Annotated in this window: 57 protein-coding genes and 1 tRNA gene (2 of these 58 cut by a window edge); 9 read left to right on the top strand and 49 right to left on the bottom strand. The window is 63.2% G+C overall.

The genetic code is table 11. The annotated features are described in order from the left end of the window. The 4 genes from RN01_RS12085 to RN01_RS12100 form a co-directional block, all read left to right on the top strand. Positions 1 to 574 carry the end of a 3-hydroxyacyl-CoA dehydrogenase gene (locus RN01_RS12085; RefSeq protein WP_024569124.1) on the top strand. 950 nt of this gene lie to the left of the window's left edge, so only the last 574 of its 1,524 coding nucleotides appear in the window; its start codon lies beyond the left edge, outside the window; its stop codon occupies positions 572 to 574. A 66-nt stretch (positions 575 to 640) separates the two neighbouring features. Beyond that, entirely contained in the window at positions 641 to 1,420 is a 780-nt protein-coding gene (locus RN01_RS12090; RefSeq protein WP_011515777.1) for an oxepin-CoA hydrolase, alternative type, read from the top strand. Positions 1,421 to 1,462: 42 nt separating this feature from the next. Continuing rightward, positions 1,463 to 2,539 (top strand): phosphotransferase, encoded by a 1,077-nt coding sequence (locus tag RN01_RS12095; protein WP_017514697.1) that lies wholly within the window; start codon positions 1,463 to 1,465, stop codon positions 2,537 to 2,539. 292 nt (positions 2,540 to 2,831) lie between these two features. Next, entirely contained in the window at positions 2,832 to 3,833 is a 1,002-nt protein-coding gene (locus tag RN01_RS12100; protein ID WP_024569122.1) for a tripartite tricarboxylate transporter substrate binding protein, read from the top strand. Positions 3,834 to 3,975: 142 nt separating this feature from the next. On the opposite strand, the gene ggt is transcribed toward RN01_RS12100, so the two are convergent. Further along, positions 3,976 to 5,943 carry a gamma-glutamyltransferase gene (ggt, locus tag RN01_RS12105; protein WP_024569121.1) on the bottom strand — a complete coding sequence of 656 codons (1,968 nt, stop codon included), beginning with the start codon at positions 5,941 to 5,943 and terminating at the stop codon, positions 3,976 to 3,978. An 89-nt stretch (positions 5,944 to 6,032) separates the two neighbouring features. Further along, a complete protein-coding gene (locus RN01_RS12110; protein ID WP_011515773.1) occupies positions 6,033 to 6,974 on the bottom strand; it encodes a LysR family transcriptional regulator in 942 nt (313 codons plus the stop codon). A 256-nt stretch (positions 6,975 to 7,230) separates the two neighbouring features. On the opposite strand from RN01_RS12110, the gene RN01_RS12115 reads away from it, so the two are divergent. Both RN01_RS12115 and RN01_RS12120 read left to right on the top strand, forming a co-directional pair. Beyond that, positions 7,231 to 8,493 carry an acyl-CoA dehydrogenase family protein gene (locus tag RN01_RS12115; RefSeq protein WP_017515677.1) on the top strand — a complete coding sequence of 421 codons (1,263 nt, stop codon included), beginning with the start codon at positions 7,231 to 7,233 and terminating at the stop codon, positions 8,491 to 8,493. A gap of 165 nt (positions 8,494 to 8,658) precedes the next feature. Further along, on the top strand, positions 8,659 to 9,351 hold the full coding sequence (locus tag RN01_RS12120; protein ID WP_008643421.1) for a glutathione binding-like protein: 693 nt from the start codon (positions 8,659 to 8,661) through the stop codon (positions 9,349 to 9,351). 8 nt (positions 9,352 to 9,359) lie between these two features. Here the strand turns inward: RN01_RS12120 and RN01_RS12125 are convergent, their stop codons facing one another. Then, positions 9,360 to 10,043 (bottom strand): hypothetical protein, encoded by a 684-nt coding sequence (locus tag RN01_RS12125; RefSeq protein ID WP_017515006.1) that lies wholly within the window; start codon positions 10,041 to 10,043, stop codon positions 9,360 to 9,362. A gap of 270 nt (positions 10,044 to 10,313) precedes the next feature. On the opposite strand from RN01_RS12125, the gene RN01_RS12130 reads away from it, so the two are divergent. After that, positions 10,314 to 10,709, top strand: coding sequence for a helix-turn-helix domain-containing protein (locus RN01_RS12130; protein ID WP_008643418.1), 396 nt, complete (start codon positions 10,314 to 10,316; stop codon positions 10,707 to 10,709). Between the two features lie 53 nt (positions 10,710 to 10,762). Here the strand turns inward: RN01_RS12130 and ureG are convergent, their stop codons facing one another. The 17 genes from ureG to cyoA form a co-directional block, all read right to left on the bottom strand. Continuing rightward, positions 10,763 to 11,386, bottom strand: coding sequence for an urease accessory protein UreG (ureG, locus tag RN01_RS12135; protein ID WP_008643417.1), 624 nt, complete (start codon positions 11,384 to 11,386; stop codon positions 10,763 to 10,765). Positions 11,387 to 11,395: 9 nt separating this feature from the next. After that, a complete protein-coding gene (locus tag RN01_RS12140) occupies positions 11,396 to 12,088 on the bottom strand; it encodes an urease accessory protein UreF (RefSeq protein WP_017515004.1) in 693 nt (230 codons plus the stop codon). Positions 12,089 to 12,121: 33 nt separating this feature from the next. Next, positions 12,122 to 12,742: an urease accessory protein UreE gene (gene ureE / locus RN01_RS12145; protein WP_024569120.1), complete on the bottom strand. Its 621-nt coding sequence runs from the start codon at positions 12,740 to 12,742 to the stop codon at positions 12,122 to 12,124. Between the two features lie 3 nt (positions 12,743 to 12,745). Next, positions 12,746 to 14,464, bottom strand: coding sequence for an urease subunit alpha (gene ureC / locus RN01_RS12150; RefSeq protein WP_008643414.1), 1,719 nt, complete (start codon positions 14,462 to 14,464; stop codon positions 12,746 to 12,748). Beyond that, positions 14,464 to 14,769 carry an urease subunit beta gene (locus RN01_RS12155; protein WP_011515768.1) on the bottom strand — a complete coding sequence of 102 codons (306 nt, stop codon included), beginning with the start codon at positions 14,767 to 14,769 and terminating at the stop codon, positions 14,464 to 14,466. The genes ureC and RN01_RS12155 overlap by 1 nt, the downstream gene beginning before the upstream one ends. A 23-nt stretch (positions 14,770 to 14,792) precedes the next feature. Further along, a complete protein-coding gene (locus tag RN01_RS12160) occupies positions 14,793 to 15,428 on the bottom strand; it encodes a HupE/UreJ family protein (protein ID WP_011515767.1) in 636 nt (211 codons plus the stop codon). Positions 15,429 to 15,472: 44 nt separating this feature from the next. Next, positions 15,473 to 15,775: an urease subunit gamma gene (locus RN01_RS12165; protein ID WP_011515766.1), complete on the bottom strand. Its 303-nt coding sequence runs from the start codon at positions 15,773 to 15,775 to the stop codon at positions 15,473 to 15,475. A 34-nt stretch (positions 15,776 to 15,809) separates the two neighbouring features. Further along, positions 15,810 to 16,691, bottom strand: coding sequence for an urease accessory protein UreD (locus RN01_RS12170; protein ID WP_039016672.1), 882 nt, complete (start codon positions 16,689 to 16,691; stop codon positions 15,810 to 15,812). A 108-nt stretch (positions 16,692 to 16,799) separates the two neighbouring features. Further along, positions 16,800 to 17,492, bottom strand: a complete 693-nt coding sequence (gene urtE, locus RN01_RS12175; RefSeq protein ID WP_008643406.1) for an urea ABC transporter ATP-binding subunit UrtE — start codon at positions 17,490 to 17,492, stop codon at positions 16,800 to 16,802. A 2-nt stretch (positions 17,493 to 17,494) separates the two neighbouring features. Next, the gene (gene urtD, locus RN01_RS12180) at positions 17,495 to 18,343 is read right to left on the bottom strand and encodes an urea ABC transporter ATP-binding protein UrtD (RefSeq protein ID WP_017515218.1); all 849 of its coding nucleotides are present in this window, start codon (positions 18,341 to 18,343) and stop codon (positions 17,495 to 17,497) included. Beyond that, the gene (gene urtC / locus RN01_RS12185; RefSeq protein ID WP_017515217.1) at positions 18,340 to 19,542 is read right to left on the bottom strand and encodes an urea ABC transporter permease subunit UrtC; all 1,203 of its coding nucleotides are present in this window, start codon (positions 19,540 to 19,542) and stop codon (positions 18,340 to 18,342) included. The genes urtD and urtC overlap by 4 nt, the downstream gene beginning before the upstream one ends. A 1-nt stretch (position 19,543) precedes the next feature. Then, positions 19,544 to 21,181, bottom strand: coding sequence for an urea ABC transporter permease subunit UrtB (urtB, locus tag RN01_RS12190; protein WP_024569119.1), 1,638 nt, complete (start codon positions 21,179 to 21,181; stop codon positions 19,544 to 19,546). A gap of 100 nt (positions 21,182 to 21,281) precedes the next feature. Then, the gene (gene urtA, locus RN01_RS12195) at positions 21,282 to 22,541 is read right to left on the bottom strand and encodes an urea ABC transporter substrate-binding protein (protein ID WP_008643399.1); all 1,260 of its coding nucleotides are present in this window, start codon (positions 22,539 to 22,541) and stop codon (positions 21,282 to 21,284) included. Between the two features lie 318 nt (positions 22,542 to 22,859). Next, a complete protein-coding gene (cyoD, locus tag RN01_RS12200) occupies positions 22,860 to 23,210 on the bottom strand; it encodes a cytochrome o ubiquinol oxidase subunit IV (protein WP_008643397.1) in 351 nt (116 codons plus the stop codon). Further along, positions 23,211 to 23,855, bottom strand: coding sequence for a cytochrome o ubiquinol oxidase subunit III (cyoC, locus tag RN01_RS12205; RefSeq protein WP_008643394.1), 645 nt, complete (start codon positions 23,853 to 23,855; stop codon positions 23,211 to 23,213). A 5-nt stretch (positions 23,856 to 23,860) separates the two neighbouring features. Then, positions 23,861 to 25,834, bottom strand: a complete 1,974-nt coding sequence (cyoB, locus tag RN01_RS12210) for a cytochrome o ubiquinol oxidase subunit I (RefSeq protein WP_011515760.1) — start codon at positions 25,832 to 25,834, stop codon at positions 23,861 to 23,863. A gap of 8 nt (positions 25,835 to 25,842) precedes the next feature. Beyond that, a complete protein-coding gene (gene cyoA / locus RN01_RS12215; RefSeq protein WP_011515759.1) occupies positions 25,843 to 26,811 on the bottom strand; it encodes a ubiquinol oxidase subunit II in 969 nt (322 codons plus the stop codon). Here cyoA and RN01_RS33895 point away from each other — a divergent pair. Continuing rightward, positions 26,810 to 27,004: a hypothetical protein gene (locus RN01_RS33895; RefSeq protein ID WP_133258038.1), complete on the top strand. Its 195-nt coding sequence runs from the start codon at positions 26,810 to 26,812 to the stop codon at positions 27,002 to 27,004. The two genes, cyoA and RN01_RS33895, sit on opposite strands and share 2 nt — an antisense overlap. A 409-nt stretch (positions 27,005 to 27,413) precedes the next feature. On the opposite strand, the gene RN01_RS12220 is transcribed toward RN01_RS33895, so the two are convergent. The 28 genes from RN01_RS12220 to RN01_RS12355 form a co-directional block, all read right to left on the bottom strand. Then, positions 27,414 to 27,887, bottom strand: a complete 474-nt coding sequence (locus tag RN01_RS12220) for a MaoC family dehydratase (protein WP_011515758.1) — start codon at positions 27,885 to 27,887, stop codon at positions 27,414 to 27,416. Positions 27,888 to 27,983: 96 nt separating this feature from the next. Then, the gene (locus RN01_RS12225) at positions 27,984 to 28,433 is read right to left on the bottom strand and encodes a MaoC family dehydratase (RefSeq protein ID WP_008643386.1); all 450 of its coding nucleotides are present in this window, start codon (positions 28,431 to 28,433) and stop codon (positions 27,984 to 27,986) included. A gap of 64 nt (positions 28,434 to 28,497) precedes the next feature. Beyond that, positions 28,498 to 29,616, bottom strand: a complete 1,119-nt coding sequence (locus RN01_RS12230) for an acyl-CoA dehydrogenase family protein (protein ID WP_017513614.1) — start codon at positions 29,614 to 29,616, stop codon at positions 28,498 to 28,500. Between the two features lie 13 nt (positions 29,617 to 29,629). Further along, positions 29,630 to 30,832, bottom strand: a complete 1,203-nt coding sequence (locus tag RN01_RS12235; RefSeq protein WP_008643372.1) for an acyl-CoA dehydrogenase family protein — start codon at positions 30,830 to 30,832, stop codon at positions 29,630 to 29,632. A gap of 91 nt (positions 30,833 to 30,923) precedes the next feature. Beyond that, complete coding sequence (locus tag RN01_RS12240) at positions 30,924 to 31,391, bottom strand: DUF1178 family protein (protein ID WP_017513613.1); 468 nt, start codon at positions 31,389 to 31,391, stop codon at positions 30,924 to 30,926. Between the two features lie 206 nt (positions 31,392 to 31,597). Continuing rightward, positions 31,598 to 32,233, bottom strand: coding sequence for an NUDIX domain-containing protein (locus RN01_RS12245; protein ID WP_024569118.1), 636 nt, complete (start codon positions 32,231 to 32,233; stop codon positions 31,598 to 31,600). Between the two features lie 48 nt (positions 32,234 to 32,281). Next, on the bottom strand, positions 32,282 to 32,590 hold the full coding sequence (locus RN01_RS12250) for a DUF2818 family protein (protein WP_008643366.1): 309 nt from the start codon (positions 32,588 to 32,590) through the stop codon (positions 32,282 to 32,284). A gap of 21 nt (positions 32,591 to 32,611) precedes the next feature. Beyond that, positions 32,612 to 34,087, bottom strand: a complete 1,476-nt coding sequence (nuoN, locus tag RN01_RS12255; RefSeq protein WP_024569116.1) for an NADH-quinone oxidoreductase subunit NuoN — start codon at positions 34,085 to 34,087, stop codon at positions 32,612 to 32,614. A 19-nt stretch (positions 34,088 to 34,106) separates the two neighbouring features. Further along, the gene (locus tag RN01_RS12260) at positions 34,107 to 35,573 is read right to left on the bottom strand and encodes an NADH-quinone oxidoreductase subunit M (protein ID WP_011515752.1); all 1,467 of its coding nucleotides are present in this window, start codon (positions 35,571 to 35,573) and stop codon (positions 34,107 to 34,109) included. A gap of 28 nt (positions 35,574 to 35,601) precedes the next feature. Continuing rightward, complete coding sequence (gene nuoL / locus RN01_RS12265) at positions 35,602 to 37,680, bottom strand: NADH-quinone oxidoreductase subunit L (protein ID WP_017512777.1); 2,079 nt, start codon at positions 37,678 to 37,680, stop codon at positions 35,602 to 35,604. A 61-nt stretch (positions 37,681 to 37,741) separates the two neighbouring features. Continuing rightward, positions 37,742 to 38,047 carry an NADH-quinone oxidoreductase subunit NuoK gene (gene nuoK / locus RN01_RS12270; protein WP_008643358.1) on the bottom strand — a complete coding sequence of 102 codons (306 nt, stop codon included), beginning with the start codon at positions 38,045 to 38,047 and terminating at the stop codon, positions 37,742 to 37,744. A gap of 17 nt (positions 38,048 to 38,064) precedes the next feature. Then, positions 38,065 to 38,706, bottom strand: coding sequence for an NADH-quinone oxidoreductase subunit J (locus RN01_RS12275; protein WP_017512778.1), 642 nt, complete (start codon positions 38,704 to 38,706; stop codon positions 38,065 to 38,067). Positions 38,707 to 38,869: 163 nt separating this feature from the next. Continuing rightward, entirely contained in the window at positions 38,870 to 39,361 is a 492-nt protein-coding gene (gene nuoI, locus RN01_RS12280; RefSeq protein WP_008643353.1) for an NADH-quinone oxidoreductase subunit NuoI, read from the bottom strand. 71 nt (positions 39,362 to 39,432) lie between these two features. Beyond that, positions 39,433 to 40,497 carry an NADH-quinone oxidoreductase subunit NuoH gene (gene nuoH, locus RN01_RS12285; RefSeq protein WP_008643351.1) on the bottom strand — a complete coding sequence of 355 codons (1,065 nt, stop codon included), beginning with the start codon at positions 40,495 to 40,497 and terminating at the stop codon, positions 39,433 to 39,435. 18 nt (positions 40,498 to 40,515) lie between these two features. Beyond that, a complete protein-coding gene (gene nuoG, locus RN01_RS12290; RefSeq protein WP_017512779.1) occupies positions 40,516 to 42,888 on the bottom strand; it encodes an NADH-quinone oxidoreductase subunit NuoG in 2,373 nt (790 codons plus the stop codon). 13 nt (positions 42,889 to 42,901) lie between these two features. Then, positions 42,902 to 44,197, bottom strand: coding sequence for an NADH-quinone oxidoreductase subunit NuoF (gene nuoF, locus RN01_RS12295; RefSeq protein ID WP_008643347.1), 1,296 nt, complete (start codon positions 44,195 to 44,197; stop codon positions 42,902 to 42,904). A 1-nt stretch (position 44,198) separates the two neighbouring features. After that, positions 44,199 to 44,699: an NADH-quinone oxidoreductase subunit NuoE gene (gene nuoE / locus RN01_RS12300; RefSeq protein WP_008643345.1), complete on the bottom strand. Its 501-nt coding sequence runs from the start codon at positions 44,697 to 44,699 to the stop codon at positions 44,199 to 44,201. Positions 44,700 to 44,910: 211 nt separating this feature from the next. Then, positions 44,911 to 46,164, bottom strand: a complete 1,254-nt coding sequence (locus RN01_RS12305; protein WP_011515748.1) for an NADH-quinone oxidoreductase subunit D — start codon at positions 46,162 to 46,164, stop codon at positions 44,911 to 44,913. Between the two features lie 9 nt (positions 46,165 to 46,173). Further along, a complete protein-coding gene (locus RN01_RS12310; RefSeq protein WP_008643343.1) occupies positions 46,174 to 46,773 on the bottom strand; it encodes an NADH-quinone oxidoreductase subunit C in 600 nt (199 codons plus the stop codon). A gap of 1 nt (position 46,774) precedes the next feature. Further along, the gene (locus RN01_RS12315; protein WP_008643342.1) at positions 46,775 to 47,257 is read right to left on the bottom strand and encodes an NADH-quinone oxidoreductase subunit B family protein; all 483 of its coding nucleotides are present in this window, start codon (positions 47,255 to 47,257) and stop codon (positions 46,775 to 46,777) included. A 6-nt stretch (positions 47,258 to 47,263) separates the two neighbouring features. After that, positions 47,264 to 47,623, bottom strand: a complete 360-nt coding sequence (locus RN01_RS12320) for an NADH-quinone oxidoreductase subunit A (RefSeq protein WP_008643341.1) — start codon at positions 47,621 to 47,623, stop codon at positions 47,264 to 47,266. Between the two features lie 168 nt (positions 47,624 to 47,791). After that, positions 47,792 to 47,876 (bottom strand) — tRNA-Leu (locus RN01_RS12325). Positions 47,877 to 48,073: 197 nt separating this feature from the next. Further along, positions 48,074 to 48,442, bottom strand: a complete 369-nt coding sequence (gene secG, locus RN01_RS12330) for a preprotein translocase subunit SecG (RefSeq protein WP_011515747.1) — start codon at positions 48,440 to 48,442, stop codon at positions 48,074 to 48,076. Between the two features lie 50 nt (positions 48,443 to 48,492). Continuing rightward, positions 48,493 to 49,230 (bottom strand): triose-phosphate isomerase, encoded by a 738-nt coding sequence (gene tpiA / locus RN01_RS12335; protein WP_024569115.1) that lies wholly within the window; start codon positions 49,228 to 49,230, stop codon positions 48,493 to 48,495. A gap of 127 nt (positions 49,231 to 49,357) precedes the next feature. Next, positions 49,358 to 50,362 (bottom strand): NAD(P)H-quinone oxidoreductase, encoded by a 1,005-nt coding sequence (locus RN01_RS12340; RefSeq protein WP_024569114.1) that lies wholly within the window; start codon positions 50,360 to 50,362, stop codon positions 49,358 to 49,360. A gap of 168 nt (positions 50,363 to 50,530) precedes the next feature. Next, positions 50,531 to 52,708, bottom strand: a complete 2,178-nt coding sequence (gene pnp / locus RN01_RS12345; RefSeq protein ID WP_011515744.1) for a polyribonucleotide nucleotidyltransferase — start codon at positions 52,706 to 52,708, stop codon at positions 50,531 to 50,533. A gap of 465 nt (positions 52,709 to 53,173) precedes the next feature. Beyond that, the gene (rpsO, locus tag RN01_RS12350; protein WP_017516000.1) at positions 53,174 to 53,443 is read right to left on the bottom strand and encodes a 30S ribosomal protein S15; all 270 of its coding nucleotides are present in this window, start codon (positions 53,441 to 53,443) and stop codon (positions 53,174 to 53,176) included. Between the two features lie 165 nt (positions 53,444 to 53,608). Then, complete coding sequence (locus RN01_RS12355) at positions 53,609 to 54,850, bottom strand: branched-chain amino acid ABC transporter substrate-binding protein (protein WP_369799845.1); 1,242 nt, start codon at positions 54,848 to 54,850, stop codon at positions 53,609 to 53,611. Positions 54,851 to 55,099: 249 nt separating this feature from the next. On the opposite strand from RN01_RS12355, the gene RN01_RS12360 reads away from it, so the two are divergent. After that, positions 55,100 to 55,633 carry a hypothetical protein gene (locus RN01_RS12360; RefSeq protein ID WP_017513367.1) on the top strand — a complete coding sequence of 178 codons (534 nt, stop codon included), beginning with the start codon at positions 55,100 to 55,102 and terminating at the stop codon, positions 55,631 to 55,633. A 96-nt stretch (positions 55,634 to 55,729) separates the two neighbouring features. On the opposite strand, the gene RN01_RS12365 is transcribed toward RN01_RS12360, so the two are convergent. Next, positions 55,730 to 56,509, bottom strand: the 3' portion of a protein-coding gene (locus tag RN01_RS12365; RefSeq protein ID WP_017513368.1) for a 2-isopropylmalate synthase. It continues 762 nt past the right edge of the window; 780 of the gene's 1,542 nt are visible here — the last part of the coding sequence; the start codon falls outside the window, past its right edge; the stop codon is at positions 55,730 to 55,732.

Below are 56,509 nucleotides of genomic sequence, written 5' to 3' on the forward strand. Positions count from 1 at the left end.
TGCGATGACCGTCAAGCTGCTGACCGCCCTGGGTGTCACGGTCGAGGCTGGCAACCAACCGCCGGCTGACGCGCTGATCGTGGTGACGCCGCTGGGTCTGGACGCAACCACCGCTGCACTCGAGGAAGGCCTTGACGCCACGCGCGTGGTGGCCATCGACACCCTGATGCCGTTCGAAGCCACCAAGCGCCGCACGCTGATGACCACGCCGGCCACCAGCGCCGCCGCACGCGACGCCGCGCACGGCCTGTTCGCCAGCGACGGCGTGCCGGTGACGGTGATTCGCGATTCGGCCGGATTCGTCGCACAGCGCGTGATCAGCTGCATCGTCAACATCGCCAGCGACATCGCGCAGCAACGCATCGCCACCCCGACCGATATCGACCTGGCCGTGCACCTGGGCCTGGGCTATCCGAAGGGCCCGCTGGCACTCGGCGATACGATCGGCGCCGATCTGATCCTTGAAGTCCTCCGCAACCTGAACCGCCTGACCGGCGACATGCGCTACCGCCCGAGCCCGTGGCTGTGGCGCCGCGCCGGACTTGGCCTGTCGTTGCTGACCGAAGAAGCCTGACCCCACGCAGGCGCCCCGACGAGACACGGGGCGCCTTTTTCATTTCCGCCAGATCAAGAGGCTGCCGTGACCGCCCAACTACTTTCCGAACGCGTCGACTCGACGCTCGTACTGACCATCTCCAACCCCGAAGCGCGTAACGCGCTGCATCCGGACATCTACGCCGCTTCGGCGGAAGCGCTCGAAGTCGCCGCCCGCGATGATTCGATCCGCGCCGTGATCCTGACGGGTGCCGATGGCGTGTTCTGTGCCGGCGGCAATCTGAACCGGCTGCTCGGCAACCGTTCGCAGCCACCCTCGGTGCAGGCGGACAGCATCGAAGTCCTCAACCAGTGGATCGAGTCGTTCCACGCCTTCCCCAAGCCTATCATCGCGGCGGTCGAGGGCCCGGCCGCCGGCGCGGGATTCTCGCTGGTGCTGGCCTGCGATTTCGTCGTGGCCGCCAGCGATGCCAAGTTCGTGATGGCCTACGTCAAGGTCGGTCTGACGCCCGACGGTGGCGGCTCCTACGAGATCGCGCGCATGCTGCCGCGCCAGCTTGCCAGCGAGATCATGATGGAAGGCAAGCCGGTGGATCCGGCGCGCCTGGCGCACTTCGGCATCGTCAATCGCGTGGCGGCCCCGGGGCAGGCCCTGACTGAAGCGCTGCGCATCGCCGAAAACCTGGCCAAGGAATCGCCCAACGCGGTCAGCGGCATCAAGTCGCTGATCAACCACGCGGGCACCGCGACCCTGACCGAGCACCTGGCCGCCGAACGCGACAGCTTCGTGGCCGCACTGCATCACAAGGACGGTGGAGAAGGCATCAGCGCGTTCCTTGAGAAGCGCAAGCCAAACTACCGCTAAGCCCCCGAGAAGACACAACACATAAGGACACCCGGAGACAGCATGAGCACCAACGTATCGCACTTTGAAGGCACCCGCCCCGTGGCCGACCAGCAGCGTTTCGACGTCGGCGCCCTCGAATCCTGGATGCGGGAGCATGTGGACGGCTTCGCGGGCCCGCTGACCGTGGAGCAGTTCAAGGGCGGCCAGTCAAACCCGACTTTCAAGCTGATCACACCGGGCCAGACCTACGTCATGCGTGCCAAGCCGGGGCCGAAGGCGAAACTGCTGCCCTCCGCGCACGCCATCGAGCGCGAGTATCGCGTGATGGCGGCGCTGGCCGGCACCGACGTGCCCGTGGCCCGCATGTTCGCGCTGTGCGAGGACGAAGAGGTGATCGGCCGCGCGTTCTACATCATGGAGTTCGTCGGTGGCCGCGTGCTGTGGGACCAGTCCCTGCCGGACATGACCAAGTCCGAACGCGGTGCGATCTATGACGAAATGAACCGCGTCATCGCCGCGCTGCATACGGTGGACTACAAGGCGATCGGGCTGGCCGACTACGGCAAGCCGGGCAACTACTTCCAGCGTCAGATCGAACGCTGGACCAAGCAGTACAAGCTGTCGGAAACCGAGTCGATCCCGGCCATGGACCAGTTGATGGCCTGGCTGCCGGACCATATTCCGCAGGAGGATGTGGACCTGACCAGCATCGTCCACGGCGACTACCGCCTGGACAACCTGATGTTCCACCCGACCGAGCCCAAGGTGCTGGCGGTGCTGGACTGGGAACTGTCCACGCTGGGCCATCCGATGGCCGACTTCGGCTACCACTGCATGAGCTGGCATATCCAGCCGGGCCAGTTCCGCGGCATCGCCGGGCTCGACTACCAGGCACTTGGCATCCCTGACGAGGCCGCCTATCGCCGCCTGTACGAGCAGCGCACGGGCCGCCAGATCACGGGCGACTGGAATTTCTATCTGGCGTTCAGCATGTTCCGCATCGCCGGCATCCTGCAGGGCATCATGAAGCGCGTGGTCGATGGCACCGCATCGTCGGCACAGGCCACGGACGCCGGCAAGCGCGCCCGACCGATGGCCGAGATGGGTTGGGCCTACGCGCAGAAGTCGGGCGCCTGATGGCGGCCTGCACATCGGCCACAAGTGTTCAAGAACATAGGAAACACTTGATCCGATGCGCATCCGGGGCCCCTCTTCCTTCGGTACAAGAGGGGCCAGCCCGGGAAAAACCAGTGCGTGAAGCAGCGCCGAAGTCATCCGACGACTGAGTACGCAGCCCGTCGCCTAGCCGCTTCGAGGCCGAAAATCCGGCCCATCTCCGTATTTTCCTGATAGACCCTCACCAGAATCCTGTCTACACTTGGCTCTAGTTGTACGACATCTTATGATAAGTGTTGACTGGAGACACAGCATGACCTCTCGCCGCCAATTCCTTGGCCAGGCTTCGGGCCTGGCCGCCCTTGGCACCCTCGGTACCACTGGCATCCTCGCCCCCACCTCCGCCTGGGCCGAGGACAAGTGGCCTAGCCGGCCAATCCGGCTGGTGGTGCCTTACCCGGCCGGCGGCTCGTCGGACATCATCGCGCGCCTGATCAGCAAGCAACTCGGCGAGGCACTGGGCCAGCCGATCGTGGTCGACAACCGTCCTGGCGCCAATGGCAATATCGGCGCGGCGATGGTCGCGCAGGCCGGCACGGACAACCACACGCTGCTGCTGTGCGATGTCGGCGCGCTGGCGATCAGCCCGTCGGTCTACACGAAACTCACCTTCGATCCGAACAAGGACCTCAAGGGCGTGGCCATGCTGGCCTACTCCCCGCACCTTCTGGTCGTACACCCATCCGTGCAGGTCAGCAATCTCAAGGAACTGGTTGCCCTATCGCACAAGCAGACCCTGAACTTCGCGGTCACGGCGATCGGCAGCGCGCCGCACCTGGCCGGCGTGGCCGTGCAGCAGGCCACCGGCGCGGCGTGGCAATACGTGCCCTACAAGGGCGGATCGCAGGCCATTTCCGATACCGTAGGTGGCACCGCGCAGGTGCTGATGAACGGGATGCTGGCCACCTGGCCGCAGGTGCAGGCCGGCAAACTCAAGCTGCTGGCGGTGTCGAAACGCTCGCGCATGGCCCTGGTCAGCCAGACGCCCACCATCGCCGAGAGCGGCGTGGCGAATTTCGAGTCGGGAACGTGGCAAGGCGTGATGGCGCCAGTCGGAATGCCGGATGCCATCGTCTCGCGGATCAATGCCGAGCTGATCCGCATCATCCGCACACCGGAGATCCGCGCCCAACTGGCCGGGCAAGGCGCCGAAGTCGTGACCATGTCGCCGGCCGAGACCGGCAAGTGGTTCGGGACGGAGGAAAAGCGCTGGGCACAGGTGGTGAAGGCGGCCGGGGTGAAGCTGGACGCCTGATTACCGCGAAAGGCTTATGCATGAAGAACGGGCGCGATATTCGCGCCCGTTCTTCATTGGGCAGTCATGACAGGAACCTGAAGCGCCAGCGTTGTTCCCCGGCCCCTCACCCGCGCGGGACAGGGGCGCATCCGCGACGCACTCAATCGCCCAGCGCCACGCCCTCACGCCGTGGATCAGCGCCGCCAGCCCAGACTGGCCGACCATTCGGGCCCGCCTTGCGCATGATCGCCTGCGTGCCGCTGGTCATCTCGATCTCGGCCACCTGATGGCCCTGATCCTTGAGCGCCTGCACCAGTTGAGGCGTCACCAGCCCGCGCTCGACCTCCGTCGGGCCGTTACGGCTACCGAAGTTCGCCATGCTCACGGCCTGCTGCACGTCCATGTTCCAGTCGAGCAGGCCGACCAGCGTCTTCGAGACATACTCGATGATCTGCGAACCGCCCGGAGAGCCAAGCGCCGCCACTAGCCTGCCACTCTTGCGGTCAAACACCAGCGTCGGCGCCATCGACGAGCGCGGCCGCTTGCCAGCCTGTACGCGATTGGCCACAGGCTTGCCGTTCTCGGTCGGGTTGAACGAGAAGTCGGTCAGCTGGTTGTTCAGCATGAAGCCGCGCACCATGATGTGCGAGCCGAAGTACGACTCGACCGTCGTGGTCATCGACAACGCGCCACCACGGTCATCCACCGCCGCCACCTGCGACGTGGAAATGCGCGGTGGCGAGCGGTCAGGCGCGAAGGCAACGTTGACCCCGGGCGGCGTGCCCGGTTCGGCCTTGCCCATACTCTTCTCGCCAATCAGTTCGGCACGCTCGGCCAGGTATTGCGGATTCACGAGCGCGCTCACGTCTACCGGCACGTAATCGGCATCGGCCACGTAGAGCCCACGGTCCGCGTAGGCCAGACGGTCAGCCTCCGAGATGGCGTGCACCGCCAGCGGATTGGCCTCGAACCCCGCCGGCGTGTTGACCTGGGTCGGCTTGAGCTTTGCCAGCGCATAGCGGGGATCGCGCTTTTCGAGTGCTTCGAGGTTGCCGAGAATCTGCGCGATCGCGATGCCACCCGACGAAGGCGGCGGCATCCCGCAGACCTTCCAGGCCTTGTAGTTCGTGCAGACCGGCGGGCGCTCCTTGGCCTTGTACCCCTTCAGATCGGCCACGGACAAGCTGCCAGGATTCGCATGAGCGTTGACCTTGGCCACGATGTCATGCGCGATGGGGCCGTTGTAGAACACGTTCGGCCCGTGTCTGGCGATCTCCCTCAATGTCTGCGCGAGCTGCGGATTCCTGACCAGCGTGCCAACCGGCTTCGGCTTGCCCTGATCGTCGAGGAAATACGCCTTCATCTCGGGGGAGCCGGTCAGAAACTTGTCTGCGGCAACCTGCGTATAGAGGCGCGGCGAGATCGGAAAGCCCTTGTCGGCCAACGCGATGGCTGGCTCGAACAGGCGTGCCCACGGCAAGCGGCCGTGCTGGCGATGCGCGAGCTCCAGCGCGCGCAACACGCCCGGCACGCCGACCGAACGCCCACCGATCTGCCCTGCCGAGAACTCCATCGGCTTGCCATCGGCGCGCATGAACAGGTTCTCGGTGGCGCCGGCGGGCGCCGTTTCGCGGCCGTCGTAGGTCTGCACTCGCTTGCCGTCCCAGTACATGATGAAGGCGCCGCCACCGATCCCGGAAGCCTGTGGCTCGACCAGCGTCAGCACTGCCTGCATCGCCACGGCGGCATCGATGGCCGACCCGCCAGCACGCAGCACTTCGCGACCTGCCTCCGTGGCCAGTGGATTCGCGGCCGCGGCCATATGCTTCTGCGCGTAGGTCGTGGTCATCCCCGGGCGGTAGCCCGAGGCAACTTCGGCGGCGGGCGGCAACCCGGCTGACGCCACGGCCCCGGTAGACGCCGGCACCGTCCCCGTCCCCGTGGCCGGGCCGGTCGATGCGGCGGACGTCCCCGCCTCCTTGTCCACCGTGCCGCAGCCTGAAAGCGATGCGGCCAGCAGGGAAACCATCGCCCCGGCCAGCGCGCCGCGCCAGTGCCGGCTCGCGGCACGCTGCGAGACAGATTGCTCGGAAGATCCTGTTGAAGTCGCTATGAGTGTGTCAGCCATGCCGTCCCTCCTGTCGAGAAGATCCGGCGATTCTTGGCGATCACACCCGCCGGTGAAATCGGCGTTTGTCTGACAACGTTAACCCGGGGTTACTCGGCAGCCGACGTGACATCCGTCATGCCACTGCCGAGCGATTCCATCACCGTCATCAGCTGCTCGCGCAGCCAGCGGTTCGCGCCGTCGTTCTCGCCGCCCGCGTGCCAGTACAGATGCAGTTCGAGCGACGGCACCTTGAACGGCAGCGACAGCAGGCGGTTGGCATAGGGCTCGTTGGCGATGCGCGCGTAGCGCAGCGGCAGCGTAGCCAGCAGATCGGTGCAACTGACCACCCGGCACGCGGCGGCATAGTGCTGGCAACGCAGGCGCACCCGCCGCGTCAGGCCCATGCGATGCAGCGCCTGGTCCTCCAGCCCCGCGCCTCGTCGCCGCGAGGACACGTGCACGTGCTCGGCCGCGAGATAGCGCTCGAGCGTCAGTTCCTTCTTGACCAGCGGATGATCGCGCCGCGCCAGCACCACCATCGGATCGGACATGAACGCGGCGTGATGGATCGCCGGCGATACCGGCAGCAGGATGTCGATCGCGGCATCCAGCGTGCCGGCCAGCAGTTCGGACTCCATCTCGCGCCGGTCGAAGCGAATCGCCGCAATCTCCACGTGCGGCGCCATCGCGGTCACGCGCGCCATCAGCGGCGGCAGCAGCGTGGATTCGAGCGCGTCGCGCATGCCGATGGTGAACCGGCGCGTGGTGTTGGTGGGATCGAAATGCGGCGTGTCCTGCAGCGTCCGCGCGAAGGACTGCAACGCCCCGCGCACCTCCCCGGCCAACGAACGGGCCAGCGGCGTCGGCGCCATGCCCTGCCCCCGGCGCTCGAACAGCGGATCGTCGAACAGCGTGCGCAGACGGCCCAGCGCGTGGCTCACGGCCGGCTGCGTCAGGTTCAACTGGCGCGCGGCAGCGGTGATGCTCCCCTCGCTGTAGATGGCGTCGAATACTACGAAGAGATTGAGATCGATCCGGCTGAGCTGCATGGCACCTTCCTGCGCGAATGCTTGACTGGCACGAGACGCACGCCAGATCGCGCAGCGGGCATTGGGCATTGGGGCCAGCCGGCAACCGATCGACACGACGTCAGTTTGTAGTGAATGCATTCTGTCACGGAATGCAGGATATTGATACTGACCAATCCAGAAAATTCATTTTTCTTATTGATCAGGTTCCGCTAGAGTAACCAACGTCGGCACACCGTGCCTGGTACCACACCCAAAAGGTAACCGAGGAGACCTCATGCAATTCGAGTACACGCCCAAGGTCAAGGAAATGCAGGCCAGGCTGCTGGCGTTCTTCGACCAGCACATTTACCCCAACGAGAAGCGCTTCTACGCCGAGATCCAGGCCAATCGCGCGGCCGGCAACGCGTGGATTCCGACCAAGGTGATCGAGGAACTGAAGCCGCTGGCGCGTGAAGCCGGGCTCTGGAACCTGTTCCTGCCGCGTTCGAAGCGCGCGCCGGAAGGCCTGTCGAACCTCGAATACGCGCCGATGTGCGAAATCATGGGCCGTGTGCCCTGGTCGGCCGAGGTGTTCAACTGCGCCGCGCCCGATACCGGCAACATGGAAACGCTCGAGCGCTACGCCTCGGAAGAACTGAAGGACGAGTGGCTGGAGCCCCTGCTGCGTGGCGAGATCCGCTCGGCGTTCCTGATGACCGAGCCGGCCGTGGCCTCGTCCGATGCCACGAACATCGAGTGCCGCATCGAACGCGATGGCGACCACTACGTGATCAACGGCACCAAGTGGTGGTCGTCGGGCGCCGGCGATCCCCGCTGCAAGGTCTACATCGTGATGGGCAAGACCGATCCGAATGCTGGCCGTCATGAGCAGCAGTCGATGGTCGTGGTGCCGGCCGATACCCCGGGCATCACCATCAAGCGTTTCCTGCCGGTGTTCGGCTACGACGACGCGCCGCACGGCCACATGGAAATCGAACTGAAGAATGTGCGCGTGCCCGTCAGCAACATCCTGTTGGGCGAAGGCCGCGGCTTCGAGATCGCCCAGGGCCGCCTCGGCCCGGGCCGTATCCACCACTGCATGCGCAGCATCGGCGTGGCGGAACGCGCGCTGGAACTGATGTGCAAGCGCAGTCTGGAGCGTGTGGCATTCGGCAAGCAGATCGCCCGCCAGGGCGTGACGCAGGAACGCATCGCCGAAGCCCGCTGCGACATCGAGATGGCGCGCCTGCTGACGCTGAAGGCCGCGTACATGATGGACACGGTCGGCAACAAGATTGCCAAGGCCGAGATTGCGATGATCAAGGTGGTGGCGCCGAACGTGGCCCTGCGCGTGATCGACTGGGCCATCCAGGTGCACGGCGCCGCGGGTGTGTCGGGCGACTTCCCGCTGGCCAACTGGTGGGCGCACCAGCGCACGCTGCGTCTGGCCGATGGTCCGGACGAGGTACACCGCAATGCGATCGCCAAGCTGGAACTGGCCAAGCACATGAAGCTGAACCCGGACAGCATCCAGATGCCGATCACGCGCGGCTCGTGATGCGCTGCTGCTGAAACAGGAAAGCCCGACAGGTCACTGTCGGGCTTTTTTTCTTGCCGGGCGTGACACCGAAGTGCCATCCCACGAACAGATCATCCATGCCCAACAGGGTTATTTCTTTCGTGCTCTAATGCCCCGGCGAATCTTCCACGGAGACAGTTGCAGATGATCGACGCCTACACCTGGCCCACACCGAACGGCCATAAAGTCCACATCATGCTCGAGGAGTGCGGCCTCGAGTACAGGGTCCATCCGATCAACATCGGCGCCGGCGACCAGTTCGGCGAGGACTTTCTCAAGATCAGCCCGAACAACAAGATCCCGGCGATCGTCGACACCGACGGCCCGGACGGCCAGCCGATCTCGCTGTTCGAATCGGGTGCGATCCTGCTGTACCTGGCGGGCAAGACCGGCAAGTTCCTGCCCGAGGACGTGCGCGGCAAGTACGAGGCGCTGCAGTGGCTGATGTTCCAGATGGGAGGTGTCGGCCCGATGCTGGGTCAGGCGCACCACTTCCGCATCTACGCGCCGGAGAAGATCGAATACGCCGTCAATCGCTACACCAACGAGGCCAAGCGCCTCTACGGCGTGATCGACAAGCAGTTGTCGACGCACAAGTATCTGGCAGGCGACACCTACACCGTGGCCGATATCGCGACGTTCCCGTGGCTGCGTAGCTGGCAGAACCAGGGCGTGGAATTGGACGACTATCCGCACCTGAAGCGCTGGTTCAACGACATTGCGGAACGCCCGGCGGTCAAGCGCGGCGTCGAGGTCCTGGCCAGCGCACGCAAGCCGCTGCAGGGCGACAAGGAGCGCGAGGTCCTGTTCGGCGCCACGCAATACCAGCGCCGCTAATGCCGGCGTCAGGCGGCCTGTCGTTCGCCCTGCGGGGCGTATGCGCCTGACGGTGCCGATGCCGGTGCCGGTGCCGACTGCATGCAGCAGAGCAGCCCGGCACCGGACAGCATCGCATCGATGCAGTAGTCGTCATCAGGCTCTGGCGCGAAGGCCATGCCCGGTTGAAGGTAGGTCGATTGAACTTCGCCGCCGCTCGCCCCGCCCCGCCATTGCAGGTTGAGCACGCCCCGATGGCAGACACCCCAGACCAGCCCGCGCGCGTGAAGATGCTGCGCCCACTCGGCCTCGCCCGCATCGATCGCAATGAATTCGGCGGCGCCGGCATTGCAGTGCCCGGCCTCGCCGGCTTGTGGGATGGCGCGAACAAGCACGCTGTCGACCACGGCCTGTAACTCGACCGCCTGGTGCACTTTGGGGGTATGAATATCACCGCAGGCCAGCACCGCGCGCTCATCATCGCCATCGAGCACGCGCAGGCCGCCTTGCAGGCAAGCCCACCATTCCGGGTGCCCGGCTACCGTGACCGGATAGCGATCACCGGCATGCAGATGGATGTAATCGCACGAATGACCGAGCCCTGCCGTTGTCGGAATGACACATAAGCAGTGACCGAAACCGTTTGTCGTGGCAGTCTTCAGGTGCGGCAGATCGCCGCGCTGGTGAGGATGGAAGAACGTGTAGATCCGCATGGCATTCCCTCTGAACGGAGTCTGGGACGCGAGTGGTCCCTGAATGCGCAACGGCGGTACGACGCGGCTTTCCGCCCGATCGCCAATGCGCTACTGCCCCGTTTCGGCACGGCGTGAAACCGTCCGGTCCATGCGATCGGCGCCGCACCCTTGAGTGGGCGCATCCCTTGAAATGCAGATCTGGCACCGATAGAACGACGAACTATAAGTTGTCGTGATCGACAGGTCAAACCCTTTAGCCTCGGGCGACGTAGCGACCTAATATCCACAATGCACCTTATGACCGGGGATCCACTCAAGCTGTTCGGGCGGCATCTGACCTGGTTGCGCAAGCAGCGCGGCTGGTCTCAGGAAGCGCTGTCGCTCGAAAGCGGACTCGCGCGATCGTACCTCAGCGGAATCGAACGCGGCACGCGCAATGTTGCGCTGTACAACATCTGCACGCTTGCCGACACGCTGGGTGTCGCGCCGAGTGTGATGCTGGATTTCTCCAGTCATTGCGCGGACGCGCCGGTCGAGCCGGCACGCGCGCCATTCAACCCGGAGATATCGCCAGCGGTACAGGCCACGCTGCGCTATATGACGGAACTCAGCGACACTGACCGCGATGTCGTGGCTGGCGTGGCAAGAGCGCTCGCGCGAAAACAATTGCGCAAGATCGCCTAGCCAGCAGCGCGAAGGGATGAGGGGAGGAGCCGCCTAGCTACACGGCTACACGGCTACACGTCGAGCATGCCCTGCCGCTCGATGAACGCAATCACCTGATCAAGTCCCTGCCCCGACTTCACGCTGCCCATCACAAAGGGCCGCTCGCCGCGCATCTTGCGGGCGTCGCTCTCCATGATCTCCAGTGACGCACCAACATAGGGCGCAAGATCGGTCTTGTTGATAACCAGCAGATCGGACTTCGTGATGCCCGGCCCGCCCTTGCGCGGGATTTTCTCGCCGCCCGCCACGTCGATCACATAGATCGTCAGGTCGGAAAGTTCCGGGCTGAACGTCGCAGCCAGATTGTCTCCGCCCGATTCGATGAACACCACATCGGCATCGGGAAACTTCGCCAGCATCCGATCGACGGCCTCGAGGTTGATCGAAGCGTCCTCGCGGATCGCGGTGTGAGGACACCCGCCCGTTTCCACACCCATGATCCGCTCGGCCGGCAGCGCGCCCGAGATCGTCAGCAGGCGCTGGTCTTCCTTCGTATAGATATCGTTGGTGATCGCCACCAGGTCATAGCGGTCGCGCATGGCCTTGCACAGCATCTCGAGCAGCGTGGTCTTGCCGGAGCCGACGGGGCCGCCCACGCCAACGCGCAACGGAGGATTTTTCTTGGTACGAGTCATGATCGGATCTCAGGATCGGAACAGCCGGGAGTACTGCGTCTCGTGACGCGCCGACAGTACGCCTAGCATCGGGGAGAACGTGGAAAGCAATGGTGGCACCGCATCGGCGCGGCACACTGCTTCATCGACGGTGCCGAGCACCGCCTGATGCAAGCCAAGCAGCATCTGCTGGCCCGCCACCTGGCCGAGCGGCACCGCCTTGATGGCGGCTGCCACCTGGTTTTCGGCCCAGTTGAAGAGATACGCGGCCAGGCCTTCACGCGCAGCGATACCTAGCGCCACGCACGCCGAGGTAAACGCCGTGGGCAGACAGACCGGCCGCATGTCGCGCAGCAGGTCGCGGGACGCATCGTCACCCCAACCCATCTGCGCGATCAGTTTCGCCAGCGACCAGCCCATCTGCTCGGTCTCGAGCCGCAGTTCGGATGTTTCCCGGGTGGCATGAAACCAGTCGTTCCATTGCCGCACGGCGGCGTGGTCCTGCGTCTGCCACGCGCGATGCAGCAGTAGCCAGACAGGCGCCTCGCATTGGGCCTGCACATGCAGGAGGTTGTCGCGAATCCAGCGTTCGGCAGTCGCCGCATCCCGCACCAACTCGCAATCGATGGCCGCCTCCAGTCCCTGCGAATAGCTGAAGCCGCCGATGGGGAGCGCCGGCGAGGCAAGGTGCAGCAGGGAGATGAGCTGGGGGAGCGCGGTCATGGGGATGGCTCTGCTGACGCTGTCAGGCGCAACTCAATGTTTGTGACCGCAATGCTCGTCATGCACGTGACCATGGTCATGGTCATGGTCATGGTCATGCGAGTGCGAGTGCGAGTGCGAGTGCGAGTGCGAGTGCCCATGATGCTCGTGGAACACTGCCTGCGCCGCCGCGTAATCCTCCGCGAACGTCGCATCATGCCCGTGCTTGTGGCCGCCGCCATAGGCGCCAGCCTCGGGCTCGAATGGCAGGTCCGCGCGCTCGGCTTGCACACCCAGTCGGGCCAGCATGTCGGCCAGCACAGGGTCATACTCCAGCCGCAGATAATCGCGCGCGACCTCCACCGGCGTGTGGCGATTGCCCAGGTGATAGGCTGCGCGCATCAGCGCCTGCGGGTCGGTCGCGGTGACCTGCAGCACCGACTCCGCCGCGGCCTGCACTTCCACGAAGGTACCGTCCTCTGCCACCAGAAGATCGCCGCCACGCAGCACGGTGCCGCGCGGCAGGAACAACGCAGCCTCGGCGCCGTTGTCGAGGATGGCGCGCAGGCGGCTCTTGCTGCGTTCGCCGAACGGCAGGACGAGCTTCGGCGCGCGGCGCACGAGTACCGGCGCGATGCCGTGCGGAGCGGGCAGGTGTTTGTCGATCTTGATCACGGGTCAGAACAGGAAATAGCGCTGCGCCATAGGCAGCACAGTGGCAGGTTCGCACGTCAGCAGCTGACCATCGGCTACCACCTGGTAAGTCTCCGGATCCACGGTGACGTGCGGCTGCCAGTCATTGTGCACCATGTCGCGTTTGCTGACGGTACGCGTGCCGCGCACTGCGGTGAGCGTCTTGGCCAGGCCATAGCGCTCGCCGACATTCGCCGCCAGCGCCGCCTGCGAGACGAAGGTGAGCGACGATCTCGGCAGCGCCCCACCGGCCGAAGCGAACATCGGACGATAGTGCACTGGCTGCGGGGTCGGGATCGAGGCATTCGGATCGCCCATCGCCGCCGCCGCGATCATGCCGCCCTTGAGAATCAGGCTCGGCTTCACGCCGAAGAAGGCCGGCTTCCAGAACACCAGATCCGCCCACTTGCCGACTTCGATCGACCCCACCTCGTGCGCGATACCGTGCGTGAGCGCCGGATTGATTGTGTACTTGGCGATATAGCGCTTGACGCGGAAGTTGTCGTGCCCGCCGCGCGCATCGTGTGGATCGCCGGGCAACTTGCCGCGCTGCGCGGCCATCTTGTGCGCGGTCTGCCACGTGCGAATGATCACCTCGCCCACGCGGCCCATGGCCTGCGAATCGCTCGAGATCATCGAGAACGCGCCCAGGTCATGCAGGATGTCCTCGGCCGCGATGGTCTCGCGACGGATACGCGACTCGGCGAACGCGATGTCCTCCGCAATGGCCGGATCCAGATGATGGCAGACCATCAGCATGTCCAGGTGCTCGTCCAGCGTGTTCACGGTGTACGGGCGCGTCGGATTGGTCGACGACGGCAGCACATTGGCCTCGCCGCAAACCTTGATGATGTCCGGCGCATGGCCGCCACCTGCGCCCTCGGTGTGATACGTATGGATCGTGCGGCCCTTGAACGCGGCTATCGTCGCCTCGACAAAGCCGCCTTCGTTAAGTGTATCGGTGTGGATCGCCACCTGCGTATCGGTGGCATCGGCCACGGACAGGCAGGTGTCGATCGCCTGCGGCGTGGTGCCCCAGTCCTCGTGCAGCTTCAAGCCAATGGCGCCCGCCTCCACCTGCTCGGTCAGCGGCGCCGCCAGGCTGGCGTTGCCCTTGCCGAGAAAGCCGATGTTCATCGGATACGCATCGGCCGCCTGCAGCATCCGCTCCATGTACCACGGACCCGGCGTCACGGTCGTCGCATAGGTGCCCGTCGCCGGCCCGGTGCCGCCGCCGATCATCGTCGTCACGCCGCTCATCAGCGCTTCTTCGATCTGCTGCGGGCAGATGAAGTGGATGTGCGTGTCGATGCCGCCAGCGGTGACAATCATCCCCTCGCCCGCGATGACCTCGGTACCCGGCCCGACGATGATCGTCACCCCCGGCTGGATATCCGGATTACCCGCCTTGCCGATTGCCGCGATGCGCCCGTGCTTCAGCCCGATATCGGCCTTCACGATGCCCCAGTGGTCGATGATCAGTGCGTTGGTGACCACCGTGTCGACGCAGTCCTTCGACATGCGCTGGCTCTGGCCCATGCCATCGCGAATCACCTTGCCGCCGCCGAACTTCACTTCCTCGCCGTAGATCGTGAAATCGCGCTCGACTTCGATCACAAGGTCCGTGTCGGCAAGGCGCAGCCTGTCGCCCGTGGTCGGGCCGAACATCTCGGCATAGGCCTGTCTGGAGATCTTCACGCTCATCAGAGTGCTCCCATGATTCTGCCGTTGAAACCATAGACGATGCGGTCACCGTCCAGCGCCACGAGTTGCACCGTGCGCGACTGCCCCGGCTCGAAGCGCACAGCCGTGCCGGCGGCGATATCGAGGCGATAGCCGCGCGCGGCCTCGCGGTCGAACGACAACGCGGCGTTGGTTTCGTAGAAATGGAAGTGCGAGCCGACCTGCACCGGCCGGTCGCCAGTGTTGGCCACGGTCACGGTGACCGTGGGACGCCCCGCATTCAGTTCGATCTCGCCGTCGAGCGGCATCAGTTCACCGGGAATCATCGCAAAAGCTCCTGGGGGGAAGATCAGGCGACCAGCAGGCCGACGCCGTACAGCGCCACCCCAGCGCCAGCCACGCGCGCCAGCCAGCCGGCGTGACGACGAAGGAACGCCCCCGCGCCGATGCCGAGCACGTGCAGTGTCATCGTGGCCACGGCAAAACCGCCCACATACGCCAGCACCGAGGGCAGTGCCGCAGCCGTGGCCGGCAACTCAGCACCGTGCGCATAGCCGTGAAACAGCGCGAAGCCGCCGACAATCGCCATGCCTGCCCATGCCGACAGACGCGCGCGTGCGGCTACCAGCAGTCCGATCACGAGCAGCGAGACGGCGATCATCGGCTCGACGGCCGGCAGCGTCACGCCAGCCAGACCGAGCGCGGCACCCACCAGCATCATTGCCACGAACGCGAGCGGCAAGCGCATCAGATCCATCTTCGATGTCTGACCGAAGGCGCTGCGCGGCGAACTTGCCAGCGCGCTCCACACGCCCACGGCGGCCATCGCCAGCAGGTGGTCGGCGCCCGTGAACGGGTGGGCCAGGCCGGCCCAGAGGCTGGCACCAACGGTGGCGGCGTCGTGGCCGGGATGCGCGAAGGCAGAGACGGAGGCCAGCGACATCGCTACGCCTGCAGTCAGGCGGGAACGGAGCATGCGGTGCATAGGGTTTTCCTCTTCTTGTGAATGGCTGCGACGGTGACGCGGATTCAGACGATCGGGTGGTGCACGGTGACCAGTTTGGTGCCGTCCGGGAACGTGGCTTCCACCTGAATCTCGGGGATCATTTCGGCCACGCCATCCATCACGTCCTCGCGTGCGAGCACGGTGGTTCCTTCGTGCATCAGTTCCGCCACGGTGCGGCCATCGCGCGCGCCTTCCATGATGGCGGCGGTGATCAGCGCCACCGCTTCCGGGTAGTTCAACTTGAGACCGCGCGCGCGACGGCGTTCGGCCAGTAGCGCGGCGGTGAAGATCAGCAGCTTGTCTTTCTCGCGCGGCGTCAGTTCCATGATCGGATTCCTTGTTGTTCGAGGTATTGGGTTCTCAGGTCGACCACAGGCGCAGCGGCCTTGCCGGCACGCCATGCATCGGCTGGCGCAGCACGGTCCACGCATCGATCATCAGGTGGCGCACCGCTTCCATATCGCTGCCAAGCACGCGCAGCAGCAGCATCGACTGCGCCGTGGTCGCGCCATGTCCAGCCAGGCAGGTCACGCCGGCGCGCAGATCGGCACGATATGGCAGACGCTCGGCCAGCGCTTCCGCCAGCTCCTGCGTGGCGCCCGGCCCGATCGCCCAGAGTGTGCCGAGGATATGCAGTCCATCCATGCCGGCCACGGCACCACGCAGCGGTGATGCGCCATCGAAATGCGATTGTTCGATCCACAGCGCGCGGTCCGGGTCACCCACGCGAGTGTCGAGCCATAACGCGCCGCTGGCCCATCGCTCGCCCGACGCCTGGCGACCCAGCACCACGGCGTCCCAGCCGATCGCGCTGCCACCGGGCGCCACCACCACATCCGTCGTGATCCGGGCACGGGCATCGTCGAACACGATGTTCTCCTGCGGCAGCCAGTCGAGCTTCCCGCCGGCTGCCACCTCGATCCGCACATGTTGCGCCGCATCGCGACCGAGCGACTTGTACCATTTGGTAGCACCCGGCGTGGCCAGCACGGCATGGGCGCCCGATGCCACGGCAATGTCGATGTCGAGACGATCGCCGCCCGCCACGCCGGCGGGCGGATGCAGCACCACCCCGTGGCAAATCTCCCCTTCGGGATAGAGCGGCTTCTGCACCCGCAGCGGCCCCTCGTGGCGCCGCTCGACCATGGCGGTCCGGCCGGCGCGCGCGGCAAAGCGCAGGCGCAGGCTGGCATGCCAGGCTGATGTCATGGCGAGTTGCGATGGAAAATCCGGATGGCGCATCGAAGATGGCAAGACGGTTCAGGCGGGGGCCGGTGCGCCAGATCATAGCGCGTGGCAGCCGTCACAGAAAGGTGCCCGGACAACCATCAGGGTCGTTCGAATGCACGCTCAAACCGCAATCAGCGCGCGCACGCCGTCCTGCTCCATCGTTGCCCCATCGCCCTTGGCCACGACCTCGCCACGACTCATCACCACGTAGTGGTCGGCCAGGTGCCGCGCGAACTCGTAGTACTGCTCCACCAGCAGCACGGTCATACCGAACTCGTCCACCAGCAACCGCAAGGCACGGCCAATATCCTGGATGATCGACGGCTGGATGCCCTCGGTCGGCTCGTCGAGAATCAGCAACTGCGGCTCGCTCATCAGCGCCCGGCCGATGGCCAGTTGCTGCTGCTGACCACCCGACAGATCGCCGCCACGGCGCTGGCGCATCGTGCGCAGCACAGGAAACAACTGATAGATGCGGTCGGGCACGCCCGATGGCCTCGCCCGGCTGGCGGCGCCGATCAGCAGGTTCTCCTCGACGGTCAGCCGAGGAAAGATCTCGCGGCCCTGCGGCACGTAGGCCAGCCCCGCCGAGACACGTTCGTAAGGCGCCTTCTTTTCCAGCGCCTTGCCGTCCCAGCTGATGCTGCCACTGCGCGTGGGCACCACGCCCATCAGGCACTTGAGCAGCGTGCTTTTCCCCACCCCATTGCGGCCCAGCAGCGTCGTCAGCTTGCCATGCGGCACCTCGAACGATACGTCGCGCAGGATATGGCTGCCGCCGTAGAACTGATTGATTGCGTTGACCTGCAGCATCGTTATCTTCCCAGGTAGGATTCGATCACGCGTTCGTCGCGCTTCACGGCGTCGAGCGTGCCTTCGGCCAGCAGGCTGCCTTCCGCCAGCACGGTCACCGTGCCAGCGTCACCGGCCAGCGCGGCGACGAATTCCATGTCGTGCTCGACCACCATCATCGAGCAGCTACCGCGCAGACTGTTGAGCAGCGCGGCTAGTTGCATGGTTTCCTCGTCGGTCATGCCGGCCACCGGTTCGTCGAGCAGCAGGAGCTGAGGCTGCTGCATCAGCAACATGCCGATCTCGAGCCGCTGCTTCTGGCCATGTGACAGCAAGCCCGCAGGCCGGTAGGCTTCGTCCTCGAGCCCGGTCAGCGCCAGCGTTTCCTCGATGCGGCGATGCCCCTCCAGCGTCAGCCGTGCACGCAGCGACGCCCACCAGCGCTTGTCGGCCTTCATCGCCAGTTCCAGGTTCTCCCAGACCGCGTGCTGCTCGAACACGGTCGGCTTCTGGAACTTGCGACCAATGCCGGTTTGCGCGATGCGCGGTTCGGTCAGCCGCATCAGGTCGATGGTCTGCCCCAGGAACACACGCCCGGTCACGTTGGCGTTGCGCGGCCCGGTCTTGCCGGTGATGACATCCATCATCGTGGTCTTGCCGGCGCCATTCGGGCCGATCACGCAGCGCAGTTCACCGTGATCGATCGACAACGACAGCTTGTTCAGCGCGCGAAAGCCGTCGAACTGCACGGTCAGGTCCTCGATGTAGAGGATCGGACCGTGCGTGGTGTCGATGACGCCGGGTTCGACGATCCGGCCCAGCCCGGTGGCGTCCCCGCTTTCCGCCTTGCCTTCACCCAGTACCGAATTCATGCCTTGCTCCCTTGCTGCGACGCCACCACCGCTTCCGCTTCATCGGCGGCTCCGGTTTCTACCTTCGAGGTGCGACGGTCACGCAGGCGTCGCCAGAGGCCCACCACGCCATCGGGCAGGTACAGCGTCACCAGCACGAACATCGCGCCGAGCAGGAATAGCCAGTACTCCGCGAAATAGGCCGTGAACATCGTCTTCGCGCCGTTGACCAGGAATGCCCCCACTACCGGCCCGATCAACGTGCCGCGCCCGCCGACGGCGACCCACACCGCCATTTCGATCGAGTTCGCGGGCGACATCTCGCTCGGGTTGATGATGCCGACCTGCGGCACGTACAGCGCTCCGGCAATGCCGCAAAGCACAGCCGAGAACGTCCACACGAAGAGCTTGTACCCGAGCGGGTTGTAGCCCGAGAACATCACGCGCATCTCCGCGTCGCGCACGGCGGTCACCACCCGGCCGAGCTTGGACGTGACGATGTAGCGGCAGGCCACGAATCCGGCCAGCAGTGCAAGGAACGTCAGCACGAACAGCGCGGCACGCGTCTGCGGCGCAGCCACGGCAAAACCGGCGATGCGCTTGAAGTCGGTAAAGCCGTTATTGCCGCCGAAGCCCGTTTCATTGCGGAAGAACAGCAGCATCGCGGCGTACGTCATAGCCTGCGTGATGATCGACAGGTACACGCCCTTGATGCGGGACCGGAACGCGAAGAAGCCAAACAGCCACGCCAGCACGCCCGGCACCAGTACCACCAGCAGCAATGCGTAGGGAAAGTGCTCGGTGCCATGCCAGAACCACGGCAGCTCCTTCCAGTCCAGGAACACCATGAAGTCGGGCAGATCGCTCTTGTAGACACCTTCGCGACCGATCGACCGCATCAGGTACATGCCCATCGCATACCCGCCCAGCGCGAAGAAAAGACCATGGCCGAGGCTCAGGATGCCGCAATAGCCCCACACCAGATCGAGCGCAATGGCCGCCAGCGCGAAGCACATGATCTTGCCGATCAACGTCAACGCATAGGCCGACAGATGCAGCGCGTGGCCTTCCGGCACGACCAGCGCGCAGACTGGCACGCCGATCGCCACGACCAGGGTCAGTACCGCCATCGCCATCCACATGCGCGTGGAGAACAGCGGCTGGCGTTCCGGCACGGATAGCGTGAATGACTTGCCGGGTTTCGAGGAAAAGCTGCTCATGTCAGGCCTCCGCGCTGCGCCCCTTGAGCGCGAAAAGTCCTTGTGGCCGCTTCTGGATAAACAGCACGATCAGCACGAGGACGAAGATCTTGGCCAGCACCGCGCCATAGAACGGCTCGATGAATTTGTTGATGATGCCGAGGCCGAACGCGCCCACGATCGTGCCCGCCAGCTGCCCGACGCCACCCAGCACCACCACCATGAACGAGTCGATGATGTAGGCTTGCCCCAGGTCCGGGCCCACGTTGCCGATCTGCGAGAGCGCGCAACCGCCGAGCCCGGCGATGCCGGCGCCAAATGCGAACGCGTAGCTGTCCACCTTCCACGTCCGCACGCCCACGCAGGCCGCCATCGTGCGGTTCTGCGTCGTGGCGCGCACGAACAGGCCCAGGCGCGTGCGATTCAGCACCGCCCATGCCACCGTCACCACGCCCAGCGCGAACAGGATGATGATGATGCGGTTGTACGGAATCACGAGCCCGGCGAGTACCTCGATGCCGCCGCTCATCCACGCGGGATTGGCCACTTCCACGTTCTGCGCGCCGAAGATCGTACGCACGGCCTGCATCATCAGCAGGCTGACACCGAACGTGGCCAGCAGCGTCTCCAGCGGGCGGCCATAGAGATGGCGCAGCACGATTCGCTCGAGCGCGAAACCAACGGCTCCGGCAGCCAGGAACGACACCGGCACGGCCGCTACGAGGTACCAGTCAAACGCATTGGGCGCGTAGGCACGGAACAGCGTCTGCACCACGTAGGTGGCATAGGCGCCGATCATCAGAAACTCGCCGTGCGCCATGTTGATGACGCCGATCAGCCCGTACGTGATCGCCAGACCCAGCGCCGCCAGCAGCAGCACGCTGCCAAGGCTCAGACCCGCGAACAGGTTGCCGAGCAGTTCGGCGCGGCGCTGTTCGGTACGCAACTGGTCAATGGCCACTTGCGCGGCCACACGCACGCCTTCGTCGGCCTCCTTGTACTTGCCGCCCGCGTCGCGCTCGACCAGCGGCATCAGCTTCTGGCGCGATTGCGGATTGCTGTCGTGGCCGAGGATGCGAATCGCCTCGATACGCGCGTCCCGGCCCGCCTCGGCACCTTGCGCGAGAACCGTGTTGGCCCAGATCACGTCGAGCCTCGCCCGCAGTCCGGCATCGGCCTCGGCCTTGCGCGCGGCCTCCACCGCCGCACGCGAAGCGTTCTCCGGCTGATCGAACAGCGTACTGATGGCCTGCGTGCGCACCGCGATGTCCGGTGACTGCAGCTCCAGGCTGCTCGCGGCACTATCGACGATGGCGCGCAGGCTGTTATTCAGCGTCAGCGATTCGAGCTCGTCCGCCTTCACGGTGACCGGCTTGCCGGTGACCGCGTCGACGGTCTTGTCGCCATCCTGGCGCACCATGCCGACGGAGGGCGCGTACTGCAGCGCGTCATCCTGCAAGGCCTTCAGGATCGGGCCGGCCTGCTCCGCCGGCGCCTGAGTGAGCTTGTTCAGCGCTGCGGTCTTGGCATCGTAGTCATCCTCGGCCAATGGCTTGAGGTCGGCCTGCGTCAGCGGCGTGGCGGCCCACAACGGTGCCGCGGCCAGCAGCAGCGCGGCGAGCATGACACGCAGCCATGTACGGATATTGGGTCGGTGCATTCAGGAGCCTGGTTCGCGCGATGGATCGCATCTTGGGGTTGTTGGCGTTCACCTGTGGTTTGCTCCCACTCCCGAGCACGGGAGTGGGAGCAACAGACCGTCAGTTGCCCGCCACCTTGTCCGCCTTGCCTTCATTGCCGGCGATGAACGGGCTCCACGGTTGCGCGCGGACCGGCTTCGGCGTCTTCCACACCACCGAGAACTGGCCGTCGCCCTTGACCTCGCCAATCATCACGGGCTTGTAGAGATGGTGGTTGTCACCCATCGTCAGCGTGAAGCCATCGGGCGCCTTGAAGGTCTGGCCGTACATCGCGGCACGCACCTTGTCCGGATCGGTGCTGCCTGCCTTCTTCACGGCCTGCGCCCACATATGGATGCCCACGTAGGTAGCTTCCATCGGGTCGTTGGTCACGCGCTTGTCGCCGCCCGGCAGGTTGTTGGCCTTGACCCACGCGGCCCACTGCTTCTTGAACGCTTCGTTCTCGGGGTTCTTGACCGACATGAAGTAGTTCCATGCAGCCAGATGGCCCACCAGCGGCTTGGTGTCGATGCCGCGCAGTTCTTCCTCGCCCACCGAGAAGGCCACCACCGGCACGTCCTTGGCCTTCAGGCCGGCGTTGCCGAGTTCCTTGTAGAACGGCACGTTCGAGTCGCCATTGATCGTGGAGATCACGGCGGTCTTGCCACCCTGCGAGAACTTCTTGATGTTGGCGACGATGGTCTGGTAGTCGCTATGACCGAACGGGGTGTAGACCTCTTCGATGTCCTTGTCTTCCACGCCCTTGCTCTTCAGGAACGCACGCAGGATCTTGTTGGTAGTGCGCGGATAGACGTAGTCGGTACCCAGCAGGAAGAAGCGCTTCGCGCCGCCGCCCTCCTTGCTCATCAGGTATTCCACTGCCGGGATCGCCTGCTGGTTGGGTGCCGCGCCCGTGTAGAACACGTTCTTCGACATCTCCTCACCTTCGTACTGCACCGGGTAGAACAGCAGCGCGTTGGTTTCCTCATAGACCGGGAGCACCGACTTGCGCGATACCGACGTCCAGCATCCGAACGTGACCGCCACCTTGTCCTTGGTGATGAGCTGACGCGCCTTCTCCGCGAAGAGTGGCCAGTTGGAAGCGGGGTCCACCACCACGGGCTCGAGCTTGCGGCCCAGCACGCCGCCGCTCTTGTTGATCTCGTCGATCGTCATCAGCGCCACGTCCTTGAGCGACGTTTCGGAGATGGCCATCGTGCCCGATAGCGAATGCAGGATGCCGACCTTGATCGGCTCCTTGGTCTGCGCCATCAGCGGGCTGGTACCGATCATCGCCGCGGCGGCCACCGCCGACAGCTTCAGCATGTCACGTCGTTTCATTGCAGCTCCCAGTTTGTCGTATGTGATTAGGGACTACGCACCCCGGAGAGCACATCTGCAACTAGCGTGCCAAGGGAAACACGCGTGACCGGGTCACCATTACGTGACAAATCGACGGGAGGGGGACCGTGCCGCACCACGCTGGTGCCGCCGGTGGGGCCGGAGGGAAATCCGCAGGCGCACCGCGAATGTGCAGCGCCGTTCGGGTGCGGACCGGCGTGAACCGGTGCAGCCGTGGCCGATGCCGGTGCGTTGCGCACCGTGGCCAATAAAAAACGGGGCCCGAAGGCCCCGTTTTTCAAACGACCGTATGAACCGTTACTTCATCCACGGCATCATGTTGGCGTTCATGTTGTGCATGATCCAGAGCGAACCGGCCAGCACAATGAACAGGATCAGTACCGTGAACAGCAGCGCCATCACGTTCCAGCGCTGACCGTTCGAACCATCCAGATGCAGGAAGTACTTCAGGTGCACGACGATCTGAACGGCCGCCATGCCCAGGATGATCCACAGCATGGTACCGCGTTCCATCGTGCCGTCCATGACGATCTTGAACGGAATCACGGTCAGGATCACCGCCAGCACGAAGCCAATCACATACGACTTGACGCTGCTGTGGCCATGCGACGCGCCGTGAGCGGCGGTCGAAGCGTGTTGCTGTGCCATTTACATTGCTCCCATCAGGTAGACCACGGTGAACACACCGATCCAGACCACGTCCAGGAAGTGCCAGAACAGGCTGAGGCAGTTCAGGCGCTTGGCCACGACCGGGGTCAGGCCCTTCTTCGACAGTTGCCACATCAGCACGAGCATCCACAGCATGCCGCTGGCAACGTGCAGACCGTGGGTACCCACGAGCGTGAAGAACGACGACAGGAACGCGCTGCGGCTCGGGCCGGCACCCTCGTGAATCAGGTGCGCGAACTCGTTGATTTCCATGCCCATGAACGCGGCGCCCAGCAGGAACGTCACGCCCAGCCAGAACATCACGCGGCCCTTCTGATGGTTCTGCATCGACACCATGGCAAAGCCGTAGGTGATCGACGAGAACAGCAGGATGGCGGTTTCCACGAGCACGTAGTTGAGCTCGAAGATCTCCTTGCCCGACGGGCCACCCGCCACTTCGCCGCGCAGGACGGCGAAGGCGGCGAACAGGCACGCGAACAAGATGCAGTCGCTCATCAGGTACAGCCAGAAACCGAAGACGGTGTTCTCGCTGGTGTCGTGATGCGCGTGGTCGTGCGCCTCGTCGTGCGAGTGCGCATGCGCGGGGGCTTTCGCCCCGAAGCGGTCAAGAACTTCTGTCGACATGGTTATCAGCCCTGGGCAGCAATGCGCTGCTGGTAGCGCGTTTCGATCTGCTCGACCTCGGAGGCCGGCACGTAGTAATCGATGTGGTCATCGTTGGCGCGGCGGATGAACGCCACGACCATGCCGATCAGGCCCACGGCGGCAAGCCACCAGATGTGCCACGTCAGCGCGAAGCCCAGCACCAGGCTGAATGCACCCATGTAGAAACCAGCCGCGGTGTTCTTCGGCATGTGAATCTGCTCGAAGCCATCCGTGCGGATCGTCTCGCCACGTGCCTTCATATCGGCAAACGCGTCCAGGTCACGCACCACCGGGGTGTGCGCGAAGTTGTAGAACGCCGGCGGCGACGAGGTTGCCCATTCCAGCGTGCGGCCACCCCACGGGTCGCCCGTCACGTCTGCCAGCTTCTTGCGGTCGCGGATCGACACGACGATCTGCAGCACCTGGAAGAAGATGCCCAGCGCCACGAACACCACGCCCACCACGGCCAGATGCAGCCACGGCGTCCAGGCCGGGTTGTCGGTGTGGTTCAGACGACGGGTCATGCCCATCAGGCCCAGCACGTACAGCGGCATGAAGGCGAAGTAGAAGCCCACCAGCCAGCACCAGAAGGCGCACTTGCCCAGACGCTCGTTCAGCTTGAAGCCGAAGGCCTTCGGCCACCAGTAGGTCACGCCGGCCAGGTAGCCAAACAGCACGCCGCCGATGATCACGTTGTGGAAGTGAGCAATCAGGAACAGGCTGTTGTGCAGCACGAAGTCAGCAGCCGGCACGGCCATCAGCACGCCGGTCATGCCACCGATCACGAACGTGATCATGAAGCCCAGCGTCCACAGCACCGGCGACGTGAATTGCACACGGCCACGGTACATCGTGAACAGCCAGTTGAAGATCTTCACGCCCGTCGGGATCGAGATGATCATCGTCGTGATGCCGAAGAACGCGTTCACGTTGGCGCCAGAGCCCATCGTGAAGAAGTGGTGCAGCCACACGATGAACGACAGCACCATGATCGCGCTGGTGGCATACACCATCCCCTTGTAACCGAACAGCTTCTTGCCCGAGAACGTAGAGATGATTTCCGAGAAGATACCGAACGCCGGCAGGATCAGGATGTAGACCTCGGGGTGGCCCCAGATCCAGATCAGGTTCACGTACATCATGGCGTTACCGCCGCCGTTGTTCGTGAAGAAGTGCATGTCGAAGTAGCGGTCCAGGCCCAGCAGTGCCAGCGACACCGTCAGCACCGGGAAGGCAGCCACGATCAGCACGTTGGTGCACAGGACCGTCCAGGTGAACACCGGCATGCGCATCAGCGTCATGCCCGGGGCGCGCATCTTCAGGATGGTCACCAGGAAGTTCACGCCGGTCAGCAATGTCCCTAGCCCTGATATCTGCAGCGACCAGAGGTAGTAGTCCACTCCCACGCCCGGGCTGTAGTCCAGACCCGACAACGGCGGATAGGCCAGCCAGCCGGTACGCGCGAATTCGCCAACGCCCAGCGAGACGTTCACGAGCATCGCGCCGGCCACGAACAGCCAGAAGCTCAGCGTGTTCAGGAACGGGAACGCCACGTCGCGTGCGCCGATCTGCAGGGGCACCACGAGGTTCATCAGCCCCGTCATCAGCGGCATGGCCACGAAGAAGATCATGATCACGCCGTGGGCCGTGAACACTTGGTCATAGTGCTCAGGCGGCAGGAAGCCGGTGGAGCCGTTGGTGGCAACCGCCAGCTGGGTACGCATCATGACGGCGTCGGCAAAGCCGCGCAGCAGCATGATCAGCGCCACCAGCGAGTACATCACGCCGATGCGCTTGTGATCGACCGAGGTAATCCACTCGGTCCACAGGTAGTCCCACTTCTTGAAGTACGTGATCGCACCGAGCAGCGCCAGCCCGCCAAGGGCCACGCAGCTCAGCGTGATCATGATGATCGGCTCATGAAACGGAATCGCCGACAAACTCAATTTGCCAAACATCATTGCTCCTAGATTTGCGCGCCCAGCGCCGGCTTGGCCGGCGTGGCCATGGACACCCGCTCTTCACCGAGCGTGTTACGCGACGTGCAGACCGGACCGCCATCAAAACCTTCGCGGGCCATTGCATGGCCGTCGCCGCCCATGTACTGATGCAGGATGCCGGTGTACAGACCGTCTTCGACCTTGCCGAAGTACGTCACCGGTTCCGCTTCGCTCGGCTTGGCCAGGACCTTGTAGTCCTCGGACGCGAGCTGCTTTTCGGACGCGCGCACCTTTTCCACCCACTTGTCGAACTCGAAATTCGACATGGCGATGGCCTTGAACTTCATGCCCGAGAAGCCGCCGCCACTGTAGTTGGCGGACATGCCGTCAAACGTGCCGGCTTCATTGGCGATGAGGTGCAGCTTGGTCTCCATCCCAGCCATGGCGTAAACCTGGCTACCCAGTTGCGGGATGAAGAACGAATTCATGATCGAATCCGACGTGATCTTGAAGTTCACCGGCGTGTTCACCGGCAGCGCGAGCTGGTTCACCGTCGCGATCTTCAGTTCCGGATAGATGAACAGCCATTTCCAGTTCATCGCCACGGCTTCCACGGTCACCGGCTTGACGTTCGACTCGAGCGGCTTGTACGGGTCGAGATCGTGCGACGACTTCCAGGTGATGATGCCCAGCGCGATGATGATCAGGCAGGGGATCAGCCAAACCACCACTTCGATGCGGGTGGAGTGCGACCAGTTCGGATCGTATTCAGCAGACGTGTTGCTGGCGCGATACTTCCACGCAAACACGAGCGTCAGGATGATGACCGGTACGACGACCAGCAGCATCAGCCAGGTGGCGATCAGGATGATGCCCTTGATGTCGACGCCGACTTGCCCTTTCGGGTTCATCAGCGCGAAGTCGCAGCCGGCCAACAGGAGCAGGCCAAGGCAAGGCAGGTACCGCATCAGGGGCGGCATTTTTGGTTTCTTCATGTCACGACGGTCTGGTTGCGCCACGCCTGTGCACAAGCGTGGCACCGCCTACCTGCTGCACGTGGCAACTGGCTGGCTGGGCTGGGGAAAACCGGAGGACGTGTCCAAAGCTGGCGCTGCGAAATGGGCGATGCAAACGCCTGCGGACCATGCGGCCGGGCAACGCCATGAACGCGGCTTGGACAGCAACTGACGACTGCGTGCGCGCGCCTGAGGGGGCGGGTGCGTGCGCTGAGGTGACCGACTGCCTGAACTGCGTCTGTCCCGGTTCGGAACTGCCACCGGAACGAGCGTTGTGTCACGATGTTCACGCCATATCCACTTGCTTCAACCGCCTCACCAGCGCAGTGAGAACGGTCTCCGAGCGGATATCGCATTACATAAAACATCGTGGGCGGGACTGTACCGCAACGCAACATTACGGGTAAACCCAGACACAACAGAAACACTGTTCTTTTAATCGGACAATTCCTTGACCTGTCGCAACGGGGTAACAGTCATCTCGTGGTTGCTTGTTTTTCCACGATTTCGCTGGACAAACGACAAGGGCCGCGATCTCGCGGCCCTCATTGTCGAGCGACAGTACTGACGAATCGGATACGTCAGGAGTAGCGTCGGCTGATCGATTCTGCCACGCAGACCGGTCGATCCGCACCTTCCCGCTCGATCGTCACCTCCCAGGTGGACTGCGCACCGACCAGGCCATTCGGCAGCGGGTCCAGCCGCTCGACCTTGAGCAGCTTCACGCGTCCTCGCAGACGGCTGCCCACCGGCACCGGCGATGTGAAACGAACGCGATTCAGACCATAGTTGACACCCATCTTGACGCCTTCCATGTGGATCGCGTTCTGCATGAGCTGGGGCAGCAGCGAAAGGGTCAGGAAGCCGTGCGCGATCGGTGCGCCGAACGGCGACTCACGCTTGGCGCGCTCGACGTCGATATGGATCCACTGGTGATCGCCCGTGGCCTCGGCAAACAGGTTCACCTGCTGCTGCGTGATTTCGATCCAGTCGCTGACAGCCACTTCCTCGCCCTGCAGCGACTCCAGTTCTTCCAACGATGCGATGGTACGCATGGTGCTTGTCTCCTTGTCGTTCTTGTCGTTCTTTTCTGGTTGGGTAGCCCTTCCCTCTCCCACGCGCGGCAGAGGGCAATGAACAAACGGCGTGCGTCAGGCCGGGCGGCGCTTGTACATCCCCATGCCCTTGACCGTGCACACAACCTCGCCCTTCTGGTTGCTAGCCACCCACTGGGTCATCACCACGCCGCGGTCAGGCTTGGAGCTCGACGGACGCACGTCCAGAACTCTCAGCACGGCAGTCAGGGTGTCACCGGCATAGACCGGCTTGATCCAGCGGACTTCATCCACGCCGGGCGACCCCATGCTTGTGGAGCGATCCCCCATCGACAGCACCAGCAGACGCATGATGATGCCGCAGGTCATCCAGCCGCTGGAAATCAGCCCACCGTAGATGCTCTGCTCCGCCGCGGCCTTGTCGACGTGAAACGGTTGCGGGTCGTACTGGCGTGCGAAGCTGATGATCTCCTCTTCGGTGACCGTATAGCTCCCGAGTGGGTGCTCGCTGCCGACAACGTAATCCTCGAAATACATCTTGGACATCAAGTCCTCCAATGAAAAAACCGCGCTCGGGGTCACCGGCGCGGTTTGAACACTTACGCAATACTCAGGCAGCTTCCTGGAAGCCGGGCTGGCTGGCGAAGCGGCCCAGATGGTGGTCCACATCGCCGAAGGTCGTATTGATCAGCGTGAGGCGCTTGAACATGTGCGCGGCCGGCAGTTCGTCGGTCACACCCATGCCACCGTGGATCTGCACGGCTTCCTGGCCCACCGCGCGGGCTGCCACGCCGACGCGCGCCTTGGCGGCGGACACGTAGCGGCGGCGCTCCTCGGGGCTGGCCTCGTCGAAGCGCGCCGCGGCCAGCAGCGTGATCGAACGCGACTGCTCCGCGTGGATCATCATTTCGACCATGCGGTGCTGCAGCGCCTGGAAGCGCGCGATGGCCACGCCGAACTGCTGGCGGGTCTTCGCGTACTCGAGCGTGGCGGCGTTGAGCGTATCCATGACACCAACGGCTTCGGCGCACAGCAGCACGGCGGCGTAGTCGGCGGTGGCCTCGAGCACATCCCAGCCCTTGCCTTCCGTGCCGATCAGCGTGGCCGGTGCGTCCTGGAACGTCACGTCGGCCGCGTGGAGGTTGTCGATCGTGCGGTAGTCCTTGACGCTGACACCGGCACCCTTGGTATCGACCAGGAACAGCGAGATGCCGTCACGGTCCGACTGGGCGCCACTGGTGCGTGCCGACACCACGAGCTTGTCAGCCTGGGCGCCGTGGGTCACCACGACCTTGCGACCGTTGAGCTTGCCGCCCTTGGCCGTCACGGTCACGTTGTTCAGTTCATGGCGTGCCTGCTGCTCATTGAACGCCGTGGCCAGCTTCAGTTCGCCACCAGCCACCTGCTCGAGCAGCGCTTCCTGGCCACCGGCCAGCTTGAGCGCCTGCGCGGCCACCACCGTCGCGAAGTACGGCTCCACCACCAGGCCGCGGCCCAGTTCCTGCTGCACCACCATCATGTCGACAGCCGTACCGGAGAAACCACCTTGCGCCTCGGGCACCGGCAGCGCGGTCAGGCCGAGTTCGACCAGACCGCCCCAGGCCTGCTCGCCGTAGCCATTCGCGCCCTTGATGTTCTTCTTGCGCGATTCGAAGTCGTAGCTCTTCTCGACAAAACGGCGAATCGCGTCGGCCAGTTGCTTCTGTTCGTCGCTGAGATTGAAGTTCATGTTGCGTGTCTCCTCACAGCCCCAGAATCATCTGGCTGATGATGTTCTTTTGGATTTCGTTCGAACCGCCGTAGATGGAGGTCTTGCGATAGTTGAAGTAGTACGCGGCCAGCGGGGCGGCGTCGTCATAGCCGGTCACGGCGTGCTCGTGTTCGCACTCCAGGTACGCCGGATCGAACGGCTGGGCGTACGGGCCGACCGCTTCGACCATCAGTTCGGTCAGCATCTGCTGGATCTCGGTGCCCTTGATCTTGAGCATCGATGCCTCGGGGCCGGGGCCCTTGCCAGCGGCTTCGCTCGACACCACGCGCAGCACGGTGATCTCCAGCGCCATCAGTTCGATTTCCAGCGCGGCAACCTTGGCGCCAAACACCGGATCCTCGAGCAGCGGCTTGCCGTTCTTCTGCTGCTGGCGGGCAACGCGCTTCAGGAAGCCCAGTTCGCGCTTGGAGTTACCCACGCGCGCAATGCCGGTACGCTCATGGCCGAGCAGGTACTTGGCATAGGTCCAGCCACGGTTTTCCTCGCCGACGCGGTTTTCGACCGGCACCTTGACGTTGTCGAAGAAGACTTCGTTCACTTCATGCTCTTCGTCGAGCATGATGATCGGGCGCACGGTAATGCCCGGCGTCTTCATGTCGATCAGCAGGAACGAAATGCCCTCTTGCTTCTTGGCCTCGGGGTCAGTGCGCACCAGGCAGAAGATCATGTCGGCGTGCTGGCCGAGCGTGGTCCAGGTCTTCTGGCCGTTGACGATGTAGTGCTTGCCATCCGACGTCAGCTCGGCACGGGTCTTCAGCGAAGCCAGATCCGAACCCGAACCCGGCTCCGAATAGCCCTGGCACCACCAGTCGGTGCAGTCGAGGATACGCGGCAGGTAGTACGACTTCTGCTCTGCATTGCCGTACTTCATGATCACGGGCGCGACCATCGCCACGCCGAACGGCAGCACGCCAGGCGCGCCGACGCGGGCATTTTCCTCGTCCCAGATGTGGCGTTGCGTGGCGTTCCAGCCCGTGCCACCGAACTCGACCGGCCAGTGCGGCGCGGACCAGCCCTTGCCAGCCAGGATCTTGTGCCAGCGCACCAGATCGTCGCGGTTGGGGCGGCGGTGGTTGAGTACCTTTTCGCGGATTTCCGCCGGCAGGTTGGCTTCGAGCCAGCTACGCACTTCCTGACGGAAGGCGATGTCGGCCGCCGAGTAATTGAGATCCATGCCCGTCTCCATTGGTGGTGCCGGCGGGCGCCGGCCGTTTGTTTTACCTCGCGCATCACTGCGCGAGGTAAACCGGGCACAGGATGCTTGTTCAGTGGGCCGTCTGCTTCAGCGCATCCGGCACGATGAGCGGAAAGGTCTCGATGCCTTCGTCGGCCAGCGCCTGCACGTCTTCCGGCGTTGCCGAACCGCGGATACCGCGCTCCGGCGCTTCCTCGTAGTGCATGCGCCGCGCTTCCTCGGCGAAACGTTCTCCCACGTCCTCGGTCTGCGCCAGTACCTGCCTGACTGCCTTCAGATAGTGGGCCTGCAGCGCCTGCATCATCTGCTGCGCGTCGGCCTTGCCTTCCTCGGCATTCCGGACCTGCGCCTGCGCCGGCTTGGCGGTGGCACCCGAAAGATTCAGGCGCGGCGCGCTGGGCAGGCGGGAGACGGCATGGTCACCACAGACCGGGCATTGGACGAGGTCACGCGAAATCTGCGATTGCGCATCTTCCTCCGAGGCAAACCAACCCTCGAAACGATGGTCTTGCGCACAGCGCAGGTCGAGCACCTTCATGATCTTTCCAGCCCGTCGGGCAATATTAGCCGTGAATCGAAATTTTGTGAACGGTCGTGCTAATTTTTTCGCTGACCGTTTTTGCCTGGCAGGATGCGTCCTAAACACAATTACGCCGGAGCAAGGGAAAACCCCATGCGGAGACTGGCGCTGAGGCAGACTCAAGCCTGCAAGGCGGCGCAGTAGCTTAGCAGTTATGCGCCGTTTCAGCCGATGCTGCGATTGTCAGGAAACGGAGGCTCGCTTTGCTCGCCCGGCTGCCAGGCGCCAGAGACGATCTTCTCCAGCCAGAGCGCGCCGATGATCGTCTTGACGTCAGTAATACGGCCCTGACGTACCCAATCGATCACCTGGCCCACCGGCGTGATAAAGGTTTCCAGGAACTCGCCATCATCGAGTTTCGCCTCGCCGGCGGTCAGATCACGCGCCAGGAACAGATCGATGAACTCGGTCGAGTAGGAGATCACAGGGTGGATCCGCGTCAGGTAATCCCAGCGACGCGCGGTGTAGCCGGTCTCCTCGAGCAACTCGCGTTCACCACAGCGTTGCGCGCCCTCTTGCGGATCGAGCTTGCCCGCCGGAAATTCGAGCATCACTTCACCGATCGGGTAGCGGAACTGGCGCTCCATCAGCACCGTGCCGTCGTCGAACAGCGGGATCATCATGACTGCGCCCGGATGCAGCACGTACTCACGCCCGGCTTGCTTGCCATTGGGCAGGCGCACGATGTCTTGCTTGAGGGTGAGGAATTTGCCGCGATGGATGGTCGCGGAAGCGACGGCAGTTTCCCTGAGGTGATCGTCACGCTCTTCGGACGATACGGCTGGGGTCTTGTCGATCATGAACGCTCCGGGTGTGGCACGGGCCCCGGCGCGAGGGTCTGGCCGCAATCAGGCCGTGCGATGTTTGACCAGGTATTGCCAGGTGAAGCCGGGGAAGGCAAACACCAGCATCATGCAGGCGGTGATGGCGTAGAACTGCCAGCCTTGCGGGAAGGCGTTGCCGAGGCTCGCCTCCACTGCGAAGCCGGCAAGGCCAGCCACCACGTACCACATGAATAGTTCCACCAGACGCAGCCACAACGGCTTGCGGGCCCACTTCAGGCCCACCGCGGCGAACAGGCGCTGGTTGACGAACGGCAGGTTGGCACACACCAGTGCCAAAAGGATGACAAACCAACCACCTGCCGAGGAACTCATTGCGTCACCTTGCCTGAAAAATCAGGACGCCAGCGTAGCACGGATGGCCTGGAAGCACAGGTCCATCAGGCCAGCCGGGAACAGACCCAGCAGGATCACGGCCAGGCCGTTCAGGCTCAGCACCGAACGCAGGCCAGTCGAAGCTTCCAGCGGCTCTTCGCCAACCGGTGCATCGAAGTACATCAGCTTCACAATGCGCAGGTAGTAGAACGCGCCGATCAGCGAGAACACCACTGCCACCACGGCCAGCCAGCTCATGCCTGCCGACACGACCGCCTGCAGCACCGACAGCTTGGCATAGAAGCCAACGGTCGGCGGAATGCCGGCCATCGAGAACATCATCACCAGCATCAGGAACGCGAACCATGGATGACGGCGCGACATGCCCTTCAGGTCATCGAGCGTTTCTGCCTCGAAGCCCTTGCGCGTGCGAACCAGGATCAGGCCGAACGTGCCCAGCGTGGTCAGCATGTACGTGATCGAGTAGAACATCGACGAGCTGTAGGCGTTCACTGCGCCGTCGGCCTTGTTGGCCACCACGCCCGAAAGCATGCCCAGCAGCACGAAGCCCATGTGGGAGATCGTCGAGTACGCCAGCATCCGCTTCAGATTTGTCTGAACGATAGCCGTCAGGTTACCGATGACCAGCGAAGCAATCGACAGGATCACCAGCATGACCTGCCAGTCGGTCGCCAGCGGCAGCAGGCCCTCCACCAGCAGGCGGATGATCAGCGCGAATGCGGCAACCTTCGGACCAGCAGCGATCAGCAGCGTCACGGCGGTCGGCGAACCCTGGTAGATGTCCGGGATCCACATATGGAACGGTGCGGCACCCAGCTTGAACGCCACACCGGCCACGATAAACACCACGCCGAAGGCCAGCATCGTCGTGTTGACGCGGCCCGACTCGACCACGCGGAACACTTCACCCAGGTTCAGCGAACCGGTGGCCCCGTACATCATCGACATGCCGTAGAGCAGGAAGCCCGATGCGAGCGCGCCCAGTACAAAGTACTTGATCGCCGATTCGGACGTCACGCGCGAGTCGCGGCGCAGGGCAACCAGCGCATACGACGACAGCGACAGCAGTTCCAGACCCAGGTACAGCGTCAGGAAGTTGTTGCCGGTGATCATCACGATCTGACCGCCGAGCGTGAACAGCGCGAGCATGTAGAACTCGCCTGCGAACATGTCCCGTTCGGCCAGATAGCTACGCGTGTAGATCAGCGTCAGCAGCATACCCAGCGAGCAGAACGCAGCCAGCACGTTCGCCATCGGGTCGATCACGACCAGGTTGGCGAACGCGTAGTGCGTTTCGCCGCCTGCCGCGTCGATGCCGAACCATACGGTCAGCACCAGCGTAGTCAGCAGCGACAGCGGGTACGCCACGCTGGTGCGGTTCTTGCCGCGGGCTAGGTCGATCCAGTTGATCGCCGCAATGGCGATCGCCAGGAAAATGATTGGCGCCACCGGGGCCAGGCTAGAGGACGATTGCATGTTGATTTCTCTCCCCCGCTTACAGCTTGGACTGTGCCACGTGGGACAGCAGGTTCACCACCGATGCGTGCATCACGTCGGTGAAGGGTTTCGGGTACAGACCCATGTACAGCGTCATGATCGCCAGCAGACCGAGCATGAAGAATTCACGCTTGTTCAGGTCCACCAGTTCACGCACGTGCTCGTGCACGATATCGCCGAAGATCACGCGCTTAACCATCCACAGCGAGTAAGCCGCGCCGAAGATCAGGGCCGTGGCGGCCAGCAGGCCAATCCAGAAGTTGAACTTGACGGCACCCAGGATCACCATGAACTCGCCCACGAAGCCCGAGGTAGCCGGCAGGCCGCAGTTGGCCATCGCGAAGAACACCGACAGCGCCGCGAACTTCGGCATCACGTTCACCACACCGCCGTAGTCGGCGATCTGGCGCGAGTGCACGCGGTCATAGAGCACACCGATACACAGGAACATCGCGCCCGACACGAAACCGTGCGAGATCATCTGGATGATGCCGCCCTCGATGCCGATTTCATTGAAGATGAAGAAACCGAGCGTCACGAAACCCATGTGAGCGATCGACGAGTACGCCACCAGCTTCTTCATGTCGGCCTGGACCAGTGCCACGAGGCCGATGTAGATCACGGCGATCAGCGAGATCGTGATGATGAACGGGGCCAGGTAGTGGCTGGCGTCCGGGGCGATCGGAAGCGAGAACCGCAGGAAACCGTAGGCGCCCAGCTTCAGCATGATCGCCGCCAGCACCACGGAACCGCCGGTCGGCGCTTCCACGTGGGCGTCCGGCAGCCAGGTGTGCACCGGCCACATCGGCACCTTCACCGCGAAGGCCATGAAGAACGCGAGGAAGATTGCGATCTGCTCGTTCATCGTCAGCTTGGCCTGGTGCCAGGTCAGGATGTCGAACGAGCCCGTCTTGTTGTACAGGTACAGCAGCGCGACCAGGGTCAGCAGCGAGCCGAGCAGCGTGTAGAGGAAGAACTTGAACGCCGCATACACGCGGTTCGGGCCGCCCCAGACACCGATGATGATGTACATCGGGATCAGCGTGGCTTCGAAGAACACGTAGAACAGCAGGCCGTCCAGCGACGAGAAGACACCGACCATCAGGCCCGACAGGATCAGGAACGAGGCCATGTACTCGGCCACGCGTTCGGTGATCACTTCCCAGGCCGAGATCACGACGATCACGGTGATGAATGCGGTCAGCACCACGAACCACATCGAGATGCCATCCACACCCAGGTGGTATTGGATGTTGAAGCGCTCGATCCACGTCGCCTGCTCGACGAACTGCATCGCAGCGGAAGCGGTGTCGAAGTGGAAGATCAGCGGCAGCGTGACGGCAAAGCTGACGATAGCGCCGAACAGCGCCATCCAGCGCACGAAGCATTTGCTTCGGTCGGAGCCGAACATCAGTACCACCAGCCCGAAGAAGATAGGCAGCCAGATTGCGAAAGACAGAACCATTTCTATGTTTTCCTTGCTTTGGTGCCTATCACTTGGTGCCTATCACGCCAGTGATCGTCAGCGTCAGGAGCACCAACATGCCGATGATCATCGCGAAAGCGTAATGGTAGATATAACCGGACTGCAGGTAGCGGCTTGCCGCAGCGAACGACGCCACCACGCGGGCCGAACCATTGACGAACAGGCCGTCGATGAAGCTCTGGTCACCACCCTTCCACAGGCCGGTACCCAGCAGGCGCGCGCCGCGAGCGAAGACCGCCTCGTTGATCGCGTCCATGTAGTACTTGTTGTCCAGCAGCTTGTAGAGACCGGAGAAACGTTGCTTGATTGCTGCGGGGATGTCCGGGCGCTTCATGTAGAAGAACCACGACAGCACCACGCCTGCGATAGCCAGCCACAGCACCGGCGTCGTCAGCGAGTGAATCGCCATCGGCACCCAGCCATGGAACGCTTCCTTCAGCTCTTCCATCGCATGATGGTTTTCGCCGACGAAGATCACGTCCTTGAAGGCCACGCCATGCTTGAAGAATTCGCCGAACAGCATCGGCTCGATGGCGATGGCGCCAACGATCACCGACGGAATGGCCAGCAGCACCAGCGGCAGCGTCACGACCCACGGGGACTCATGCGGCTTCTGGCCCGGGGCCAGACCGTGGTGATGGTCGTGCGAGACTTCCTCGTCATGGTGGTTGCCATGGTGGTCGTCGGCCTTGCCGAAGCGCTCTTCACCGTGGAACACCAGGAAGTACATGCGGAACGAATAGAAGGCGGTCACGAACACACCGGCCAGCACCGCGAAGTAGGCGAAGCCCGAGCCAGCGATATGCGATTCGGCCACGGCCTCGATGATCGAGTCCTTCGAGTAGAAGCCCGCGAAGAACGGCGTGCCGATCAGGGCCAGCGAACCGACCAACGACGTGATCCACGTGATCGGCATGTACTTGCGCAGGCCGCCCATGTTGCGGATGTCCTGGTCATGGTGCATGCCGATGATCACCGAACCCGCGGCCAGGAACAGCAGTGCCTTGAAGAACGCGTGGGTCATCAGGTGGAACACGGCCACCGAGTAGGCCGAAGCGCCCAGCGCGACGGTCATGTAACCGAGCTGCGACAGCGTGGAGTAAGCAACCACGCGCTTGATGTCGTTCTGGATGATGCCCAGGAAGCCCATGAACAGCGCGGTGATCGCGCCGATGACCAGCACAAACGACAGCGCGGTGTCCGACAGTTCGAACAGCGGCGACATGCGCGCCACCATGAAGATACCGGCGGTCACCATGGTTGCCGCGTGAATCAGTGCCGAGATCGGGGTCGGGCCTTCCATCGAGTCAGGCAGCCAGACGTGCAGCGGGAACTGCGCCGACTTGCCCATCGCGCCGATAAACAGGGAGATGCAGGCCACGGTGATCATCATCCAGTCAGTGCCCGGGAAGATCACGGTGGCCAGCTGCTCGCGGGTAGCGAAGACATCCGTGTAGTTCATGCTGCCGCTGTATGCCAGCAGCAGGCCGATACCGAGGATGAAGCCGAAGTCACCCACACGGTTGACCAGGAACGCCTTCAGGTTCGCGAAGATCGCCGTCGGGCGGGTATACCAGAAACCGATCAGCAGGTACGACACCAGGCCCACCGCTTCCCAGCCGAAGAACAGCTGCAGGAAGTTGTTGCTCATCACCAGCATCAGCATCGAGAAGGTGAAGAGCGAGATGTAGGCGAAGAATCGGTTGTAGCCGGGGTCCCCTTCCATGTAACCGACGGTGTAGATGTGCACCATCAGCGAGACGAAGGTCACGACCACCATCATCATCGCGGTCAGGGAGTCGACCAGGAAGCCGACCTCCATCTTCAGGCTGCCGATCGTCATCCACTCGTACACGGTGGCGTTGTAGCCCGCGCCGTTGAGCACGTCGAGCAGCACCATCACCGACAGGACGAAAGCGATGGCAACGCCGAGAATCGTTGCCGAATGCGCCACGATCCGGCCGCCGCGCGACTCCGAGGAAAACGTGCCGAAGAACTTGGTACCGAACAGACCAGCTATCGCGGCGCCGGCGAGCGGCGCCAGCGGAATCGCCAGCAGCAGGTTGGGGTTGAGCGTGGTTGCCATAGGACGCTTATTGGTGTGCGATCGGGGAGCAGTCTTGGTTCAATGTGGATGCGGTCATGAATCAGCCCTTGAGGGTATCCATGTCGTCCACGTTGATCGTGTCCAGGTTACGGAACAGCACAACCAGGATTGCCAGACCAATTGCCGACTCGGCGGCGGCCACCGTGAGGATGAAGAAAACGAAAACCTGACCAGCCAGGTCGCCCATGTAGTGCGAGAAGGCGACGAAGTTCATGTTCACCGCAAGCAGCAGCAGTTCGAGCGCCATCAGCAGCACGATCACGTTCTTGCGGTTCAGGAAGATGCCAACGATGCTGATCGCAAACAGGATCGCACCGAGGACGAGGAAGTGGGCGAGAGAGAGCACAGCGGTTTCTCCGGGCTTTAGTTCTTGTTGGCGGCTGCCGCGGCATCCGCTTCGGCCCGGCCCTCGGCCGGCAGTTTCACCAGACGCACGCGCTCGTCGCGGCGCACGCGGAGCTGGGCGCCAACGTCCTGTGCCTTCACATCCTTGCGACGGCGCAGCGTCAGTGCAACGGCAGCGATGATGGCCACCAGCAGGATGATGCCGGCCACTTCAAACGCGTAGATGTAGTCGGTGTAGATCAGCTTGCCCAGCGCGGCGGTATTCGAATAGTTCGGATCCTGCGCGCCCGGGGGCAGCACGGCGTTGGTCGTGCCGATGAAGTTGCGCACAAGCACAATCGCCATTTCGGCAATGATCAGCGCGCCAATGATCGAGGCCATCGGCACGTAGGTCCAGAAGTCGCGCCGCAGATGCTCGATGTCGATATCGATCATCATCACGACGAACAGGAACAGCACCATCACGGCGCCGACGTACACGAGCAGGAGCAGGATGGCGAGGAATTCCGCCTTCAGGATCATCCAGATCGCTGCGGCGGTGAAGAACGCCAGGACGAGGAACAGTGCGGAATGCACCGGGTTCTTTGCCGTGATGACTTTCAGTGCGGACAGCACCAGCACCAAGGCAAAGACATAGAAGATGGTGGTCGTGAGTTCCATGGTCCCTATCGGATCCTCTTTGGGCCGCTTGCACACAGCCTCCCTTTCGGGGTGACCACGCGTGCTCGCGGCATCCTTCTGTTGGCCCCTTGCGGGACCGATTCAATTTCGCTTTCGGGAGCCGGCGCCTCAAGCGCCCTGCTCCCGCCCTGCGTCGATACGCTTAACGGTACTTCGCGTCCGCAGCCTTGGCCGCGGCGATCTGCGGCTCGTAGCGGTCGCCAACGGCCAGCAGCATGTCCTTGGTGAAGTACAGGTCACCGCGCTTTTCGCCGTGATACTCGAGAATGTGCGTCTCGACGATCGCGTCAACCGGGCAAGCTTCTTCGCAGAAACCGCAGAAAATGCACTTGGTCAGGTCGATGTCGTAGCGCGTGGTGCGGCGGGTGCCGTCGTTACGCACGTCCGATTCGATCGAGATGGCCAATGCCGGGCACACCGCTTCACACAGCTTGCAGGCGATGCAACGCTCTTCCCCATTGGGATAGCGGCGCAGTGCGTGCAGGCCGCGGAAACGCGGCGACATCGGCGTCTTCTCTTCCGGGAACTGGACTGTGATCTTGCGCGCGAAGAGATAGCGGCCGGTCAAAGCCATACCCTTGAAGAGTTCCTTCAGGAGCAGGCTGTTGAAGAAGTCCTTGATGGCGAGCAGCATGACGATTGCTTCCTAAGTATTTCCGCGCGGCGCGCCCTGCCTCTGGCAGTGACGCACCATCGCCTGGCCTCTTAGTGCCAGATGTTCCACGGCGACTTGATCCAGATCGCCACAATGATCAGCCAAGCCACGGTCAGCGGAATGAAGATCTTCCAGCCCAGACGCATGATCTGGTCATAGCGGTAACGCGGGAACGAAGCGCGAATCCAGATGAAAACCGACAGCAGCAGGAATACCTTGATCACCAGCCAGAAGAAGCCAGGGATCGCATTGGTCAGCGCGCTCGAGAACGGCGGTGCCCAGCCACCAAGGAACATCAGCGAGGTCATCGTCGAGATGATGATCATGTTGATGTACTCGGCCAGGAAGAACAGCGCGAACGTCATGCCCGAGTATTCGATCATGTGGCCGGCCACGATTTCCGATTCGCCTTCCACCACGTCGAACGGGTGACGGTTGGTTTCAGCCACGCCCGAGATGAAGTACACGCCGAACATCGGCAGCAGCGGCAGCCAGTTCCACGACAGCAGGTTCAGGCCCATGTTGGCGAAGTAGCCGGTGTTCTGGGCGTTCACGATGTGCGACAGGTTCAGGCTGCCCGACACCATCAGCACGGTCACCAGGGCGAAGCCCATGGCGATTTCGTACGACACCATCTGCGCCGCGGCACGCATCGCACCGATGAACGCATACTTCGAGTTCGAGGCCCAGCCAGCCAGAATCACGCCATAGACGCCCACCGAGCTGATGGCCATCACGTACAGCAGACCGGCGTTGATATCGGCCATCACCACTTCGGCCTGGAACGGAATCACCGCCCAGACAGCGACTGCGGGCATCAGCACCATCAGCGGAGCCACCAGGTACATGCCCCGGTTGATCTGCGACGGGAACATGACTTCCTTGAGCAGCAGCTTCAGCACGTCGGCGATCGGCTGCAGCAAGCCCAGCGGACCCACGCGGTTCGGGCCGATACGCACGTGCATCCAGCCGATCAGCTTGCGCTCCCACAGAATCAGGTAGGCCACACACAGCAGCACCGGCACCACGATGAGCACCGCGCGGATAAGAATCCACAGCGGCGTCCAGTACATGCCGAAGATGTCGTGACCTTGCGAGGTAATCCAGTCGATCATGTTGCTTTCTCGCTCTTCTTATGCGGTGGCCGTCGCGGCCGCGTTGTTGCCGGCCGGCAGGTCGATGGCTTTCTCAACGGTGACATTGCCGAACAGCGCACCCAGCGTCACGGCAGCCTCAGTGGCGGCCGGCACGCGCACGGTGTTTGCCGGCAGCGTCGCTTCGAGAGCGGCAGGCAGCACCACGCTGGCACCATCCTGCATCACACGCACCGGATCACCAGCCTGCACGCCCAGCTTGGCGAACAGATCCGACGACAGCGACACCTGCATCGCACGGCGCGCGGCGGCGGTGAGCTGCAGCGAGTCGGCACGGCGCACGATCGGGTCGGCGTGGTAAATCGGCACATCGGCGATTCGCTCGACACCGTTGGCGGCAGCAGCCGTCACGCGGATCGGGGCATCGGTCGAGTTGTTCAGTTGCTCGGCGACCGGGCGGGCCAGCGCGGCGTCGCGCACGGCTTCAGCCGTGTCGAAGTCGAAGCCCGGCACTTCCAGCAGGTTGCCCAGCACGCGCAGCACCTTCCAGCCCGGACGCGACTCACCCAGCGCGCGTACCACGCCGTTGAAGCTCTGCGCCTTGCCTTCGGCATTGACGAACGTACCTGCGGTTTCGGTGAACGGCGCGACCGGCAGGATCACGTCTGCGTACTGCAGCGCGGCTTCCGAACGGAACGGCGACAGCACCACGACCGTGCCGGCCTGGTTCAGCACGGCCAGTGCCTTGCGGCCATCGGCGGCGTCGAACTCGGGCTCGGCGTTCAGCACGATGTACGCGCGGCGCGGCGCATCGAGCATGGCCTGTGCGTTGGCACCGCCTTGCTGCGGCAGGGCGCCAGCAACATAACCACCGACCGTGTTGGCGGCCTCGGTCAGGAAGCCCAGCGTCGCGCCCGTTTCCGATGCGATCCACTGCGCCAGAGCGTGCAGCGACGAGAACTGCGGGTGACGGACGGCTTCGTTGCCGAGGAACACCGCACGGCGTTCGCCCGACAGCAGCATATCGGCCACGGCCTTCGCGGCATCGCCACCGTCAAATCCTTCGGTACCGGCCGGAGCGGTCACGCCCTTGGCGGCGGCCACGGCACGGGCCACGCCGGCCAGTGCGGCGGTCCAGCCCGACGGGGCAGCATTGATACGCGCGGCGACCGGCATCAGCAGGTCTTCACCGCCCGCGCCGATCACGGCCACACGTGTGCCCTTTTTCACGGCTTGACGCAGACGCGACGCCAGCAGCGGATGATCCTTGCGCAGCGACGAACCAATCACCAGCGCGCGTTGCAGCGTGCTGACGTCGGCCACCGGCATGCCAAGCCACGGCGCGCCCTTCAGTGCGGCCGAGAAATCGGATTGACGCAGGCGGAAGTCGACATTGTCGCTGCCCAGGCCACGGACGAGCTTGCCCAGCAGGAACAGCTCTTCCAGCGTGCTGTGCGGGCTGGCCAGCGCAGCAATCTGGTCGGCGCCGTGATCGCGCTTGATGCTTGCCAGACCATTGGCTACGTATTCGAGCGCGGTCTGCCAGTCCGTTTCCATCCATTCGCCACCCTGCTTGAGCATCGGGCGGGTCAGACGGTCGGCGCTGTTCAGGCCTTCGTAGGCGAAGCGGTCCTTATCGGAGATCCAGCATTCGTTGATGTCCTCGTTCTCCAGCGGTACCACACGCATCACGCGCTGGTTCTTGGTCTGGACCACGAGGTTGGCACCCAGGCCGTCGTGCGGCGACACCGACTTGCGGCGTGCCAGTTCCCACGTACGGGCCGAGTAGCGGAACGGCTTGCTGGTCAGCGCGCCGACCGGGCACAGGTCGATCATGTTGCCGGACAGTTCCGAATCCACGGTCTGGCCGACGAACGTCGTGATTTCCGAGTGCTCGCCGCGGTTCAGCATGCCCAGCTCCATCACGCCGGCCACTTCCTGGCCGAAGCGCACGCAGCGAGTGCAGTGGATGCAGCGGGTCATCTCTTCCATGGAGATCAGCGGGCCCACATTCTTGTGGAACACCACACGCTTCTCTTCCTTGTAGCGCGACTCCGAACCACCGTAGCCCACCGCCAGATCCTGGAGCTGGCATTCGCCGCCCTGATCGCAGATCGGGCAGTCGAGCGGGTGGTTGATCAGCAGGAATTCCATCACCGATTTCTGAGCCTTCACAGCCTTCTCAGAATTGGTGAAAACCTTCATGCCTGGCGTCACCGGGGTGGCGCAGGCGGGCAGCGCCTTGGGCGCTTTTTCCACTTCAACCAGGCACATGCGGCAGTTCGCCGCGATGGACAGTTTGCGGTGGTAGCAGAAGTGCGGGATGTACGTGCCCAGCTTCTGGGCCGCTTCCATCACGAGGCTGCCTTCCGCAACCTCTACCTTCTTGCCGTCGATCTCGAGTTCAACCATGTTCTGCCACGCTTCAGGAATAGGCCGGGACCATGCACTGCTTGTGTTCGACGTGATACTCGAACTCCTTCCAGTAGTGCTTGAGCATGCCGCGTACCGGCATCGCCGCTGCATCGCCGAGTGCGCAGATAGTGCGACCCATGATGTTTTCCGCGACGTTGTTGAGCAGGTCCAGATCTTCCTGGCGGCCTTCTCCGTGTTCAATGCGATTCACCATGCGATAGAGCCAGCCGGTGCCTTCACGGCACGGCGTGCACTGGCCGCACGATTCTTCAAAGTAGAAATACGACAGGCGCAGGAGCGAACGCACCATGCAGCGTGTTTCGTCCATCACGATCACGGCGCCCGAGCCCAGCATCGAGCCGGCCTTGGCGATCGAGTCGTAATCCATGTCCGATGCCATCATCAGGTCGCCCGGCACCACCGGGGCGGAGGAACCGCCCGGAATGACAGCCTTGATCTTCTTGCCACCGCGCATGCCGCCCGCGAGTTCCAGCAGCGTTGCGAACGGCGTGCCCAGCGGGATCTCGTAGTTGCCCGGACGCTCGACATCGCCCGACACCGAGAAGATCTTGCTGCCGCCGTTGTTCGGCTTGCCCATCTTCAGGTAGTTCTCGGGGCCGACTTCCAGCAGGAACGGCACCGCGGCGAACGTTTCCGTATTGTTGATGGTGGTCGGCTTGCCGTACAGGCCGAAGCTGGCCGGGAAAGGCGGCTTGAAGCGCGGTTGGCCCTTCTTGCCTTCCAGCGACTCCAGCAGCGCGGTTTCCTCGCCGCAGATGTATGCGCCGTAACCATGGTGGGCGTGCAACTGAAAGTTGAAGCCCGAACCCAGGATGTTGTCGCCGAGGAAGCCGGCGCGGCGCGCTTCTTCGAGGGCTTCCTCGAAGATCTTGTATTCATTCCAGATTTCGCCGTGGATGTAGTTGTAACCCACGGTGATGCCCATCGCGTACGCGCCGATGGCCATGCCTTCGATCAGCGCGTGCGGGTTGTAGCGAATGATGTCGCGATCCTTGAACGTGCCCGGTTCGCCTTCATCGGTATTGCAGACGAGGTACTTCTGACCCGGGAACGCACGCGGCATGAAGCTCCACTTCAGGCCGGTGGGGAAGCCCGCACCGCCACGGCCGCGCAGACCCGACGCCTTGACGTCGGCGATCACCTGCTCGGGCGTTACCTTTTCCTCGAGAATGCGGCGGAGCTGCTTGTAGCCGCCACGCTTCACGTAGTCTTCGAGGTGCCAGTTCTTGCCGTCCAGGCCAGCCAGGATCAGCGGCTTGATATGACGGTCATGCAGAGAGGTCATGTTACTTGTCCCCCTTGGCGGCGGCTTCGGACTTGAGCTCTTCGACCAGTGCGTCGATCTTCTGCTCGCTCATGAAGCTGCACATGCGGGTGTTGTTGACGATCATCACCGGTGCGTCGCCGCACGCGCCCATGCACTCGCCCTCTTTCAGGGTGAAACAGCCGTCGGCGGTGGTCTCGTTATAGTCGATCCCGAGCTTGCGCTTCAGGTATTCGCCAGCCCGCTCGCCGCCCGACAGCGCGCACGGCAGGTTGGTACAGACGGCGAGCTTGTGCTTGCCCACCGGCTTGGTGTCATACATGTTGTAGAACGTGGCCACCTCTTCCACCCACACAGGCGGCATTTCGAGGTAGCTGGCGACGAACTGCATGACTTCGGGGGAAACCCAGCCCACCTCGCCCTGTGCCACGGCGAGTGCCGCCATCACGGCCGACTGCTTCTGGTCGGCCGGATACTTCGCGATCGCGCGATCGATTTCCTTGAGAGCTTCTGCTGATAGCATGGTCATTGCAGTAATACGGCGAAGCCGCGCGGGGCTCCGCTAGTTTGCAGCCGTCGCTGCCATGTTCTGCCGGCCCGAACGCCCCTTCGCGTCCCTGCCGATCCGTTGCAGGCATCGCCTGCCGCCACCGTTACAGCCGGGGCCGGCCGAACACGCCCGGAACGTCGTCCGGGCAACGGCCTGTGACGGGATACTCGTCTTCCGGTATCCCTTAGCGGTCGATCTCGCCGAACACGATGTCCTGTGTACCGATGATCGTGACCGCATCCGCAATCATGTGTCCCCTAGCCATTTCGTCGAGCGCGGCCAGGTGGACAAAGCCCGGGGCACGGATCTTCAGACGGTACGGCTTGTTCGCGCCATCCGAAATCGCATAGATGCCGAACTCGCCCTTCGGATGCTCCACCGCTGCGTAGGCCTCGCCTGCCGGCACGTGGATACCTTCGGTGAAGAGCTTGAAGTGGTGAATCAGCTCTTCCATGTTCGACTTCATGTCCACACGCGACGGCGGCGCCACCTTGTGGTTCTCGGTGATCACCGGACCCGGGTTGCGACGCAGCCAGTCAATGCACTGCTTGATGATGCGGTTCGACTGGCGCATTTCTTCCACACGCACCAGGTAACGCGAATAGCAGTCGCCCGCCGTACCCACGGGGATATCGAAGTCCATCTTGTCGTAGACCTCGTACGGCTGCTTCTTGCGCAAATCCCACTCGATACCCGAGCCACGCAGCATCGGACCGGTGAAACCCATCTGCAGCGCACGCTCCGGCGTGACCACACCGATATCGACCAGACGTTGCTTCCAGATACGGTTATCGGTCAGCAGCGTCTCGTATTCATCGACATAGGTCGGGAATCGGTTCGTGAAGTCCTCGATGAAGTCCAGCAGCGAGCCCGAACGGGCTTCGTTCATGACCTTGATGGCCTTCTCGTTGTGGACTTTCGACGCACGATATTGCGGCATCGTGTCAGGCAGGTCGCGGTAGACGCCGCCCGGACGGTAGTAGGCCGCGTGCATTCGCGCGCCCGACACCGCCTCGTACATGTCGAACATGTCCTCACGCTCGCGGAACGCGTAGAGGAACACCGCCATCGCACCCACGTCCAGCGCGTGCGAGCCGATCCACATCAGGTGGTTCAGCAGACGGGTGATTTCGTCGAACATTACGCGGATGTACTGGGCGCGAATCGGTACCTCGAGGCCCAGCAGGCGCTCGATCGCCATCACGTACGCGTGTTCGTTGACCATCATCGACACGTAGTCGAGACGATCCATGTAGGGGACGCTTTGAATCCAGGTCTTCTGCTCGGCCAGCTTTTCGGTGGCACGGTGCAGCAGGCCGATATGGGGGTCGGCGCGCTGGATGACTTCGCCGTCCAGTTCAAGCACCAGACGCAGCACGCCGTGCGCTGCAGGGTGTTGGGGGCCGAAGTTGAGGGTGTAGTTCTTGATATCTGCCATGACGCGATCTCAGTGCTGCGTGCCGCCGTAGTTTTCCTCGCGAATCACGCGCGGCGTGACTTCGCGCGGCTCGATCGTCACCGGCTGGTAGATGACCCGCTTCTGTTCCGGGTCGTAGCGCATTTCGACGTAGCCCGAGACTGGGAAATCCTTGCGGAACGGGTGGCCAACGAAACCGTAGTCGGTCAGGATACGGCGCAGATCCGGATGGCCTTCGAACACGATGCCGTAGAAATCGAACGCTTCGCGCTCGAACCAGTTCACCGAGTTCCAGACATTGATGACCGACGGCAGCACCGGGAAATCATCGTCCGGCGCAAACACGCGCAGACGCAGACGCCAGTTGTGCGTTACCGACAGCAGTTGCGAGACAGCGGCAAAGCGCAGGCCGTCCCAGGCGCCTTCGGCGTAGTCGGAATAGTCCACACCGCACAGGTCGAGTAGCTGTTCGAAACGCAGCGAGGGATCGTCACGCAGCAGACGCGCGACTTCGAGATAGTCGGCGGCCTTGACGATCAGCGTCAGTTCGCCGGTGGCCTCGATCAGGTTCTGCACGCGCTTGCCGAGGACCTTTTCGAGCGCAGCCTTGAGGGTATCCAGGTTCGCCATATCAGCCCTTGCGCGCGATAGTGTTGGTACGCTTGATCTTGTTCTGGAGCTGGATCACGCCGTAGATCAGCGCTTCCGCCGTCGGCGGGCAGCCCGGAACATAGATGTCGACCGGCACGATACGGTCGCAACCACGCACCACCGAATACGAGTAGTGATAGTAGCCGCCGCCGTTGGCGCACGATCCCATCGAGATCACCCAGCGCGGTTCGGCCATCTGGTCGTACACTTTGCGCAGCGCGGGGGCCATCTTGTTGCACAGCGTGCCTGCCACGATCATCACGTCGGACTGACGCGGCGACGGGCGGAAAATCACACCGAAACGGTCCATGTCGTAACGCGCGGCGCCGGCGTGCATCATTTCCACTGCACAGCAGGCCAGACCGAACGTCATGGGCCACAGGGAACCCGTACGGGTCCAATTGATCAGCTTGTCAGCGGTCGTCGTGACAAAGCCTTCGTTGAGAACGCCTTCGATTGCCATTTCACATCACTCCCAATCGAGCGCGCCCTTTTTCCAGATGTAGACGAAGCCCACGATGAATTCCAGCAGAAACACGCCCATGGCGATGAATCCCGGCCAACCGATGTCCTTGAGGGCGACGCCCCACGGAAACAGGAAGGCAGTTTCGAGATCGAACAGGATAAACAGGATGGCGATGAGGTAGTAGCGCACGTCGAACTTCATGCGCGCATCCTCGAACGCTTCGAAGCCGCACTCGTACGGCGACAGCTTCGCTGCGTCAGGCTTGTAGGGACCGAGAATTCGACCGATGGCCATCAGTGCCACACCGAGCACGACGCCAAAGACGATGAAGATGAGGACGGGGAAGTAGGCTTCGAGAGTCAAGATGCGGCCAGCCTTATCTGGAATGTTGTCAACAGCACCAGCTATAGCGGCGTCCTGTTGCCCACCCCAAGCGCCATCCCGTCATAGCTACGGCGCCGCCCTGCGGACTGCCGGAGGACATGTCGACGCATCTTGAAGATACGCAACACGAACTCCGATCAAGTTGTTTGGTGCCGACGGCGAGACTCGAACTCGCACAGCTTTCGCCACTACCCCCTCAAGATAGCGTGTCTACCAATTTCACCACGTCGGCTGGGGGAGAAACAATGTTGCCTTGCGCTGGGTTTTTATACCCTCTGGAACGTCTGCCGAGGAGTTTGTCCTTCGGCTTTCGCCCCGTCGCTGGGGAATCGTTTCAAGCCCTGCATTCTAACTAGGATTCCCGATTTGTTCAATGCACAACTGCAAATAAAATCAGGAATCCGTGGACACACTGTTCAATTATTGCAATTACTTCGGCACGGCCGGAGCCGCCGGCGCGGAGGCCGATGCTGCAGCTGCGGCAGGCGCGGAAGCGGGTGCCGCAGCGGCCGGCGCCGACTGCTGCGCCGCGCCCATCACGCCCAGGGATGCCGAGGGCTTGTAGTTGCCCAGCAGCGTCAGACCCAGGGTGCAGCAGAAGAACAGTGCCGCCAGAACGGCCGTGGTACGTGACAGGAAGTTCGCCGATCCGGTAGCGCCGAACAGACTGCCAGAGGCGCCCGATCCGAACGCCGCACCGACATCGGCACCCTTGCCGTGCTGCAGCAGAACAAGACCAATCACGCCGAGCGCGGACAGGACCTGCACGATTACCAACAAAGTCTTGAAGATTGCCATTTGGTTAAAGTCGTTTCGAACTTGCCTGATCAGACAGTCGCGTCCGGCATTCAGGCGTTGCCGATCGCGAGGAAATCATCCGCCTTCAGGGAGGCGCCACCAATAAGCCCCCCGTCAATATCGGACATGGAAAACAATTCAGCCGCATTGTCGGGCTTGACGCTACCGCCATACAGAATGGCCATGCGTGCTGCAACACCGGCATCCTTCGCCGCGACCCGCGCACGTAGCGCCGCATGAACTTCCTGGGCCTGCGCGCTCGTGGCCGTCTTGCCCGTGCCGATCGCCCAGACAGGCTCATAGGCCAGGACAATGCGACCCAGTTGCTCGATAGACAACGCATCGAGTACAGCCTGCAACTGACGACCAACCACGGCGTCGGTCTGACCGGCTTCGCGCTCGGCCAGCGTCTCTCCAACACAGACCACCGGAACAATGTCGAATTCCAGCGCGCGCAGTGCCTTGGCAGCCACTACCGCGTCGGTTTCACCATGGTAGGTACGACGCTCTGAATGGCCGACGAGCGCATAGCCGCAACCAAACTCACCCAGCATCGAGGCAGCTACTTCACCGGTGAAGGCACCACGGGCCTCGGACGACACATCCTGAGCGCCCCAGGCAACCTGGGAACCGGACAACAGCGTCTGGCACTGGGCAAGATAGGGGAACGGTGCGCAAACCGCCAGCTTCGCGCGCGCAGGCGCAGCCTTGATACCCTCAAGCAGCGCCGCGTTGGCGGCCAGGCTGCCGTGCATCTTCCAATTGCCGATGACCAGCTTTTGTCTCACAAGGGTCCCCTCTTTAAATCAAACCGGCTATTGTAGCGTGGTCAGGAGGGGCCCGCCAGCATGTGCGGGCAATCGCAGGTAATCCCGGACCCGCCAGTGATCACGGGCCCACAGCAAGAAGCATGGCTTACCAGGTCAGTACGATCTTGCCGATATGCTCGCTCGACTCCATGAGGCGGTGCGCATCGGCGGCCTGTGCTGCGGGAAACACCTTGTGGATCACGGGCTTGATCCTGCCCGATGCCAGCAGCGGCCAGACGTTCTGATGCAGCGCCTGCGCAATGGCGCCCTTGAATGAAGCCGGACGCGGGCGCAGCGTGGAACCGGTGATGGTAATGCGTCGACGCAGGATGTCGCCAAGGGGAATTTCCGCCTTGCCGCCACCAAGCAGCGCGATGATCACGATGCGGCCGTCATCGGCGATGCACGACAGTTCACGCGCGAGATAGGACCCCGCCACCATATCGAGGATCACGTCGACGCCCTTCCCTTCGGTCAGCGCCTTCACTTCGGCCACGAAATCCTGCGTCTTGTAGTTGATCGCGCGATCTGCGCCGAGCGACTCGCACGCCTTGCACTTGTCATCGCTGCCGGCCGTCACGAAGACCTTGAAGCCAAGTGCCTTGGCGATCTGGATTGCCGTGGTACCGATGCCGCTCGACCCACCCTGGATCAGCAGCGTTTCGGCCGCGCCACGCGGACCCTTGCCAAGCTGACCACGATCGAACACGTTGCTCCACACCGTGAAGAACGTCTCGGGTAGCGCAGCCGCTTCGATATCGGTGAGGCCCTCGGGTACCGGCAGGCATTGCTCGATCGGCGCCGTGCACAGCTCGGCGTAACCACCGCCCTGCACCAGCGCGCAGACACGGTCGCCAGCTTTCAGGCCGAAGCGATTGGCGGGATGCGAAAGGTCTCCACCAACGACCACACCCGCGACCTCGAGCCCCGGGAGATCCGACGCACCGGGCGGCACCGGATAGTTGCCGGTGCGCTGGAACACATCTGGACGGTTGATGCCGGCAGCCGCCACACGAATCAGGATTTCACCGGCCTTCGGCTCCGGATCGGGACGCTGCGTTTCCTGCAGAACTTCGGGGGCGCCGTATTCACGGATCTCGATGGCTTTCATGATGACTCCTCATTAATGTCTTGGATTGCATCGCGCGCGATGGCGTTGCTGACGCACGTGTCGCAGGCGAACCGGATGGCGAACTGACCGGCAGTGTAAACAAAAAAGCGGCTGGACATCGCCAGCCGCTTTCATGGGTGCTACGCGGTGACCGCGTTCGCCGTCAGCTTACTGCTGCTGATCGGGCGATGCCGGGGCGGCAGGTGCCGCGGCCGGTGCATCGCCTTGCGCGATCGGGCTGATGCTGCCGCCCTCTTCGGCCAGCGCAGCCTTCAGGGACAGACGCAGACGACCCTTTTCATCGGCCTGGATCAGCTTGACGCGAACCTGTTGACCTTCCTTGAGCCAGTCCTTGATGTCCTTGACGCGCTCGTTGACGATCTCGGAGATATGCAGCAGACCGTCCTTGCCCGGCAGGATGTTGACGATGGCGCCGAAGTCCAGCAGCTTCAGCACGGTACCGGCGTAGATCTTGCCCACTTCGGCTTCCGCGGTGATGCCTTCGATGCGGCGCTTGGCTTCGGCCATGCCGTCGGTCGACGTCGATGCGATCGTGATCGTGCCGTCTTCCTGAATGTCGATGGTCGTGCCGGTTTCCTTGGTCAGCGCCTGGATCGTCGAGCCGCCCTTGCCGATCACTTCGCGGATCTTGTCCGGATGGATCTTCATCGTGATCATGCGCGGAGCGTGCGCCGACAGTTCGGTGCGAGCGTGACCCATCGCGCCCTGCATTGCGCCGAGGATGTGCATGCGGCCTTCGCGGGCCTGGGCCAGCGCCACCTGCATGATTTCCTTGGTGATGCCCTGGACCTTGATGTCCATCTGCAGCGCGGTAATGCCCGCGTCGGTGCCGGCCACCTTGAAGTCCATGTCGCCGAGGTGATCCTCGTCACCGAGGATGTCGGTCAGCACGGCGAACTTGTTGCCCTCCAGGATCAGACCCATGGCCACGCCGGCCACGTGCGCCTTCACCGGAACGCCAGCATCCATCAGCGCCAGGCAGCCGCCGCAGACCGAAGCCATCGACGACGAACCATTCGATTCGGTGATTTCCGACACTAGACGGATCGTGTACGCGAACTCGTCGTCCTTCGGCAGCACCGGGATCAGCGCGCGCTTGGCCAGACGGCCGTGACCGATTTCACGGCGCTTCGGGCTACCAACGCGACCCGTTTCGCCGGTGGCGAACGGAGGCATGTTGTAGTGGAGCATGAAGCGGTCGCGGTATTCGCCGGCCAGCGCGTCGATGATCTGCTCGTCGCTCTTGGTGCCGAGCGTGGCCACCACGAGTGCCTGCGTTTCACCACGGGTGAACAGCGCCGAGCCGTGCGCGCGCGGCAGCACCGACGAACGGATTTCGATCGGGCGCACGGTGCGCGTGTCGCGGCCGTCGATACGCGGCTCGCCAGCCAGGATCTGGCCGCGCACGATCTTCGCCTCGAGGTCGAACAGGACGTTGCCCACTTCCACCTTGTCGGCTTCCACGCCGGCCTCGGCCAGTTGGGCCTGCACGGTTGCGTAGATTTCCTTGAGCTTGGTGCTGCGCGCCGACTTCTGACGCAGTTGGTAGGCTTGCTGCAGCAGCGGCAGGCCGATCTCGCTGACCTTGGCGATCAGCGCTTCGTTCTTCGGAGCCGGAGCCCAGTCCCACTCAGGCTTGCCGCCTTCGCGCACCAGGTCGTGGATCGCGTTGATAGCGATCTGCATTTGCTCGTGGCCGTACACCACGGCGCCCAGCATCACGTCTTCCGACAGTTGGTGGGCTTCCGATTCCACCATCAGCACGGCACGCTCGGTACCGGCAACCACCAGGTCCAGATCCGACGCGGCGATTTGCGCGCGGGTCGGGTTCAGCAGGTACTGGCCGTCCTTGTAGCCGACGCGGGCAGCGCCCACGGGACCGTTGAACGGGATGCCCGAAACAGCCAGCGCGGCCGACGAAGCGATCAGCGCAGGGATGTCAGCCGGGATTTCCGGGTTGATCGACAGCACGTGGATCACCACCTGCACGTCGTTGTAGAAACCTTCCGGGAACAGGGGACGCAGCGGACGGTCGATCAGGCGCGAGGTCAGCGTCTCGTTTTCCGACGGACGGCCTTCACGCTTGAAGAAGCCACCGGGGATCTTGCCAGCAGCGTAGGTCTTCTCGATGTAGTCGACGGTCAGCGGGAAGAAGTCCTGACCCGCCTTCGGGCTCTTGGCTGCCACCACGGTGGCCAACACCACGGTGTCTTCCACGTCGACGATCACGGCGCCAGATGCCTGACGCGCGATTTCGCCGGTTTCCATGCGGACCGTGTGCTGGCCCCACTGGAATTCCTTGACGATCTTGTTGAACATGGTCATGAGCGTTCCTTGATTTCATGCTTGCCGGCCGCACACATGCACGATCGGCGACGCCTGCGCTCGCAGCGGCAGGCGAACTGCCGGAGGTAATCCGGTCCGCAGTCCCAGGGAAGTGCTATGCCATTCCATCGCGCCACCGTCCGTGAAGGCTCGTGGACGATGCAACCCGCGATGGAATGACACAAAACCCCGTTTCCTTGGTGCCGACTCCAGTGTCAATGCGCAAAAATGCGCGATAAAGAGCGAGGTAACTTACTCCGTCGCGCGACTTGGCGCAACGGCGCCGGGCATCAACGCCCGACTTTCGAGTGAAGCGAACATCACTATCAACCCTGATCCAGCGGATCAATCACTGGACCAGAAAAGCAAAATGCCTGCCTCAGCAGTGCTGACGCAGGCATTGCGGCCTCACGTGAAATCGTGCGCGTGCAACTTCCGCAGGATTCGTGCTGCCATCCGCAGACCTTACTTACGCAGGCCCAGGGCTTCGATCAGGGCGCGGTAACGATCGGCATCGCTGGCCTTGAGGTAGTCCAGCAGGCGACGGCGACGGCTCACCATGCGCAGCAGACCGCGGCGGCTGTGGTGATCCTTCATGTTGGCCTTGAAGTGCGGGGTCAGTTCGTTGATACGGGTCGTCAACAGAGCGACCTGAACTTCGGGGCTACCCGTGTCGTTGGTGCCGCGAGCGAACTTCGCGATGATCTCGGACTTGTTGGTATTGGCAGTTGCCATGATGATTTCCTTTCACTTGCGAACGCTGCAGCGCGGGATGCGCCACCTGCGTCGTGCCTGAATGACTTGAGGCATCTGTCGCCATCCAGCCAGGTGGCTTGAGGACGACAGCCGCGCATTATAGCCGAATTCCCGCCTGCGGCGAAGTCCGTAGCGGGGCCCGCTTCAATTGCGCGGCGGGCGCTCCATACGGCACGTGGTCGGCAGCGTGGTCTGGGCGGTCTTGAGCTTCTTTACCGTGCGGAATCCGTAGCCGGAGCCTTCATTGTCGAAACGGACATCGCCACCCTGCTTCGCCATGACCGAGACATAAAGCGGCTGGAGGACCTGGTGGTCGCCCGCCCGCACGGTGGCCTCGTGAAACGCGTTGGTGAAACGCATGTCCTCGAGCGCGTAGCCCACGGCCACGGCGTCGGTAGAACCAGCGCGCTCGATAGCCCGCGCCAGCATCTCCACCATCATCTGCATGCGTAGATGCACATAGTCATCCTTGGGATCCGGATAGCGCGCCCGGAACGACTGGTAGAACGCATCGGATGCCGCCCCGCCTACGTTCGGGTGCCATTCCGCCACGGCCAGCACCCGGCCCACACCCGCGTCACCCATCGCTGCCGGCGCACCGAGCCCGTTGCCATAGAACGTGTAGAAGCGCGCATTGAGGCCACCCTCGCGCGCGGCCTTCACCATCAGCGTCAGATCATTGCCCCAGTTGCCGGTGATGACCGCGTCGGCGCCGCTCGCCTTGATCTTGGCGATGTACGGCGCGAAATCCTTGATCTTGCCGATCGGATGGAACTCGTCGCCGACGATCTGGATATCCGGACGCTTTGTCGCCAGCATTTCACGCGCCGAACGCGCCACCTGATGGCCGAAGCTGTAGTCCTGGTCGACCAGGTAGACCTTGCGCACCGAACGCTCGCTTCGGATGGCCTCGGTCAACGCTTGCATTCGCATATCCGCGCTGGCGTCAAAACGGAAATGCCAGAAGCTGCAGTTCTCGTTGGTCAGCGATGGATCAACGGCCGAATAGTTCAGGAACAGCACGCGGGCATCGGGCTGGCGTGCGTTCTGACGGTTGATTGCCCCCACGAGCGCGCTGGCCACGGCCGAGCTGTTCCCCTGCAGCACAAACGGAATGCGCTTGTCGACCAGACTGCGGAACTGGATCAGGCTTTCATCGACATTGCCCTTGCTATCGAACGTAACCAGTTCGAACGGATGCGGCCCGTCGGGGAGCTTGACGCCGCCGCTAGCGTTGACGCGCTCGATGGCGATACGCAGGTTGCGCACTACGGCCTCGCCTGCGTTGGCGAAGGGGCCGGACAGGCCATCGATCATGCCCAGGCGGATTGGCGTGCCAGTCTGCGCCTGCGCTGCTGCCGCCGCGCAAAACAGCGCAGCAGCCATCCAGACGCGCAATCTGCTCCCTCGAATCCAGGCCATCGCCTTCCTCAGTTACCCAGCAAAGCGAGCGATGTTAAGGCAGATGCGCCCGGACCGGCAATCTTCATCGATCGTCGCCAGATGCCACTAGATCGGCGAAGTTTGTTGCGACTAGGCAGACGAATCTGAAAGAAGCAACGTGGCATTCACACGAAGCGAACGGTGCGGCTAAACTGCCGCCATTCGCATCCACCATGTGCCAAGCCTGAAGCCATGACCTCCCGTTACCAGCGTGGCAGCCGCCATCTGCTTCAAATTCTGTGGGCCGTCCTGGCCACCCTCGCCTTGGGCGCCTGCACCGTCCTTGCCCCGGTCGACTCTGGACTCAAGCTCGTCGGCCAACCGCAGAGCGCCGTACAGGCCGCATTCGGCAAACCCACCGATGTCTACAAGCTCGATGACGGGACAACCCGCTGGTTCTATTCGAAGCAGCCGCTCGGCGAGTATTCCTACGCGGCCGATTTCGATCGGGATGGCAAGCTGACAAATTTCCGCCAGATGCTGACGACGACCGAGCTGTACAAGGCAAAGGTCAATGTCTGGACCAAGAAGGACGTGCTCGAACACTTCGGCGCGCCGCGCGAGCCGATCGAGTACTACCCGCGCCTGAAGCAGGAGGCCTGGAGCTACCGCTTCCTCCACGAGGACCAGTGGTACTCGATGTTCAACTTCATGTTCGACGATACGGGCGTGCTGCGCCAGACACTGGTGACACCCGACCCCTTGCGCGACCGCCCTGAGCGCTGACGACAAAACGCCCGCCATCGCGGGATACGCGACTGGCGGGCGTTTCATGATGGCGGGGCCTTGTAAGCCCCGCCAGCGGCATCGCAGGATTCGGGATCAGATCTGCGGGTTGATCTTCTGCACAGCCTTGTCGTGCAGCTTGTTCAGCGCGGCCAGGTAGGCCTTGGCCGATGCGGCGACGATATCCGGGTCGGTACCCACGCCATTGACGATACGGCCCGCCTTCGACAGACGTACCGTGACTTCACCCTGGGCCTGCGTGCCGGCGGTGATCGCGTTCACCGAGTACAGCACCAGTTCGGCACCGCTGTTGACCTTGCCTTCGATCGCGTGCAGCGTGGCGTCCACCGGACCATTACCTTCGGCTTCGCCGGTCTGCTCGCTGCCATCGATGTTGAACACCACGCGGGCATGGGGGCGCTCACCCGTTTCCGAACGCTGCGACAGCGAGATGAAGCGATAGTGCTCATTGGCGTGCTCTTGCTCTTCATCGGAGACGATCGCCATGATGTCTTCGTCGAAGATCTCGGCCTTCTGGTCGGCGAGCTCCTTGAAGCGAGCAAATGCCGCATTGATCTCCGCTTCGCTTTCGAGTTGGACGCCAAGCTCCTGCAGACGCTGCTTGAACGCATTGCGGCCCGAGAGCTTGCCAAGCACGATCTTGTTGGCCGTCCAGCCGACATCCTCGGCGCGCATGATCTCGTAGGTATCGCGCGCCTTGAGCACGCCATCCTGGTGAATGCCGGATGCATGGGCAAACGCGTTAGCGCCCACCACGGCCTTGTTCGGCTGCACGACGAAGCCGGTAATCTGCGACACAAGCTTCGAGGCCGGCACGATCTGGGTCGTGTCGATGCCCACATCCATGTCGAAATA

Origin of the sequence: Cupriavidus sp. SHE, from assembly GCF_000812445.1 — a bacterium.
Lineage (GTDB): Bacteria > Pseudomonadota > Gammaproteobacteria > Burkholderiales > Burkholderiaceae > Cupriavidus > Cupriavidus metallidurans.

Excerpts from the sequence above, each read along its gene's own strand:
- urtD (WP_017515218.1), bottom strand. The coding sequence starts at position 18,343 with ATGAATTCGGTACTGGGTGAAGGCAAGGCGGAAAGCGGGGACGCCACC.
- rpsO (WP_017516000.1), bottom strand. The coding sequence starts at position 53,443 with ATGGCAACTGCCAATACCAACAAGTCCGAGATCATCGCGAAGTTCGCT.
- cyoD (WP_008643397.1), bottom strand. The coding sequence starts at position 23,210 with ATGGCACAGCAACACGCTTCGACCGCCGCTCACGGCGCGTCGCATGGC.
- nuoN (WP_024569116.1), bottom strand. The coding sequence starts at position 34,087 with ATGCAATCGTCCTCTAGCCTGGCCCCGGTGGCGCCAATCATTTTCCTG.
- RN01_RS12275 (WP_017512778.1), bottom strand. The coding sequence starts at position 38,706 with ATGGAACTCACGACCACCATCTTCTATGTCTTTGCCTTGGTGCTGGTG.
- cyoA (WP_011515759.1), bottom strand. The coding sequence starts at position 26,811 with ATGAAGAAACCAAAAATGCCGCCCCTGATGCGGTACCTGCCTTGCCTT.
- RN01_RS12230 (WP_017513614.1), bottom strand. The coding sequence starts at position 29,616 with ATGAACTTCAATCTCAGCGACGAACAGAAGCAACTGGCCGACGCGATT.
- RN01_RS12160 (WP_011515767.1), bottom strand. The coding sequence starts at position 15,428 with ATGCACCGCATGCTCCGTTCCCGCCTGACTGCAGGCGTAGCGATGTCG.
- nuoG (WP_017512779.1), bottom strand. The coding sequence starts at position 42,888 with ATGGTTGAACTCGAGATCGACGGCAAGAAGGTAGAGGTTGCGGAAGGC.
- ureG (WP_008643417.1), bottom strand. The coding sequence starts at position 11,386 with ATGACTCGTACCAAGAAAAATCCTCCGTTGCGCGTTGGCGTGGGCGGC.
- RN01_RS12170 (WP_039016672.1), bottom strand. The coding sequence starts at position 16,691 with ATGCGCCATCCGGATTTTCCATCGCAACTCGCCATGACATCAGCCTGG.
- RN01_RS12245 (WP_024569118.1), bottom strand. The coding sequence starts at position 32,233 with ATGATCGACAAGACCCCAGCCGTATCGTCCGAAGAGCGTGACGATCAC.
- secG (WP_011515747.1), bottom strand. The coding sequence starts at position 48,442 with ATGGCAATCTTCAAGACTTTGTTGGTAATCGTGCAGGTCCTGTCCGCG.
- urtC (WP_017515217.1), bottom strand. The coding sequence starts at position 19,542 with ATGAGCAGCTTTTCCTCGAAACCCGGCAAGTCATTCACGCTATCCGTG.
- RN01_RS12165 (WP_011515766.1), bottom strand. The coding sequence starts at position 15,775 with ATGGAACTGACGCCGCGCGAGAAAGACAAGCTGCTGATCTTCACCGCC.
- urtA (WP_008643399.1), bottom strand. The coding sequence starts at position 22,541 with ATGAAACGACGTGACATGCTGAAGCTGTCGGCGGTGGCCGCCGCGGCG.
- nuoE (WP_008643345.1), bottom strand. The coding sequence starts at position 44,699 with ATGCTATCAGCAGAAGCTCTCAAGGAAATCGATCGCGCGATCGCGAAG.
- ureC (WP_008643414.1), bottom strand. The coding sequence starts at position 14,464 with ATGAGCGTGAAGATCTCCAGACAGGCCTATGCCGAGATGTTCGGCCCG.
- urtB (WP_024569119.1), bottom strand. The coding sequence starts at position 21,181 with ATGCACCGACCCAATATCCGTACATGGCTGCGTGTCATGCTCGCCGCG.
- RN01_RS12310 (WP_008643343.1), bottom strand. The coding sequence starts at position 46,773 with ATGGCGAACCTGGATACCCTCAAGGCTGCGCTCGAAAAGGTCCTCGGC.
- RN01_RS12125 (WP_017515006.1), bottom strand. The coding sequence starts at position 10,043 with ATGCGGATCTACACGTTCTTCCATCCTCACCAGCGCGGCGATCTGCCG.
- RN01_RS12305 (WP_011515748.1), bottom strand. The coding sequence starts at position 46,164 with ATGGCAGATATCAAGAACTACACCCTCAACTTCGGCCCCCAACACCCT.
- RN01_RS12100 (WP_024569122.1), top strand. The coding sequence starts at position 2,832 with ATGACCTCTCGCCGCCAATTCCTTGGCCAGGCTTCGGGCCTGGCCGCC.
- ggt (WP_024569121.1), bottom strand. The coding sequence starts at position 5,943 with ATGGCTGACACACTCATAGCGACTTCAACAGGATCTTCCGAGCAATCT.
- cyoC (WP_008643394.1), bottom strand. The coding sequence starts at position 23,855 with ATGTCGACAGAAGTTCTTGACCGCTTCGGGGCGAAAGCCCCCGCGCAT.
- RN01_RS12315 (WP_008643342.1), bottom strand. The coding sequence starts at position 47,257 with ATGGCAATCGAAGGCGTTCTCAACGAAGGCTTTGTCACGACGACCGCT.
- RN01_RS12155 (WP_011515768.1), bottom strand. The coding sequence starts at position 14,769 with ATGATTCCCGGTGAACTGATGCCGCTCGACGGCGAGATCGAACTGAAT.
- RN01_RS12340 (WP_024569114.1), bottom strand. The coding sequence starts at position 50,362 with ATGAAAGCCATCGAGATCCGTGAATACGGCGCCCCCGAAGTTCTGCAG.
- RN01_RS12225 (WP_008643386.1), bottom strand. The coding sequence starts at position 28,433 with ATGTCCAAGATGTATTTCGAGGATTACGTTGTCGGCAGCGAGCACCCA.
- RN01_RS12120 (WP_008643421.1), top strand. The coding sequence starts at position 8,659 with ATGATCGACGCCTACACCTGGCCCACACCGAACGGCCATAAAGTCCAC.
- RN01_RS12095 (WP_017514697.1), top strand. The coding sequence starts at position 1,463 with ATGAGCACCAACGTATCGCACTTTGAAGGCACCCGCCCCGTGGCCGAC.
- RN01_RS12220 (WP_011515758.1), bottom strand. The coding sequence starts at position 27,887 with ATGCGTACCATCGCATCGTTGGAAGAACTGGAGTCGCTGCAGGGCGAG.
- pnp (WP_011515744.1), bottom strand. The coding sequence starts at position 52,708 with ATGACCATGTTCAACAAGATCGTCAAGGAATTCCAGTGGGGCCAGCAC.
- RN01_RS12260 (WP_011515752.1), bottom strand. The coding sequence starts at position 35,573 with ATGGTTCTGTCTTTCGCAATCTGGCTGCCTATCTTCTTCGGGCTGGTG.
- nuoL (WP_017512777.1), bottom strand. The coding sequence starts at position 37,680 with ATGGCAACCACGCTCAACCCCAACCTGCTGCTGGCGATTCCGCTGGCG.
- RN01_RS12130 (WP_008643418.1), top strand. The coding sequence starts at position 10,314 with ATGCACCTTATGACCGGGGATCCACTCAAGCTGTTCGGGCGGCATCTG.
- RN01_RS12235 (WP_008643372.1), bottom strand. The coding sequence starts at position 30,832 with ATGGATCTCAATTACTCGGCGGCCGACATCGCCTTCCGTCAGGAAGTG.
- RN01_RS12250 (WP_008643366.1), bottom strand. The coding sequence starts at position 32,590 with ATGAGTTCCTCGGCAGGTGGTTGGTTTGTCATCCTTTTGGCACTGGTG.
- RN01_RS12140 (WP_017515004.1), bottom strand. The coding sequence starts at position 12,088 with ATGACCGCGCTCCCCCAGCTCATCTCCCTGCTGCACCTTGCCTCGCCG.
- nuoF (WP_008643347.1), bottom strand. The coding sequence starts at position 44,197 with ATGACCTCTCTGCATGACCGTCATATCAAGCCGCTGATCCTGGCTGGC.
- nuoH (WP_008643351.1), bottom strand. The coding sequence starts at position 40,497 with ATGATCGACTGGATTACCTCGCAAGGTCACGACATCTTCGGCATGTAC.
- RN01_RS12240 (WP_017513613.1), bottom strand. The coding sequence starts at position 31,391 with ATGAAGGTGCTCGACCTGCGCTGTGCGCAAGACCATCGTTTCGAGGGT.
- RN01_RS12360 (WP_017513367.1), top strand. The coding sequence starts at position 55,100 with ATGACCTCCCGTTACCAGCGTGGCAGCCGCCATCTGCTTCAAATTCTG.
- urtE (WP_008643406.1), bottom strand. The coding sequence starts at position 17,492 with ATGCTGCAGGTCAACGCAATCAATCAGTTCTACGGCGGCAGCCATATC.
- RN01_RS12110 (WP_011515773.1), bottom strand. The coding sequence starts at position 6,974 with ATGCAGCTCAGCCGGATCGATCTCAATCTCTTCGTAGTATTCGACGCC.
- cyoB (WP_011515760.1), bottom strand. The coding sequence starts at position 25,834 with ATGTTTGGCAAATTGAGTTTGTCGGCGATTCCGTTTCATGAGCCGATC.
- RN01_RS12355 (WP_369799845.1), bottom strand. The coding sequence starts at position 54,850 with ATGGCTGCTGCGCTGTTTTGCGCGGCGGCAGCAGCGCAGGCGCAGACT.
- RN01_RS33895 (WP_133258038.1), top strand. The coding sequence starts at position 26,810 with ATGTCACGACGGTCTGGTTGCGCCACGCCTGTGCACAAGCGTGGCACC.
- RN01_RS12115 (WP_017515677.1), top strand. The coding sequence starts at position 7,231 with ATGCAATTCGAGTACACGCCCAAGGTCAAGGAAATGCAGGCCAGGCTG.
- nuoI (WP_008643353.1), bottom strand. The coding sequence starts at position 39,361 with ATGCTGCTCGCCATCAAGGACTTCTTCAACAGCCTGCTCCTGAAGGAA.